General features: G+C 67.8%; 54 protein-coding genes (2 of these 54 cut by a window edge). 26 read left to right on the forward strand and 28 right to left on the reverse strand.

What is annotated here, in order from left to right; all coding sequences use genetic code 11:
- Both RM50_RS10020 and RM50_RS10025 read left to right on the forward strand, forming a co-directional pair.
- Positions 1-283, forward strand: partial view of an ABC transporter ATP-binding protein gene (locus RM50_RS10020; RefSeq protein ID WP_205622247.1) — the 3' portion only. It extends 875 nt beyond the left edge of the window; only the last 283 of its 1,158 coding nucleotides appear in the window; its start codon lies off the left edge, out of view; its stop codon occupies positions 281-283.
- A gap of 195 nt (positions 284-478) precedes the next feature.
- Complete coding sequence (locus RM50_RS10025) at positions 479-751, forward strand: hypothetical protein (RefSeq protein WP_043452323.1); 273 nt, start codon at positions 479-481, stop codon at positions 749-751.
- A gap of 28 nt (positions 752-779) precedes the next feature.
- Here the strand turns inward: RM50_RS10025 and nhaA are convergent, their stop codons facing one another.
- Complete coding sequence (gene nhaA, locus RM50_RS10030; protein ID WP_043452324.1) at positions 780-2,132, reverse strand: Na+/H+ antiporter NhaA; 1,353 nt, start codon at positions 2,130-2,132, stop codon at positions 780-782.
- A gap of 82 nt (positions 2,133-2,214) precedes the next feature.
- Complete coding sequence (locus RM50_RS10035) at positions 2,215-2,895, reverse strand: PAS and ANTAR domain-containing protein (protein WP_043452325.1); 681 nt, start codon at positions 2,893-2,895, stop codon at positions 2,215-2,217.
- A 265-nt stretch (positions 2,896-3,160) separates the two neighbouring features.
- Here RM50_RS10035 and RM50_RS10040 point away from each other — a divergent pair, with 265 nt between their 5' ends.
- The 8 genes from RM50_RS10040 to RM50_RS10075 all read left to right on the forward strand — a co-directional run bounded on the left by RM50_RS10040 (position 3,161) and on the right by RM50_RS10075 (position 12,508).
- Positions 3,161-5,296, forward strand: a complete 2,136-nt coding sequence (locus RM50_RS10040) for a heavy metal translocating P-type ATPase (protein ID WP_043452326.1) — start codon at positions 3,161-3,163, stop codon at positions 5,294-5,296.
- Between the two features lie 49 nt (positions 5,297-5,345).
- Complete coding sequence (locus tag RM50_RS20660) at positions 5,346-5,867, forward strand: hypothetical protein (RefSeq protein ID WP_043452327.1); 522 nt, start codon at positions 5,346-5,348, stop codon at positions 5,865-5,867.
- A 55-nt stretch (positions 5,868-5,922) separates the two neighbouring features.
- Entirely contained in the window at positions 5,923-6,552 is a 630-nt protein-coding gene (locus RM50_RS10050; RefSeq protein ID WP_043452328.1) for a DUF305 domain-containing protein, read from the forward strand.
- Positions 6,553-6,687: 135 nt separating this feature from the next.
- Positions 6,688-7,362 carry a low molecular weight phosphatase family protein gene (locus RM50_RS10055; RefSeq protein WP_043452329.1) on the forward strand — a complete coding sequence of 225 codons (675 nt, stop codon included), beginning with the start codon at positions 6,688-6,690 and terminating at the stop codon, positions 7,360-7,362.
- Between the two features lie 132 nt (positions 7,363-7,494).
- Positions 7,495-8,631: an LCP family protein gene (locus RM50_RS10060; protein WP_043452331.1), complete on the forward strand. Its 1,137-nt coding sequence runs from the start codon at positions 7,495-7,497 to the stop codon at positions 8,629-8,631.
- Between the two features lie 240 nt (positions 8,632-8,871).
- Positions 8,872-10,560, forward strand: coding sequence for an alkaline phosphatase D family protein (locus RM50_RS10065; RefSeq protein WP_043452332.1), 1,689 nt, complete (start codon positions 8,872-8,874; stop codon positions 10,558-10,560).
- A 219-nt stretch (positions 10,561-10,779) separates the two neighbouring features.
- Positions 10,780-11,571, forward strand: coding sequence for a histidine phosphatase family protein (locus RM50_RS10070; RefSeq protein WP_043452333.1), 792 nt, complete (start codon positions 10,780-10,782; stop codon positions 11,569-11,571).
- Positions 11,555-12,508 carry an ADP-dependent NAD(P)H-hydrate dehydratase gene (locus RM50_RS10075; RefSeq protein WP_052260121.1) on the forward strand — a complete coding sequence of 318 codons (954 nt, stop codon included), beginning with the start codon at positions 11,555-11,557 and terminating at the stop codon, positions 12,506-12,508. The genes RM50_RS10070 and RM50_RS10075 overlap by 17 nt, the downstream gene beginning before the upstream one ends.
- A 164-nt stretch (positions 12,509-12,672) precedes the next feature.
- Here the strand turns inward: RM50_RS10075 and RM50_RS10080 are convergent, their stop codons facing one another.
- The 3 genes from RM50_RS10080 to RM50_RS10090 form a co-directional block, all read right to left on the reverse strand.
- Positions 12,673-13,095, reverse strand: coding sequence for an Hsp20/alpha crystallin family protein (locus RM50_RS10080; RefSeq protein ID WP_043452334.1), 423 nt, complete (start codon positions 13,093-13,095; stop codon positions 12,673-12,675).
- Positions 13,096-13,689: 594 nt separating this feature from the next.
- The gene (locus RM50_RS10085) at positions 13,690-15,339 is read right to left on the reverse strand and encodes an FAD-dependent monooxygenase (RefSeq protein ID WP_043452335.1); all 1,650 of its coding nucleotides are present in this window, start codon (positions 15,337-15,339) and stop codon (positions 13,690-13,692) included.
- A gap of 12 nt (positions 15,340-15,351) precedes the next feature.
- The gene (locus RM50_RS10090; protein WP_043452336.1) at positions 15,352-15,915 is read right to left on the reverse strand and encodes a hypothetical protein; all 564 of its coding nucleotides are present in this window, start codon (positions 15,913-15,915) and stop codon (positions 15,352-15,354) included.
- A gap of 135 nt (positions 15,916-16,050) precedes the next feature.
- On the opposite strand from RM50_RS10090, the gene RM50_RS10095 reads away from it, so the two are divergent.
- On the forward strand, positions 16,051-18,273 hold the full coding sequence (locus tag RM50_RS10095) for a S9 family peptidase (protein ID WP_043452337.1): 2,223 nt from the start codon (positions 16,051-16,053) through the stop codon (positions 18,271-18,273).
- Between the two features lie 90 nt (positions 18,274-18,363).
- Here RM50_RS10095 and RM50_RS10100 read toward each other — a convergent pair whose 3' ends face one another.
- Positions 18,364-18,816, reverse strand: coding sequence for an SRPBCC family protein (locus RM50_RS10100; RefSeq protein ID WP_043452338.1), 453 nt, complete (start codon positions 18,814-18,816; stop codon positions 18,364-18,366).
- Between the two features lie 161 nt (positions 18,817-18,977).
- Between RM50_RS10100 and RM50_RS10105 the strand changes: the two genes are divergently transcribed.
- Together RM50_RS10105 and RM50_RS10110 are read left to right on the forward strand one after the other, a co-directional pair.
- Positions 18,978-19,184: a DUF2945 domain-containing protein gene (locus RM50_RS10105; protein ID WP_043452340.1), complete on the forward strand. Its 207-nt coding sequence runs from the start codon at positions 18,978-18,980 to the stop codon at positions 19,182-19,184.
- Positions 19,185-19,188: 4 nt separating this feature from the next.
- Entirely contained in the window at positions 19,189-20,385 is a 1,197-nt protein-coding gene (locus RM50_RS10110) for an NAD(P)/FAD-dependent oxidoreductase (protein WP_043452342.1), read from the forward strand.
- Here RM50_RS10110 and RM50_RS10115 read toward each other — a convergent pair.
- Genes RM50_RS10115 through RM50_RS10125 form a run of 3 tightly spaced genes read right to left on the reverse strand, consistent with a single transcriptional unit; the run spans position 20,369 to position 22,525 of the window.
- On the reverse strand, positions 20,369-20,947 hold the full coding sequence (locus tag RM50_RS10115) for a GNAT family N-acetyltransferase (RefSeq protein ID WP_043452343.1): 579 nt from the start codon (positions 20,945-20,947) through the stop codon (positions 20,369-20,371). The genes RM50_RS10110 and RM50_RS10115 overlap by 17 nt on opposite strands.
- Positions 20,948-20,952: 5 nt before the next feature.
- Positions 20,953-22,113, reverse strand: a complete 1,161-nt coding sequence (locus tag RM50_RS10120) for an acetate kinase (RefSeq protein ID WP_043452344.1) — start codon at positions 22,111-22,113, stop codon at positions 20,953-20,955.
- 55 nt (positions 22,114-22,168) lie between these two features.
- Positions 22,169-22,525, reverse strand: coding sequence for a VOC family protein (locus RM50_RS10125; protein ID WP_043452345.1), 357 nt, complete (start codon positions 22,523-22,525; stop codon positions 22,169-22,171).
- A gap of 112 nt (positions 22,526-22,637) precedes the next feature.
- On the opposite strand from RM50_RS10125, the gene RM50_RS10130 reads away from it, so the two are divergent.
- Positions 22,638-22,928 (forward strand): hypothetical protein, encoded by a 291-nt coding sequence (locus RM50_RS10130; RefSeq protein ID WP_043452346.1) that lies wholly within the window; start codon positions 22,638-22,640, stop codon positions 22,926-22,928.
- Positions 22,929-22,996: 68 nt separating this feature from the next.
- Here RM50_RS10130 and RM50_RS10135 read toward each other — a convergent pair whose 3' ends face one another.
- The 4 genes from RM50_RS10135 to RM50_RS10150 form a co-directional block, all read right to left on the reverse strand.
- A complete protein-coding gene (locus RM50_RS10135; protein WP_156133863.1) occupies positions 22,997-24,136 on the reverse strand; it encodes a fumarylacetoacetate hydrolase family protein in 1,140 nt (379 codons plus the stop codon).
- Between the two features lie 53 nt (positions 24,137-24,189).
- A complete protein-coding gene (locus RM50_RS10140) occupies positions 24,190-25,698 on the reverse strand; it encodes an aldehyde dehydrogenase (NADP(+)) (protein ID WP_043452348.1) in 1,509 nt (502 codons plus the stop codon).
- The gene (locus RM50_RS10145; RefSeq protein WP_052260123.1) at positions 25,695-27,074 is read right to left on the reverse strand and encodes an enolase C-terminal domain-like protein; all 1,380 of its coding nucleotides are present in this window, start codon (positions 27,072-27,074) and stop codon (positions 25,695-25,697) included. The genes RM50_RS10140 and RM50_RS10145 overlap by 4 nt, the downstream gene beginning before the upstream one ends.
- Before the next feature lie 160 nt (positions 27,075-27,234).
- A complete protein-coding gene (locus RM50_RS10150; RefSeq protein ID WP_240471935.1) occupies positions 27,235-27,957 on the reverse strand; it encodes a GntR family transcriptional regulator in 723 nt (240 codons plus the stop codon).
- A gap of 273 nt (positions 27,958-28,230) precedes the next feature.
- Here RM50_RS10150 and RM50_RS10155 point away from each other — a divergent pair, with 273 nt between their 5' ends.
- On the forward strand, positions 28,231-29,562 hold the full coding sequence (locus RM50_RS10155; protein WP_043452349.1) for an MFS transporter: 1,332 nt from the start codon (positions 28,231-28,233) through the stop codon (positions 29,560-29,562).
- 92 nt (positions 29,563-29,654) lie between these two features.
- Here the strand turns inward: RM50_RS10155 and pta are convergent, their stop codons facing one another.
- The gene (pta, locus tag RM50_RS10160) at positions 29,655-31,733 is read right to left on the reverse strand and encodes a phosphate acetyltransferase (protein ID WP_043452350.1); all 2,079 of its coding nucleotides are present in this window, start codon (positions 31,731-31,733) and stop codon (positions 29,655-29,657) included.
- Positions 31,734-32,035: 302 nt separating this feature from the next.
- On the opposite strand from pta, the gene RM50_RS10165 reads away from it, so the two are divergent.
- The 5 genes from RM50_RS10165 to RM50_RS10185 all read left to right on the forward strand — a co-directional run bounded on the left by RM50_RS10165 (position 32,036) and on the right by RM50_RS10185 (position 36,189).
- Positions 32,036-32,506 carry a hotdog fold thioesterase gene (locus tag RM50_RS10165; RefSeq protein ID WP_043452351.1) on the forward strand — a complete coding sequence of 157 codons (471 nt, stop codon included), beginning with the start codon at positions 32,036-32,038 and terminating at the stop codon, positions 32,504-32,506.
- 7 nt (positions 32,507-32,513) lie between these two features.
- Positions 32,514-33,884 carry a phenylacetate--CoA ligase PaaK gene (gene paaK, locus RM50_RS10170; protein ID WP_043452352.1) on the forward strand — a complete coding sequence of 457 codons (1,371 nt, stop codon included), beginning with the start codon at positions 32,514-32,516 and terminating at the stop codon, positions 33,882-33,884.
- 63 nt (positions 33,885-33,947) lie between these two features.
- Positions 33,948-34,607, forward strand: coding sequence for a TetR/AcrR family transcriptional regulator (locus tag RM50_RS10175; RefSeq protein WP_043452353.1), 660 nt, complete (start codon positions 33,948-33,950; stop codon positions 34,605-34,607).
- 123 nt (positions 34,608-34,730) lie between these two features.
- Positions 34,731-35,870, forward strand: coding sequence for a S1C family serine protease (locus tag RM50_RS10180; RefSeq protein WP_043452354.1), 1,140 nt, complete (start codon positions 34,731-34,733; stop codon positions 35,868-35,870).
- A 13-nt stretch (positions 35,871-35,883) separates the two neighbouring features.
- The gene (locus RM50_RS10185; RefSeq protein ID WP_043452355.1) at positions 35,884-36,189 is read left to right on the forward strand and encodes a hypothetical protein; all 306 of its coding nucleotides are present in this window, start codon (positions 35,884-35,886) and stop codon (positions 36,187-36,189) included.
- Positions 36,190-36,286: 97 nt separating this feature from the next.
- Here RM50_RS10185 and RM50_RS10190 read toward each other — a convergent pair whose 3' ends face one another.
- Positions 36,287-36,694 carry a VOC family protein gene (locus RM50_RS10190; protein WP_052260125.1) on the reverse strand — a complete coding sequence of 136 codons (408 nt, stop codon included), beginning with the start codon at positions 36,692-36,694 and terminating at the stop codon, positions 36,287-36,289.
- 169 nt (positions 36,695-36,863) lie between these two features.
- Positions 36,864-38,975: a phenylacetic acid degradation bifunctional protein PaaZ gene (gene paaZ / locus RM50_RS10195; protein WP_043452356.1), complete on the reverse strand. Its 2,112-nt coding sequence runs from the start codon at positions 38,973-38,975 to the stop codon at positions 36,864-36,866.
- Between the two features lie 144 nt (positions 38,976-39,119).
- On the opposite strand from paaZ, the gene RM50_RS10200 reads away from it, so the two are divergent.
- Entirely contained in the window at positions 39,120-39,563 is a 444-nt protein-coding gene (locus tag RM50_RS10200; protein ID WP_043452357.1) for a PaaI family thioesterase, read from the forward strand.
- Between the two features lie 104 nt (positions 39,564-39,667).
- Positions 39,668-40,375, forward strand: coding sequence for a DUF4397 domain-containing protein (locus RM50_RS10205; protein ID WP_043452359.1), 708 nt, complete (start codon positions 39,668-39,670; stop codon positions 40,373-40,375).
- 65 nt (positions 40,376-40,440) lie between these two features.
- Here RM50_RS10205 and RM50_RS10210 read toward each other — a convergent pair whose 3' ends face one another.
- The 3 genes from RM50_RS10210 to RM50_RS10220 all read right to left on the reverse strand — a co-directional run bounded on the left by RM50_RS10210 (position 40,441) and on the right by RM50_RS10220 (position 44,159).
- On the reverse strand, positions 40,441-42,687 hold the full coding sequence (locus RM50_RS10210) for a S1 family peptidase (RefSeq protein WP_240471936.1): 2,247 nt from the start codon (positions 42,685-42,687) through the stop codon (positions 40,441-40,443).
- Between the two features lie 58 nt (positions 42,688-42,745).
- Positions 42,746-43,456, reverse strand: a complete 711-nt coding sequence (locus RM50_RS10215; RefSeq protein WP_430929403.1) for a tyrosine-protein phosphatase — start codon at positions 43,454-43,456, stop codon at positions 42,746-42,748.
- Between the two features lie 88 nt (positions 43,457-43,544).
- The gene (locus RM50_RS10220; protein WP_043452362.1) at positions 43,545-44,159 is read right to left on the reverse strand and encodes a GNAT family N-acetyltransferase; all 615 of its coding nucleotides are present in this window, start codon (positions 44,157-44,159) and stop codon (positions 43,545-43,547) included.
- A gap of 74 nt (positions 44,160-44,233) precedes the next feature.
- Between RM50_RS10220 and RM50_RS10225 the strand changes: the two genes are divergently transcribed.
- On the forward strand, positions 44,234-44,467 hold the full coding sequence (locus tag RM50_RS10225) for a DUF6480 family protein (RefSeq protein WP_043452363.1): 234 nt from the start codon (positions 44,234-44,236) through the stop codon (positions 44,465-44,467).
- 25 nt (positions 44,468-44,492) lie between these two features.
- On the opposite strand, the gene RM50_RS10230 is transcribed toward RM50_RS10225, so the two are convergent.
- The 4 genes from RM50_RS10230 to RM50_RS10245 all read right to left on the reverse strand — a co-directional run bounded on the left by RM50_RS10230 (position 44,493) and on the right by RM50_RS10245 (position 48,204).
- Positions 44,493-45,365, reverse strand: a complete 873-nt coding sequence (locus RM50_RS10230) for a 3-hydroxyacyl-CoA dehydrogenase family protein (RefSeq protein WP_043452364.1) — start codon at positions 45,363-45,365, stop codon at positions 44,493-44,495.
- Positions 45,366-45,368: 3 nt separating this feature from the next.
- Entirely contained in the window at positions 45,369-46,184 is an 816-nt protein-coding gene (locus RM50_RS10235) for an enoyl-CoA hydratase/isomerase family protein (RefSeq protein ID WP_156133859.1), read from the reverse strand.
- Entirely contained in the window at positions 46,184-47,410 is a 1,227-nt protein-coding gene (locus RM50_RS10240; protein ID WP_043452365.1) for a thiolase family protein, read from the reverse strand. The genes RM50_RS10235 and RM50_RS10240 overlap by 1 nt, the downstream gene beginning before the upstream one ends.
- A gap of 119 nt (positions 47,411-47,529) precedes the next feature.
- The gene (locus RM50_RS10245; protein WP_043452367.1) at positions 47,530-48,204 is read right to left on the reverse strand and encodes a pentapeptide repeat-containing protein; all 675 of its coding nucleotides are present in this window, start codon (positions 48,202-48,204) and stop codon (positions 47,530-47,532) included.
- A 129-nt stretch (positions 48,205-48,333) separates the two neighbouring features.
- Here RM50_RS10245 and RM50_RS10250 point away from each other — a divergent pair, with 129 nt between their 5' ends.
- Complete coding sequence (locus RM50_RS10250) at positions 48,334-48,510, forward strand: CsbD family protein (protein ID WP_043452369.1); 177 nt, start codon at positions 48,334-48,336, stop codon at positions 48,508-48,510.
- Positions 48,511-48,668: 158 nt separating this feature from the next.
- Here the strand turns inward: RM50_RS10250 and RM50_RS10255 are convergent, their stop codons facing one another.
- Entirely contained in the window at positions 48,669-49,724 is a 1,056-nt protein-coding gene (locus RM50_RS10255; protein WP_043452512.1) for a DNA polymerase IV, read from the reverse strand.
- 121 nt (positions 49,725-49,845) lie between these two features.
- Here RM50_RS10255 and RM50_RS10260 point away from each other — a divergent pair, with 121 nt between their 5' ends.
- On the forward strand, positions 49,846-50,583 hold the full coding sequence (locus RM50_RS10260) for a dienelactone hydrolase family protein (RefSeq protein ID WP_043452371.1): 738 nt from the start codon (positions 49,846-49,848) through the stop codon (positions 50,581-50,583).
- Between the two features lie 91 nt (positions 50,584-50,674).
- Here RM50_RS10260 and RM50_RS10265 read toward each other — a convergent pair whose 3' ends face one another.
- Complete coding sequence (locus RM50_RS10265; RefSeq protein WP_043452372.1) at positions 50,675-52,138, reverse strand: amino acid permease; 1,464 nt, start codon at positions 52,136-52,138, stop codon at positions 50,675-50,677.
- A 208-nt stretch (positions 52,139-52,346) separates the two neighbouring features.
- Here RM50_RS10265 and RM50_RS10270 point away from each other — a divergent pair, with 208 nt between their 5' ends.
- Positions 52,347-53,108 (forward strand): CPBP family intramembrane glutamic endopeptidase, encoded by a 762-nt coding sequence (locus RM50_RS10270; protein WP_043452373.1) that lies wholly within the window; start codon positions 52,347-52,349, stop codon positions 53,106-53,108.
- Between the two features lie 39 nt (positions 53,109-53,147).
- Here the strand turns inward: RM50_RS10270 and RM50_RS10275 are convergent, their stop codons facing one another.
- The 3 genes in view from RM50_RS10275 to RM50_RS10285 are tightly spaced (at most 54 nt apart) and all read right to left on the reverse strand, a layout consistent with a single transcriptional unit that may run on beyond the window.
- Positions 53,148-54,878 (reverse strand): hypothetical protein, encoded by a 1,731-nt coding sequence (locus RM50_RS10275; protein WP_240471937.1) that lies wholly within the window; start codon positions 54,876-54,878, stop codon positions 53,148-53,150.
- A gap of 54 nt (positions 54,879-54,932) precedes the next feature.
- Positions 54,933-55,865 carry a carbohydrate ABC transporter permease gene (locus tag RM50_RS10280; protein WP_043452375.1) on the reverse strand — a complete coding sequence of 311 codons (933 nt, stop codon included), beginning with the start codon at positions 55,863-55,865 and terminating at the stop codon, positions 54,933-54,935.
- 3 nt (positions 55,866-55,868) lie between these two features.
- Positions 55,869-56,289, reverse strand: partial view of a carbohydrate ABC transporter permease gene (locus tag RM50_RS10285; protein ID WP_205622248.1) — the end only. 521 nt of this gene lie beyond the right edge of the window; the window shows 421 of its 942 coding nt (coding positions 522-942); its start codon lies off the right edge, out of view — the gene reads right to left on this strand; its stop codon occupies positions 55,869-55,871.

The raw sequence follows: 56,289 nt of genomic DNA on the forward strand, positions 1-56,289 counted from the left end.
CCAGGGACGGGTGCAGCTCATGCTCCGGCCGGAACAGATCCGCATCGCCGAGGACGGTCCCATCCGGGGCGTTGTGGTGGACACGGACTACTTCGGCCCGGAAACCACTGTCCGGCTGAAACTGAACGTGCCCAAGGAAGTGGCCGGGCACGCCGACCACCGCTACCCCGGCGGCGGCGAAGTGATCACCATCCGGCACTGGAACGCCTCGATCGCCCGGCCCGGCATGGAGCTGTGCCTGCGGGTTGTGGGCGAAGCGGTCGCGTTCCCCGTGGAGGACTGACAGCCCCGCGCTGTCCTGCGACGGATCAGAAGCTTGTCCGCACGTCCGAACCTTCAGGACACGGATACGCGAACAAGCTTCTGACGGACAGCCCGCCACCGGGTGACACAGAAAAAACACCGCGCGGAAACACTCCGGCAACCTGTCCACGGCAAGCTGTGCTTACGGGGATACAACAGCAGGAGGCAGCCCATTATGGAGGCACAAGGAATACGTACGGCCCAGCTCCGCATCGGGGACGAAATCGAGGCGTGGCACCGGGGCAGGCTCTTCCACAAAGGCCGGGTGACCGACGTCGTCCCGGCCCTTGAACTCTTCTGGATCCTGGACGCCCGGACCGGCACCCGCAAGCTGCTGGACCCGGAGGCCCTGGAGATCCGCCACGTCGAAACCCCGGTTCAAGCGCCGGTAAAACTGGACGTACCGGTGAAACCGGGGCCCGCGGGCAAACCGCTCGCCACAGCCTAAAGCCCGCCAGGCAACGCTTTCACGCGCCTTAGCTGCGCTCCTGGTAGACGTCCGGGACGCCGTCGTGGTCCGAATCCACTTTTTCGAGCTCTTCGGCGAGCCGGTACTGACGGTTCCGGGTGCGCAGCACGGCCGTTGCCAGTAGGGCAGCGAGCAGTGACGCGGCCAGGATGCCCACCTTGGCGTGGTCGTCGTGCAGGCTGCCGTTGCCGAAACTGAGCTCGGCCACCAGCAGGGAGACGGTGAACCCGATCCCGGCCAGCAGGGCAACACCTGTGATGTCGATCCATTTGTAGGAGCTGTCCAGGGTTGCCCGGGTGGCCTTGGTCAGGACCCAGGTGGTCCCCATAATGCCGATCGGCTTGCCCAGGACCAGGCCCAGGATGATGCCGAGCGCCACGGGGTCAGTCAGCGCCTTGCCCAGGCCTTCCCAGCCGCCCACGGCAACACCGGCGGAGAAGAACGCGAAGATGGGAACGGCCACGCCGGCCGAGATGGGCCGGAACCGGTGCTCGAAGATTTCGGCGAGCCCCGGACCGGCCTCCGGGCCGCCGGACGCCTGCGAGCGGACCACGGGAATGGCAAAGCCCAGCAGGACGCCGGCGACGGTGGCGTGGATGCCTGATGCGTGCACCAGCGCCCAGGTGACGGCCCCCAGCGGCAGCAGGATCAGCCACGCGGCGGCGGCATGCCGGCCGAAGAACCGGCGGTACTTGTGGGCCAGGACGGCGTAGACGGCGAGCGGGATGAGCGCCAGGAGCAGGGGCACCGGCTGGATGTTGCTGGAATAGAAGAACGCGATGATGGTGATGGCGATCAGGTCATCCACCACCGCCAGGGTCAGCAGGAAGATCCGCAGGGCGCTGGGCAGGTGGGATCCGATGATCGCCAGGACCGCCACGGCAAACGCAATGTCGGTTGCCGTCGGAATGGCCCAGCCGCGCAGCGTCTCGGGCGAGGCGAGATTGACGACGGCGTACATCACCGCCGGGACGGCGACGCCACCTACGGCGGCGGCTACGGGAACAATTGATTTACTGATCTGGCGGAGGTCGCCGGCCACGAACTCACGTTTAAGTTCCAGGCCCACCAGGAAGAAGAAAATGGCCAGCAGTCCATCTGCCGCCCAGGCACCCAGGCTCAGGTCAAGGTGCCACGGTTCGTAGCCAACCTTGAAGTCGCGGAGGGCAAAGTAGCTCTCCGATGCAGGGGAGTTGGCCCAGATAAGGGCGATGACGGCGGCGATGACCAGGAGCGCGCCGCCAACGGTTTCCTTGCGGAGGATTTCCCCGATTCGCAGGGCCTCGGCATAGCTGCCCCGGGAGAAAACGGTGGAACCAAAAAACGTGTTCCTGCGGGGGGTGGGCGGGGTGGAGTTCATCCAGGCGTCCTTAAATCCGGGTTCGACGAAGCCATGCCGACCAGACTTCCCGGCGCACCTCCCTCCATCCTACGGGAAGGGCTTAACCCACACGCCTGCCTCCGGCCCGGTCCGGCCGGCTGTTCAGCTGAATAGCGCGGACGGCCCGGTCCAGGTAGGTCCGCGCCTCCGGCGAGTTGGCCAGCTGCACCAGTTCCGCGGCGACCACCACCAGCTTGACGTTCCGGTGGCTGCTGGTGCTGACCAGCATCCGGAAGGCCTCGTCGGAGCCGAGTTTCAGCTGGCCCATGAGGATGCCGCGGGCCTGGTCGATCACGGTCCGGGTGGCCGTAGCCCCTGCCACGGCATCCCGCGCGGCCTGTTCGGTTTCACGCTGCAGGGTCCGGCTCAGGTCCACTGTCACGCCCTCCAGCGCAATGACCGCCCCGTTGCCGTCCAGGAATGCCTCCCCCGCGGTGAGCACCCGCCGGGTCTTGCCCCGGGCGTCGACGATCCGGTGGTACATGCAGAAGAATCCGCCGTTGCGGGACACCTGCGCCACGATTTCCTCACACCGTTCCCGGTCCTCCGGGTGCTTGTGGGCAAAGATCAGATCCAGGCTGGGGACCACCTCGCCGCGCTGGTAGCCGTGGAGCCGGAACATGCCATCGGACCACTGCAGGGCCGGGCCTTCGGGGCCAAGATCCACCCTGAACGTCCCGGCGTCGGTTTCGCTGTCCCCGAGCACACTGGAATACGTGTACAAGTCGTTGAGCTCCGTCACCGGACTACCTCCCCTGGACCGCCCGGCCCCCCGCGGGCCGGCGTTGTCCTCGCTCATTTAAGTATGGCCGTCTGCGGAATCAGAAGGTAGTGCGGGACGCCCTATGGACCTCTGGCCCGGCATGGCATAGGGCCCTTGACCTTAATACCCCCTAGGGGTATATTGGCGGTGTTGTCAGTGAAGTGGTATGTCCCGGCCGGTGCTCCCACCGCCTTCACAGCCGTTCAACCCCAGCGCCGAATAATCCCAACGGATTGGAACTGACATGAACACCGGGAACCACCAGCACCACCATCATCAGGACCCCGACCAGAGCCGGCCCGGCGGCGGGACGCTCACCCAGCCGCCGGCACACGCCGCCGGACACGGCCCCCACGGCGGCCATGCCGAAGACGACCGTATGGTCCACACCCACGGCCAGCACGCCGGGCACAGTACCGCCATGTTCAAGAACAGGTTCTGGCTCACCCTTGCCCTGTCCCTCCCCGTGGTCTACTTCAGCCCCATGATGGCCCACCTGCTGGGCTACATGCCGCCGGAGTTCCCGGGTTCCGCATGGATACCGCCGGTCCTGGGCACCGTCATCTTACTGTACGGCGGCCAGCCCTTCCTCAAGGGCGGACTGCAGGAGCTCAAGGACCGCGCCCCGGGAATGATGCTGCTGATCGGGATGGCCATCACGGTGGCCTTTGCCGCCTCCTGGGTCACCAGCCTGGGGATCGGCGGTTTCGACCTGGACTTCTGGTGGGAGCTGGCGCTGCTGGTGGCCATCATGCTGCTGGGCCACTGGATCGAGATGCGCGCCCTCGGGTCCGCACAGGGCGCCCTTGACGCCCTCGCCGCGCTGCTCCCGGACGAGGCTGAGCGCATCACCGAAAGCGGCACCGAAACCGTCCCGGTGTCTGCACTCAGTCCCGGGGACATGGTCCTGGTCCGGCCCGGCGCCCGCATGCCCGCCGACGGGAACGTGGTGGACGGGCAGGCCGAGTTCGACGAGTCCATGATCACGGGCGAATCCAAGACCGTGGCGCGGGGTGCCGGTGATCCGGTGGTGGCCGGGACCGTGGCCACGGACAGCAGCGTGCGCGTGCGGGTCACGGCCGTGGGCGACCAGACCGCCCTGGCCGGGATCCAGCGGCTGGTGGAGGAAGCACAGGCTTCATCGTCCCGCGCCCAGGCACTGGCGGACCGGGCCGCGGCTTTCCTGTTCTACTTTGCTGCCGGCGCCGGCGTCCTGACCTTTATCGCCTGGACGCTGCTGGGAAGCGTTCCCGACGCCGTAACCCGGACTGTCACCGTGCTGGTGATCGCCTGCCCGCACGCCCTCGGGCTGGCCATCCCGCTGGTGATCGCCATCTCCACCGAACAGGCAGCCAGGGCCGGGGTGCTGATCAAGAACCGGATGGCGCTGGAACGCATGCGCACCATCGACGTGGTCCTGTTCGACAAGACCGGCACCCTGACCACCGGGGAGCCGGAGCTGAAAGACATCGCCGTTGCTGACGGTGCGGACGCCGATGCCGTACTGGCCCTGGCCGCCGCCGTGGAATCAGACAGCGAACATCCGGTGGCGCGGGCCATCGTCCGCGCCGCCACGGCACGGAACCTGGCGCTGCCGCGTGCCACCGGCTTCACCTCCCTGACGGGCCGCGGCGTCCAGGCGACGGTGGATGGACGGACGGTGCACGTGGGCGGGCCGGCGCTCCTGCGTGAGCTGGGCGCCGTCGAACCCGCCGCCTTGGCCGCCAGCACCCGGGCGTGGATGGACCGCGGGGCAGCCGTGCTGCACGTGGTCGACGGCGGCAGGATCCTTGGTGCCGTGAGCATGGAGGACGCCGTGCGGCCTGAGTCCCGGCAGGCGGTTGCAGCCCTGCAGCGGCGCGGCATCAAGGTGGCGATGGTCACCGGCGACGCGCACCAGGTGGCGCAGGCAGTGGCCGCGGACCTGGACATCGACGAGGTGTTCGCCGAGGTCCTGCCCGCGGACAAGGACAAGAAAGTGGCCGAGCTGCAGGGCCGCGGGCTGAAGGTGGCCATGGTGGGCGACGGCGTCAACGACTCCCCCGCGCTGGCCCGCGCCGAGGTGGGCATTGCCATCGGCGCCGGAACGGACGTAGCGGTGGAATCCGCCGGCGTGGTGCTGGCCGGGAATGATCCCCGCGCCGTGCTGTCCATGGTGGACCTGTCCCGGGCGAGCTACCGGAAGATGTGGCAGAACCTGGTCTGGGCCACCGGCTACAACATCCTGTCCGTACCCTTGGCCGCCGGCGTCCTGGCCTTCGCCGGGGTGGTCCTCTCGCCCGCGGCCGGGGCTGTGCTGATGTCCGCGTCCACGGTGGTGGTGGCCCTGAACGCCCAGCTCCTCCGGCGCCTGAAACTCAACCCGTCCGCGGTACGTTGATCCTCCGGACCGATCGGCACACCCGAATCAGCCCAAGGAGGGACCTGCCATGACCAGCCGCGCCGCGGCATCCATCCTCCACCGGGCCTGGCTGCTTACCGGCATCCTGGCCGTTATCGCGGGGCTGCTCGGAATGCATGTGCTGACAGCAGGACACGCATCCCACGGCTCGGGTTCGCAGGGGCTGGATTCGCGGGGGCTGGATTCACGCGGGCTGGATTCACACAGTCCCGTTACCCACAGCCCCCTCTCTCCCAGCGGCGGTGCCCCCAGCGGTCCGGGAGCCGTGGCACCCGCCGGCCATGACGCCGTCGGGCATTCCGCCCGTGGGGACCATGCGGACGGGGTGGCCATGGCTGCTGCCGCCACCTGCGGCAGTCCGTGCCCTTTGGCCCGGGAGCCGGGGGCGCAGTGTATCCCGTCCGCACCCAGCGCCCCGCAGACGGGACATCCGCCCCAGGCAACCGTGGCCGGCCTGCCGGCGCTGCATACGGTCACCGGGCCCGGCTCCGCCTACGGCTACCGGCCGCCCAGCCCCACGCCATGCGAGTTGTCCATCAGCCGGACGTAGACCGAACTGCTCCCGACCAACCGGACCAGTTCCACTACCTTCCTGAAGGACAACCATGAACACCACCCTGAAAACCCTGTCCATTACTGCTGCCCTGGCCGCCTCGCTGGGCCTTGCGGGATGCGCCGCCAGCCCGGGTTCCGGCAGCATGCCCATGGACCACGGCACGTCCGGCTCCATGGCCAGCTCGATGCCCGGCGCCACCGCGCTGGCGAGCACGGGCGCCGACCACAACCAGGCCGACGTCATGTTCGCGCAGATGATGATCCCCCACCACGCCCAGGCGGTGGAGATGAGCGGCATCATCCTGGCGAAGCCGGACATGCCCGCAGAGCTGACCGCCCTGGCCACCAGGATCAAGGCCGCCCAGGCTCCGGAGATTGAGCAGATGACCGGCTGGCTCACGGGCTGGAACGCGCCCACCATGATGGCTGACCACTCCGGGCACGGCATGTCCGGCATGGTGGACGACGCAGGCATCGACAAGCTCCGCTCCGCCACTGGGACCGAGGCAGCGCGCCTGTTCCTCGAGCAGATGATCGGCCACCACGAGGGCGCCATCGACATGGCCCAGCAGGAACTCAGTGCAGGCAAGTCAGAGGACGCTGTGAAGCTGGCCCGCGGCATCGTGGACGCCCAGCAGTCGGAGATCACGCACATGAAGCAGCTCCTGGCCACGCTCTAACCATCACGCCGGCCAATGCCGTGCGGCGCGGCGACGGCACCCACCCTGTGGAGGCCGCCGCCGCGCCAATGCGTGTTAAGTTGAAAAGCACGGGTCCGAACGGATCAGCCGCCAGCTGGGAAAAGAGAAACCTCCTTGGACACTTCCGCGCCAGTACGAATCCTTACCGTCTGCACCGGAAACATCTGCCGGTCACCGGTGGCCGAACGGCTGCTGCAGGCTGGACTGGACCAGGCGGTCCCGGGCGGTTTCCAGGTGGCGAGCGCCGGCACCCGCGCCCTCGTAGGCGAACCCATGCAGCCCATCTCGGCGGACATCGTGCGGACTTTCGGCGGCAACCCCGACGGCTTCGCGGCGCGCCAGCTGACGCCCAGGATCCTGCGCGGCGTGGACCTGGTCCTCACCATGACCTCAGGGCACCGCGGCGAAGTGCTCCAGCTGGATGCCTCCCTGCTCAAGCGCACCTTCACCATCCGCGAGTTCGCGCGGATGCTCGATGTCCTGCACCAGCGGGAAGCTGATGCGGGCAGCCAGCCCGCCGCCGTCGTACCTTCCCAGGCAGCGTCCGACGGCGACGCCGGGCTCGCTGCCAATGCCGCCCTGTGGCGGAGCTTGCCGGCGCGGGCGGCCGGCGTGCGGCATCTCTCCCTGCCCGCCGATCCCGCGGACAACGACATCGTGGACCCGTACCGCCGGACGCCCGAGGTGTACCGGGAGATGGAGGACCAGCTCGCCCCGGCGATCGTGTCCATCCTGCGCCACGCCCGGCTCAACGCGCCGGCCGGCGGCCACGCGTCACAGCCGCTGTAGGGCCGCACCCGCTTCGTGCACACGCCGGACCATGGCGCCGGCCTTTCAGGTGACAGTTTGGATACGCCCGTAGCCAAGCGGGGCCTGCGGGACGGACACTGATCCCACCAGTCACATTGAGGTGGAGGCGTCATGAGCATCCCAGGCGGTTCTGATCCATCCGGTCCCACCGGCGGTCCGCGGCCAGGCGGCCCCTCCAGCTCCGGCCGGCCTGCCTGGATGGCGGCCCTGGGCCGGCGCCGCTGGATCGCCGCCCTTGTTGCGCTGGTGCTGGTGGCGGCGGCCGGAGTCGCGGTCTACAGCCTGAACCGTGCCGGCAAGCAGGCGCAGCCGGCGGCGACCCAGACCCAAACCCCGACGCCCAGCGCCACCCCCACACCTACTCCGTCCGAAACGCCTCCGCCGGCTCCTGCTCCCCCACCTCCACCGGCCCCGATTCCGGATCTGCCGGCGGCCCCGATGAACATCCTGGTCATCGGCAGCGACATCCGCGACACCCCGGCCCGTGATGCGGCGGCCCGTACGGCGGCCACCGGCGAACCCCAGGACCAGCGGGCGGACACCCTGATGGTGGTCCACGTCCCCGCCGACCGCAAGAATCTCTACTTCATCTCCATCAACCGCGACAACTGGGTGGACCTGCCCGGAATTGGCGGCGCCAAGATCAACGCCGGGCTTCAGTACGGCGGCATCGACCTGCAGACCGCCGTGGTGCAGCAGCTCCTGGGAATCACCATCGACCACACCCTGATGCTCGATTTCGGCGGGTTCAAGATCCTGGTGGACGGCCTGGGCGGCATCGACGTGAACGTGCCGATCGCCTTCCAGTCCACGATTGAGACCGAACACGTCTTCAGCGCCGGCATCAACCACCTGGATGGACAGGCCGCCCTGGAGTTCTCCCGCGAGCGCCATGCCTTCGCCGACGGCGACTTCCAGCGTGTCCGCGACCAGCAGATCATGCTCCGCGCCATCCTGGCACGGCTTACCGGCGGCGGCGCCCTGAACGATGTCAACGCCGTCCGTTCGCTGGTGGACTTCGCGTCGTGCTGCCTCACTGTGGACAAAGGCTTCGACCCTGTCCAGGCCGCAATCCTTGCCTACAGCCTGCGGAACGTGGACGTGAACGCCATCGGCACCATGACCCTTCCCACGTTGGGCTCCGGCTTCGTGGCCGGGCAGTCCGTCCTGTTCCCCGATTACGACGGCATCGCGGCCGTGGGCGCCGCGTTGCGGGAGGGCCGGATCGGCGACTTCGCGAAGCCGTAGCGCAGCTTAGTTCACGATCCGCAAAACCGCCCGCGACGCGCGAATTCCCTGACGCGCCGCTATGTGGGGTGCGCCATCCAACACCCGCGTCGCGGAGTGTTTTGCGCGTCGCGGAGTGCTTTGCGCGTCGAACGGCGGCGGCCCGGGAGCCCTCTGCCGCCGCTTCCTGTTCAACCGCGGCTCACTGCCGGTTCACCCGGGGGACAACGTCCGTGTGCCCGGCGGAGGAAGCCTGAGGGCATGACTGAGTCTTCCCAGGCAGGGGTTTCCCGCCGCACCATCGTCAAGAGTTCCGTCCTCGCCGCCGCGCTGGCCTCCGTGCCGGCCGCCAACGCCTCGGCCGCCACTGCACCGTCCGGCGTGGCCCTGGTGCGCAACCGGCTCACCCTGCCCAGCGGCATCGCCACCGGCGACGTCACCTCCGACTCGGCCGTGCTGTGGTCCCGCGCCTCGGGCGCCGGCCGGATGACGGCAGTGCTGCGGGCAGTGGACGACGGCGGCCAGGTCCTGCGCGGGCGGGGCGCCTTTGAGCGGGTACTCCGCGGGCCCCGGGCCACCCAGGCGTCCGACTTCACCGCCAAGATCCACGCCGGAAACCTGCCCTCCAACACCCGCTTTGCGCTGGAGATCAGCTTCGAGGACGACGGCGGCGCGGCCGGTGAGACGGTCCGCGGCAGCTTCCGCACGGCGCCGGACGCCGGGACGTTCAACGGCGCGGGCCGCACCGGCGACCTGACAGGCGGCGGTGACGTCCCGGCGTCGTCCTCGCAGAGCTTTGTGTGGACCGGCGACACCGCCGGCCAGGGCTGGGGCATCAATGAGGAGATCGGCGGGATGCGCGGCTACCGGGCCATGCACCAGACCCGGCCGGACTTCTTCATCCACTCCGGCGACACCATCTACGCCGACGGGCCCATCTCCGGATCGGTGACTGAAAAGGACGGCCAGGTATGGCGGAACCTGGTGACGGAGGAGGTCTCCAAGGTGGCCGAAACCCTGACCGAATTCCGCGGCAGGCACCGCTACAACTCCATGGACGCCAACATGCGCGCCATGTTCGCGGACGTGCCGGTGATCGCCCAGTGGGACGACCATGAGACCCACAACAACTGGTACCCCGGACAGATCATCGATGACTCCCGCTACACGGTCCGGGACGTCAACACACTGGCGGCGCGCGGCCGGCAGGCCTGGCAGGAGAACATGCCCATCGCTGACAGCTCGGCCATCTGGCGGCCGGGGACGTTCGACGACGCCGGCCAGTACCAGCCGGCCCGGATCTACCGGAAAATCTCCCGTGGACCGCAGCTGGACATCTTTTGCCTGGACATGCGCACCTACAAATCGCCCAACACGGACGACAGGGAACCCTACGCCACGAACATCCTGGGCCAGGAGCAGGTGGACTGGCTGATCCGCGAGGTCAGCAAGTCCAAGGCGACGTGGAAGGTGATCGCCGCCGACCTGCCGCTGGGCATCATCGTCCCGGACGGCCCCGTGAACCAGGAAAGCCTGTCCAACCGCGATCCCGGCGCCCCGTTGGGCCGCGAACTGGAGATCGCCGGGGTGCTGAGCGCGTTCAAGCGCAACGGCGTGAAGAACACGGTCTGGCTCACGGCCGACGTGCACTACTGCGCAGCCCACCATTACTCCCCCGAACGGGCTGCCTTCACGGACTTCGACCCGTTCTGGGAATTCGTGGCCGGGCCCATCGCCGCCGGCTCCTTCGGCCCCAACGCCATGGACGGCACGTTCGGTCCCGAAGTGGTGTTCTCCAAGGCCGGGCGCTTTGCCGGCGAGTCCCCGCGCGACGGCGAAAACCAGTTCTTCGGGCACGTCCAGCTGGGCGCGGACAACAGCTTCACCGCGAGCCTCCGCAACGCCAACGGCGCCACGGTGTTCTCCAAGGTGCTGACGCCGGAACGGTAGCTCCCGCTCCACACATCACGTGGCGACGCGCCAAGCTTCCGGCGACGCGCAAATTCCCTGACGACTGGGATATGTGGGGCGCGGCAATGAATCTGCGCATCGCGAAGGGGAATGCGCGTCGAACGGCGGCCGTTATTTCGCGCCGGCCCCTGGGTACGCCCTTGGTAGTTGTCCTGCATTTCGGCACGGCATTCGGCACGGCGAAGGACGGGGTGTTTCTTGAAGGGTAATTCAGCGAACGACGACGGCCTGACGGAGGCGGTGGAGCAGGCCGGGGCGGTGGAGCTGCTGCTGATCCGGCACGGTGAGAGCGAAGGCAACGTGGCAGCCACGGAAGCCCGGGAGGCCGGCGTTGAGGTCATCCCCGTCCCGGCCCGCGACGCGGACGTAAACCTCTCCACGACCGGCAGGGAACAAGCCACGGCGCTGGGCGTGGCCCTGGCCCGGACCGCCCCGGAATTCCGTCCGGACGCGGTGGTCTCGTCTCCCTATGCGCGCGCCCGGCAGACCGCGGAAATTGCGGTGGAAACGGCCGGCTGGCCGCTGCAGGTCCGCACCGATGAACGGCTGCGGGACCGTGAGCTGGGCATCCTGGACCGGCTGACCCGGCTGGGCGTGGAGAACCGCTACCCCGAGGAATCCGAGCGCCGGGACTGGCTGGGCAAGCTGTACTACCGGCCGCCGGGAGGCGAATCGTGGGCCGACGTGGCGCTGCGGCTGCGCTCAGTCCTGGCCGAGCTGAACAGCCTCGGCATGGGCCAGCGGGTGATGCTGGTATGCCATGACGCCGTAATCATGCTGTTCCGGTATGTCCTGGAAGGGCTCAGCGAGGAGGAACTGCTGGACCTTGCAGCCAGGGAGGCCATCCTCAACGCCTCGGTGACCCGGTTCGTCCGCCCCTCCGGCGTGGGGCCGTGGACGCTGGAGAGCTTCAACGTCGCCGACCACCTGGCCGAACAGGGCGTCGCCGTCACCGAGCACGCCGGAGACACCAGTGTCCGGCCGCGGTGAGCCTTCCGGCGCCACCCTGGTCACGCCGTCGCTCCTGCGGCAGTGGCCGCTGCCGGCGCCGGGCGGGGACAAATATTCGCGGGGATCGGTGCTGGTGGTGGGTGGAGCGCGGGCAACTCCCGGCGCCGCCCTCCTGGCCGGAGTTTCGGCGCTGCGGGCGGGGGCCGGGAAGCTCACGCTGGCGGTGGCCGAGTCCGTGGCCGTGCAGCTGGGGGTGGCGCTGCCGGAATGCGGCGCGGTCGGGCTTGCGGAGACGGCCGGGGGCTCGGTCAAGGCGGAACTGGACAGGATGTCCGCCTACCTGGAGCGGGCGGACACCATCCTGGTGGGGCCGGGACTCGACGATCCCGACCTGGCCGGTGAGCTGATGGCGGCGATGCTCGACCACGAGGCCGGCCGGGACCGCGGGCCGGACGGTGATACCGGCGACGGAGGTGGCGATGGCAGCGCGGGAGGTGCCGCCGTCGTCCTGGATGCCTACGCGCTGGGCGCCCTGGTGCCGCTGGAAGACCGGCTGGACCCTTGGCGCGGCCGGCTCATCCTCACCCCAAACCCCACGGAAGCAGGGATCCTCCTGGGACGGGACGTGGATGACCTCGAAAAGGACCTCGCCGACATCTCCGCCCGGTTCGACGCCGTGGTCAGCTGCCAGGGTCTGATCACGCAGCCCCCGGGCCTGGTGCCCGACGAACCGGAGCTATGGAAGATCACCACCGGCTACGGCGGCCTGGGCACCTCCGGCAGCGGCGATGTGCTGGCCGGAGCCATCGCCGGGCTTCGGGCCCGCGGCACCAGCAGCACCCAGGCGGCCTGCTGGGGCACCCACCTGCACGCCGCCGCGGCGGACCGGCTGGCCAGCCGGCTGGGGCCGCTGGGGTTCCTGGCCCGCGAACTCGCGGACGAACTCCCCGCGCTGATGCTGGAGTTCAGCGTCTGACCGGACACATGGATGGCCCCCGGCCGAAGCCGGGGGCCACCGTGGCGGGAGGTTAGGGCCTAAGCTGCCGGTGCGCTGTCTGGCGCTGTGGCGTGCACAGAATGGCGATTCGCCCCAAAATAGGCAGTCAACAGATCTGGCCGCCTCCCGGGCCTGCGTTGAAACTAAGCGGCGATTTCCTGCTTTGCCCCCTTCGTCTCGATCTCAATCTTGCGCGGCTTGGCCTTTTCGGCGACAGGGATCCGCAGCGTCAGGACACCGGCGTCGTAGCTGGCCTTCACATTCTCGGTATCAAGCGTGTCGCCGAGGATCAGCTGGCGGCTGAAGACGCCACGCGGCCGCTCAGCGGCAATCAGTTCGGTGTCCTTGCCCGTGGGATCGGGCCGCTCGGCCCGGACCGTCAGGACATTCCGTTCAACATCCAGGTCAACCGAATCAACCGCTACGCCGGGCAAATCGAAGGCCACGACGAACTCCTGGTCCTCACGCCATGCATCCATTGGCATCGCCGCCGGGCGTGCTGCCGTGCCGAGGACCTGCTGGGCCAGCCTGTCCAGCTCGCGGAACGGATCGGTTCGCATCAACATGGCTTCCCTCCTCGTAAGAGATGGTCCAACACAGTTTCCATATCAGCCGATCTGTAGTGGCTGATACAGATTTTTTAGCACCGCAGGGACAGGTCTTCAAGGGTTCGGGCAAGAATTTCTGGAAGATTTTCCAGCCCTGCCAGGACGCGGAAAAGGGGCCTTCCAACCAGTGCGGGTGCACGGGCGGAAGGCCCCTTGGCGGCCTGATTCGGGTCAGTCCCGGGTGGGGTCGGGGCGAAGCGGCGCGGGCCCGGGGTCCGGGACCGGCAGCGGCCCCGGTGACGGTGGTGCGGGGAACGGATTCGGGGACGGCGGGCCGGGAGGCCTCGGCTGGGTGGGATCCGGCGACGTGGGCTCCGGACCGGGTTCAGGCGGAAACGGCTCTGGTTCGTGCACTGGCGGGATGGTCATGGAACTTCCCCTCTCACGCTGGGCGGATGTGCCTTGAACTGAACAGAATACGCCTGCCGTCCACCCGCAACCAGCCTCCCCCTTCCCCGTTTGCTCCATCAGTTGTGGTTCCTCACCACCGGTTTTGGGAGCCATAAGTGATGGAGCATCACGACGGCGGGAGGTTGGCACCGTGGGCAGCCTTCAGTCCGCGGCACCCACCAGGCGCAGCCATGACGCCAGCTGGCCGGGGTCCGCCACGCCGCAGCGGTAGCCGACGTACCCGTCCGGGCGGACCGCCACCACGCCCCGCCCGGGGTGGCTGGTGAGCCGGTGGACGTGGACCAGCGGCGAAGCCGGCAGCGCGGTGAAGGCGGGGCCGGCACCCGAGGGGCCCGGGCCGGCGTCGCGCTCAAACAACAGGTGGATGCCCGGCACGGCGGTCAGTTCGTGAAGGCGGGCCACCCGTCCGCCCACGGAGACCGGCCCGTCCGGCAGCCGCTCGCCCGGCCGCGGCCACCGGCCGGCGCGGGGCGTGCAGTCATGGGAGATGGCACTGCCGCGGTAGTGCACGAACGGCTGGGCCAGCAGCCTGATGCCCTTGGCGGTGACCCACCGCTGCCGCAGCAGCAGCGGCAGTGCCGGCGCGAAGACGGGCAGGACGCTCCGGGCCAGCCGGGCCACCGGATGCGGTGAGGCTTCGCCGAAGAAGATCACGTGCGTCAGCGCCAGCACCCGCCGGGCCGCCAGCCGCCGCTCCTGCCCATAGCTGTCCAGCAGTTCGGGGAGCGGCGTGCCTGCGGCCGAGGCGAAGCCCAGTTTCCAGCCGAGGTTGAGGGCGTCGAGGATGCCGTTGTTCATGCCCTGGCCGCCGGCGGGTGAGTGGGCGTGCGCGGAATCTCCGGCCAGGAAGACGGGACTGGCACCGAAGGTCCTGGCAATCCTGTGCTGCAGCGGAATCTGCGCCGACCAGCGCACCTCGCTGACCGCAGCACCCAGGCCGGATCCGCCCGGGCCGGATCTACCCAGTCCCGATTCCCCCACCAGCCGGGCCACCTCCTCCGCCGGAACGGGCGGACCGAGCTGGCCGAACCGGGCTCCCGGCGCCGGGGCTGCCGGGCGGGTGGCCAGCATCCGCCAGGTGGCGCCCTCGCCCAGCGCGAACAGGAAGACCAGCCCTGCCGGACCGACGGCCACGTGCAGCATCCCCTCGTCCAGGGCGCCGTCCAGTTCGAGGTCGGCCATGACCGCTTCCACCCCGTACGGGCCGCCGCGCCACTGTGCACCGGTCAGGCCGCGGACGGTGCTGGACTGCCCGTCGCAGCCGGCCAGGAACCGGGACACGTGGTGCTCCGCCAGGTTGCGCCGCGGGCCGCCGGCGGGATGCAGCTGCGCGCGCACCAGTCCCTGCCCCGACACGAGGTCTGGTTCATGCTGGAGCCCGCGGAACTCGACGCCCCAGTCCACGTGGATCCCGCGGGCCTGCAGGGCTTGGCAGAGGACGTCCTCGACGTCGGCTTGCCGGACCAGGGTGAGGTGCGGGAAGGCCGTGTCCGGGAGGTCAGCGTGGCCCAGCCGGGCCTCGACGACGTGCCGGCCCAGGTGGATGCGCGCCTCGGGAGTGGTGTCGGCGCGGCTGAGCAGCTCATCGGTCACCCCCAGCGGGCGCAGGCCCTCCAGCGCCCTGGCGTGCAGCATCATGGCGCGGGACGGACGGGCCCGGTGCGGGCGCCGGTCCACCACACGCACTGTGGCGCCGTGGGCGTGCGCCTGGAGGGCAGTGGTGAGTCCGGCGGGACCCGCGCCCACCACCAGGACGTCGCTGTCCGACGTCGTGCCTTGCCCGGGTGCCATGGATGGCGGATGTCAGTTGGGGTTGAGGAGCCGCCACCAGGCGTGGTCCGGCTGGGTTGCAGCAGGCATCCTCGCCGGGTTGGCGAGCACCTCGTCGCGGCGCAGCCCGGGAAGCACCTTGTAGCTGATGGATCCGGGGACGCTGACCAGTTCAAGGACCCGCCACAGGGCGGCGGCGTACTTGCGGGCGCGTTCAGGACCGTCCCATTCATACAGCCCGCGGTAGGCGCCGAAGGTGTCGTGGGCGCACCAAAGCTTGGAGACAAACCCGGGGAACCCCACGAAGAGCGGGGTGTTCAGCAGGCTCTCCGCCTCGAACAGGCGGTGCGCCCTGCCGCGGACCAGCCGGAGCGTGAAGGCGACCACCAGGACGCAGGGCTCGGCGGGCCCGCGGTCGACGGCGGTCTCCCGGTAGACCCGCGCGGTGCTTCCGTCGGCGAACCGCAGCACCCTGCCAACATTCTGTTTCGGAAGATGGACCTGCCGGCGCACCAGCATGACGCAGGACACTGCCACGCAGCGGGCCACCGCCAGCCAGGCCTGGGCCCGGGGAGCCGGGCCGGATTCGGGGGTCATGGCGTCTCCTTTCCTCTCAATGCCCTTCCAGCCTGACCGGCGGCGGGGCGGGGACCCAGAGTCTTTCGCCCTTTTCGGCTCCCCCGGTAGCGAACGGCCTGCGGGGTTGCCGGAGGGGGTCTATATATTGAATCCATGACCTCCACTTCCCTGCAGGATTCCACCGGTACCGCCGTCCCGGTCCCCCCGGTTGCCAAGAAGATCCCCACCGAACGCACGCACCACGGGGAGACGTTCGTGGACAACTACGAATGGCTGCGGGACAAGGAATCCGCGGAGGTGGTGGAGCACCTGCGGGCCGAAAACGCGTACCAGGAAGCGGTCACCGCGCACCAGGAGCCGCTGCGCGAGGCCATCTTCCAGGAGATCAAGGGCCGCACCCAGGAAACGGACCTTTCCGTCCCGCACCGCAAGGACGGCTGGTGGTACTTCAGCCGCTCTGCCGAGGGCAAGGAATACGGGATCCACTGCCGGGTCAAGGCGCAGGACACCGGGGACACGGTGGCCGACTGGACTCCGCCGGCCGTGGAGCCCGGGGTGGAGATCCCCGGCGAGGAGATCCTGCTGGACGGCAACGTGGAGGCCGAGGGAAAGCCCTTCTTTTCGGTGGGCGGCACCGCCGTCACCGTTGACGGCACGCTCTACGCCTATGCGGTGGACAACTCAGGCGATGAACGGTTCACGCTGCGGATCAAAGACCTTCGCACGGGCGAACTGCTGCCGGACGTCATCGAGAACATCTTCTACGGCGTCTCCTTCTCGCCCGACGGACAGCGCCTCTTCTACACCGTGGTGGATGACTCCTGGCGGCCCTACCAGGTGAAGGCCCACGTCCTGGGCACGCCGGTGGCCGAGGACACTGTGGTCTACCAGGAGGACGACGCCGCCATGTGGCTGGGTTTTGAGCTCTCCGCGGACCGGCGCCACCTGGTGCTGGGCATCGGGTGCTCGGAGTACAGCGAGACCCGCCTGCTCCGCTTCGACGACCCCGAACAGGCAGTCACCACGGTGATCTCCCGGAACGAACGGGTCCTCTACGAAGCCGAGCCCTTCCTGCTGGACAGTGTGGAAAAGATCCTGCTCACGCACAACCGCGGGGCCATTAACTCCATGGTGTCCCTGGCGGACCCGGCGGAACTCAAAAAACCGCTGGCGGAACAGACCTGGCAGACCGTCGTCGACCATTCCGACGACGTCCGTGTCAACGGCGCGGGCGTCACGGCCACGCACCTCATCGTGTCCATCCGCAAGGACACCATCGAGCGCGTCCAGGTGATGGGGCTGCCCGGCCTGGGCACCCCGGCCCAGCAGGCACCGGTGGAACCGGCCTTCGACGAGGAGCTCTACACTGCGGGCGTCGGCGGCTCGGACTACGAAGCCCCCGTGATCCGGCTGGGCTACACCTCCTACTTCACGCCGTCGCGCATCTACGACTTCGTGCTTCCCACGCCGGAGCAGCCGGCCGGCGGGCTGCTGCTCCGTAAGGAAAGCCCGGTGCTGGGCGGTTACGACGGCAGCGACTACGTGGCCACCCGGGAGTGGGCCACTGCCGGCGACGGCACGCGGATCCCGCTTTCGGTGCTGCGGCACAAGGCGGTGAAACAGGATTCGACGGCGGCGGGCCTGGTCTACGGGTACGGCTCCTACGAGATGAGCATGGACCCCGGCTTCGGCATCGCCCGGCTGTCGCTGCTGGACCGCGGCGTGGTGTTCGTGATCGCGCACATCCGCGGCGGCGGCGAGCTGGGCCGGCACTGGTACGAGGACGGCAAGAAGCTGACCAAGAAGAACACCTTCACCGACTTCGTGGACGCCACCGACTGGCTGGCAAACTCCGGCTGGGTGGACCCTGCCCGGATCGCGGCGCTGGGCGGCTCGGCCGGCGGCCTGCTGATGGGCGCCGTGGCCAACATGGCGCCGGAGAAGTATGCGGCGATCGTGGCGCAGGTGCCGTTCGTGGATCCGCTCACCAGCATCCTGGACCCGGACCTGCCGTTGTCCGCGCTGGAGTGGGAGGAATGGGGCAACCCCATCACGGACCCCCTGGCCTACGCGTACATGAAGTCCTACTCCCCGTACGAGAATGTGCGGGAGGTGGCCTACCCCAAGATCGCCGCCGTCACGTCCTTCAACGACACCCGGGTTCTGTACGTGGAACCGGCCAAATGGGTGCAGGAACTGCGGAACAAGACCACGGGGTCCGAGCCGATCGTGATGAAGATCGAGATGGAGGGCGGCCACGGCGGCGCGTCCGGCCGGTATGTCCAGTGGCGCGAGCGGGCCTGGGATTACGCGTTCATCGCCGATGCCCTGGAAGCCACCGAGCTGCTGCCCGGCGCAGGGCTGAAACAGGACTGAAGCGTACGACGGCGGGCGCGTCCCGCCGTCGTACGCCTGCGTTTGCCCGCGCCCCCTGCCTTGCCCGCGCCGGGGCCGGCAGGCTTCGGTTCACGTCTGCGGGTGCTCCGCCAGCCACTCAGCGAGCGTCTCAAGGTTGGCCCGGACTGTCCGTCCCTGGGCGCGCTCCACCAGCGGATCAGCCATCTTGCCAAAGATGCCGCCCAAGCCGGAGTCGGCGTCAATTCGCTGGGTGACGCGGGTTCCGCCATCGGCCGGTTCCAGCGTGAAGGTCACCGTGAAGTTCAGCTTTCCCTCAACGGAGCGGGACACCATCCGCCTGGGCGGGTCGAACTCCACCACCTCGACGGTCCAGTCGAACCGGCGCCCCATGATCTTGCTTGTTCCCCGGCCCCGGGTTCCCATCCCCACGGGACCGTCTCCCACCTGCTCAGAGGCGGTAACCGAGGAGTCGTAGGCCGCGGTGTTATCGAACTTCGACAGGAAATCGAAGACTTCCTGCGGCGGCCGGGCGATGACTGCGGATTCTTCTACTACTGGCATCGGGCTCTCCTGGGACAGCGCCTGGTGCCGGCACGGCTCGGCCGGCAGGTAGGCACAGCGCCAGCTTGGACCGCTGCCTCTTCGCTGTCAATGCACCAATAAGCTAATCATGCTTACTATTGTGGGTACTTGTTTTCCGCAGGGATACCGAAGGAGCGGGCATGTCATTGAGCAAGGGAACGCACGTGGAGTGGAACACCTCCCAGGGCAAGACGCACGGCAGGATCGTGGAGAAGAAGACCAGCGACTTCGAGCTCGACGGCAACACGCACCGCGCCAGCGAGGATGAGCCGCAGTACGTGGTGGAGTCGGACAAGACCGGGGCGCGCGCGGCGCACAAGGCATCCGCGCTGACTGAGAAGAAGTAGCCCCGTGGCTGCCCGGCATGAGGTAGTGATCATCGGCGGCGGCAATGCGGGAGTGTCCCTGGCGGCCCGGCTGGAGCGGTACGGCGTGAAGGACGTGGCGCTCATTGAGCCCCGGGACCACCACCTGTACCAGCCGTTGTTCTCGCATATCGCGGGTGGTCGGGCGCAGGCCAAGGAGGCCGTCCGGACCCAGGAGTCGGTGACTCCGCAGGGCGTCACCTGGATCCGGGACGCCGCCGTGGGCGTGGATGCCAATGCCAACACGGTCATGCTGGAATCGGGGACAACGGTCGCATACGGCCAACTGGTGGTCTGCCCGGGGCTGCAATACGACTGGGACGCGGTGCCGGGGATGGCCGAGGCCGTCCACTCGCCCTACGGGGCCTCGCACTATGAGTTCGAACTGGCCCCCAAAGCCTGGACGCTGCTCAGTGCCATGACCTCCGGCACCGCCATCTTCACCATGCCGGCAGGTCCCATCAAGTGCGGCGGGGCCGCCCAGAAACCCATGTACCTCGCCTGCGACTACTGGCGGGAACAGGGGGTCCTGGACAACATCCGCGTGGTGATGGTCCAGCCGTATCCCACCGTATTCGGTGTCCCGGAGGTGGACCGGGAACTGGACCGGAAGATCGCCGAGTACGGGATCGAGCTGCGGACCAACAGCGAGCTGGTGGCGGTCAGCCCCACCGGCCGGCGGGCAACGGTCCGCGACAACGCCGCCAACACCACCGAGGACCTGGAGTATGACGTCCTCAACGCCGTCCCGCCGCAGTCGGCGCCTGACTGGCTCAAGGCCACTGACCTGCCGGCCGCCGGCGACGCCGGCGGTTTCGTGGAGGTGGACCGGCAAACCCTGCGGCACCTGCGGTATGCCAATGTCTGGTCCCTGGGTGACGCTGCGGGCACCACCAACTCCAAGTCCGGCGGGGCGCTCCGCAAGCAGACCAAGGTGCTGGCCCGGAACCTGGTGGCTGCCCGCAAAGGCAAGCCGCTGCGGGCGAAGTATGACGGCTACTCGGTGTGCCCGTTTACGGTCTCGCGGGACACCGTGGTGTTCGCCGAGTTCGACGACCGCTACCGCCCCAAACCCACTATCCCCCGCGTCCCGACCTGGAATGAGAGCCGGCTGTCCTGGGTGGTGGACCGCGATCTGTTCCCGAAGATCTACTGGAACCTGATCCTCAAGGGCCGGGCGTAGAAGCCGCCTGTGAACCGATGCGCCACTCATCGGCAAGGATGGCGTAGATCAGCTCAGTGGCCCACTGGCCCTTGTAATGCCACTTGTCGACGTGCCTCGCCTCCAGCCGCATGCCCAGCCGGCCGCACAGGGATGCTGAGGCCACGTTGAGTTCGTCCAGCCGGGCTTCGATCCGGTGCAGGCCCAGTTCCTCAAAGCCCAGGCGCAGCACGGCGCCGGCGGCCTCCGTCCCGTAGCCCTTGCCGCGGGCTGCGGGTGCCAGCGTCCACCCGACCTCGCCCTGCCCGCGGCCGGGCAGCCATTTGAGCACCACTTCCCCCTGCAGCCCCGGCTCACCGGCGGCCTCGATGGCGAGCGCCACCCAGTCCCCCTCCTTCTCGAAGACAAAGTTGGCATAGTGGCCCACCCGCTCCATTGACTGCGTGTAGGTCTTCGCCGGGCCGGGCAGGAAACGCGCGGTTTCCGGCAGCGAGTGGTAGGCGTGGAAGGCGTCCAGGTCGCCGCCCTCAAACCGGCGCAGGACCAGCCGTTCGGTCCGGATGGGAAGGGATATCCCGGGCATGGAGGCTAACGGCCGGCGGAGACGACGGCGGCCGTCGCCTCCGCGATGGCGCGTTCCTCGTCCGTGGGAACCACCAGCACGGGAATCGCGGAGTCCGGCGTGGATATCACGCGCGGTTCCTTTGACCTCCCGGCGTTCAGGCCGGCGTCGAGCTCGATGCCCAGGGCGCCGAGCCGGTCCGCCACATGGGCCCTGAACTGCTGCGAGTTCTCGCCGATCCCGGCAGTGAAGACCAGGGCCTTCGCCCCGCCGACGGCAACGTGGTAGCCGCCGATGTACTTGGCCAAGCGGTAGGAGGCCACGGCCAGGGCCATGGTGGCTTTGTCGTCGCCGGCCTCGGACGCTTCCACCACCGAGCGCATGTCGTTGTTGCCCGCCAGGCCCTTCAGCCCGGATTCCCGGTTGAGCATGGTGTCGATGTCCTCGGGTGTCCAGCCGGCACGGCCAAGGAACACCAGGATGGAGGGGTCCAGGTCGCCCGAGCGGGTGCCCATCACCAGGCCCTCAAGCGGCGTGAAGCCCATGGAGGTATCCACAGAATGTCCGCCGCGGATGGCCGTGACAGAGGCTCCGTTGCCCAGGTGGGCGATGACGCCGTCGAACTCCTCCATGGGGATGTCCAGCAGGGCTGCTGCGCGGCGGGCCACGTACTCGTGCGAGGTCCCGTGGAAGCCGTAGCGGCGGATTCCGTGGTTGGTGTACAGCTCGTCCGGGACCGCGTAGCGCCAGGCATGCTCGGGCAGGGTGCGGTGGAAGGCGGTGTCGAACACGGCCACCTGCGGCATCTTGGGCCATTTCCTGGTGATGGCGCGGATGCCCAGCACGTTGGCCGGGTTGTGCAGCGGCGCCAACGGGTTGAGCCGTTCGATGGCGCGGGTGATCTCGTTGTCCACCAGGACGGGCTCGGCGAACCGTTCGCCGCCGTGCACCACCCGGTGGCCCACCGCCGCCAGCTCCAGGCCGCCGAGTTCGCGGTGGATGGCGGCGTCCACCTGTTCCAGCGCCTCCGCGTGGTCCCGCGGGCCCTCAATCTCGCCGTCCCCGCCACCGCCGTTGCCCATGCCGATCTTCTCGATCAGCCCCTCGGTGAGGACCGTCCCGGCGGCGACGTCACGCACCTGGTATTTCAGCGACGAGGAGCCGGAATTGATGACGAGCACGAGCATGCGGGGCCTCCTGGGGCTTGCGTCTGCAGTTCAAACCCCACTATAAGTGGCGCGCCTAGCGGTCGGTCAGCAGGAGCGTGTTGCCGTCCGGGTCCTGGGCGGTGAAGAACAGGCAGACGTCCGGCGCGCCGGCAATGGAACCCACCGGCACCCCGCTGTCCTCCAGCCGGGCGTGCATCCCGGCCAGGTCGAGCACCCGGAAATTGCACGTGGCCCACCCCAGCCCGGGGGACGCGTGGATGCCACTGTCCGGACCCATCAGTGTCACGGATGCCGTTCCGCCGCCGGTGAGCACGGCAGAGAAACTGCCCGCTTCCGCAATGGAGAGTCCGAGCACCCGGCTGTACCAGGCGGCCGCGGCCTCCGGGTTCCGGACGGGTATGAAGGCGGTGGTGATGGCGGTCCCGGTCATGCCTGTGATGCTAGCCCATACCGGCTTGCCGCCCGCCGTGATCCTTGCGGATCGGGCGGCGCTGTGCCTATGGTCGGCGGACAAGGCTGGACCACGCCGAGAGGACAATTCCATGACGAACGAGCCCAATTCGATCGACGAGAACGACCCCACCAACACGGGATCCAGCAGCACCGCCCCACTCAACGCCCAACCGGACTCCGGCAGCAAGAAGGACCCCACCGGGGTGGAGGGCGCCAACCCGGCCCTGGACGACACCGGTAACCTCAAGGCGGCGGAAACGGGGGAAGCGCCTGAGGCTCCCGAAGACCGGGAAGGCCTGGACCTCACGCCGCAGGGACTCTCGGACGAGCCTGCCAAGGAAGAGGATCCGGAGAGCCTGGCCAAGCCGGACAACAGCTGACGCCCCCGCGCAAAAGTACGACGCCGGCACTCACCCGAGTGCCGGCGTCGTACTTTTTTGTGTGGCGGCTACGCCCTTGCTTCCTGCCCTTGCCGGGACAGGTAGTCGAAGAGCCGGCGCAGGCCGAAGGTCCATTCCGGCAGTTCCTCGCAGGGACCCACCCGGTTCACCAGGGCGCCCAGGTGGCGGCTGCGGATGGTCACCAGGTCGCCGTGCTTGTGGGTGAAGCCCTGTCCCGGCTGGTCCCGGTCCTGGGTTGGCGCGAACAGGGTACCGGTGAACAGCGCGAACCCGTCGGGATACTGGTGATGCTTACCGTGCGTGGCGGCCACCAGTTCCTCGAAGGGCCTGCTGATCCGGGAAACGCTGTTGCGGCCTTCCAGCAGGTATCCTTCCGGGCCTTCCACGCGGAGCAGGATCTCCTCCGTCCGCAGGGTTTCCAGGGTGAAGCCGGCGTCGAAGAGCCGGATGAGCGGGCCCAGGGCACTGGAGGCGTTGTTGTCCTTGGCCTTGCCCAGCAGCAGGGCACTGCGCCCTTCGACGTCGCGGAGGTTCACGTCATTGCCCAGCGTCGCCCCCACCACGCGGCCCTGGGAAGTGGCGATGAGCACCAGCTCCGGCTCAGGGTTGTTCCAGGAGGAAAACTCGGGGATGCCGATGCCCGCGCCCAGCCCCACGGAGGACAGCACGGGCGCCTTGGTGAAGACCTCGGGGTCCGGGCCGATGCCCACCTCAAGGTACTGCGACCACAGCCCCTCCTGGATCAGGATGCGCTTGGCCTCCGCGGCCTCGGCCGATCCGGGCCGCAGGGCGGCGATGCTGCCGCCCAGGGCCCGGCCAACCAGCTCCCGGATGTCGGCTGCACGGGTGGCGTCGCCTGCGCACCGCTCCTCGATCACCCGTTCCACCATGCTGTCCACGAACGTCACTCCGCAGGCCTTGATGACCTGCAGGTCAACGGGCGCCAGGAGCCGGGGCCGCGCCGCGTCCCCGGCGAGGGAGGCCTGCACAACGTCGGCGGTGGCCCAGCGGCGTTCCGCCACGTCGTGATCGGTGAGGGCGGACCGGACGGCCGCGGCAGGGTCCGGCAGCTCGAGCAGTTCCGCGACTGTTGCCGCCAGCCGGCTGAGGTCGTAAATATCCGGTCCGCTGACCGCCACCACGCGGGGGCCAGCGCTGTCCACGTCCCAGATCCGGCCGATCAGCATCGCCTGGTCCGCATCCTCGGGAAGGACGCTCTGTGCCTCCTTGGAAAGCCGAGTCACCGGAGCTCCTCCTTCGCGGCATCCGCCGGGCGCTGCCAGACGCCGTCGATCCGTTGGGGAACCCGCCACGGATTGCTGTCCTGCAGGGGCTCGGGCAGCCGTGCCGCGGGGAATGACTGGTACGCCACGGGCCGCAGGAAGCGGCGGATGGCCGCCGTGCCCACTGACGTGGTGTTGGACGTGGTGGCCGGGTAGGGGCCGCCGTGATGCTGGGCGTAGCTGACCGTGACGCCGGTGGGCCAGCCGTTCCACAGGACCCTGCCGCTGATGTCGGCCAGGCGGCCCGCGAGCGCGGAGACGTCGTCGTCCTCCTCGGCCTGGAGGGTTGTGGTCAGCTGGCCTTCCAGCAGCCCGGCCAGTCCGGGAAGCTCCGCCTGGTCCTGGTACTCCACCAGCAGGCTGGCGGGACCGAACATCTCCTGCCGGAGCAGGCCGGGATTCGTCCTGACCGCATCCGCGGTGGTGCGCAGGACGGTAGGGGCCGGCTCGTCGGCGAAGTCTCCCTGCACCAGGACGTCCACGCCGTCGCTGCCGCTGAGCCGGCCGACGGCATCGGCGTAGCCCGCATGCAGGCGGTCGCTGAGGAGCCTGGCGGGAGCGAAGCCCGCCAGCGCGTCCTGGAGCTGCGTGCGGACGGCGTCGCCGTGGCCGGCGGGAACAAACAGCAGCCCGGGCTTGGTGCAGAACTGGCCCATGCCGAGGGTGAAGGAGGCTGCGTAGCCTTCGAGGATGCCGGCACCCCGGGCCGTCCAGGCCGCGGGCGTGACAAAGACGGCGTTGATGCCGCCCAGCTCGCCGAAGAACGGGATGGGCTCGGGACGGGCGGCAATCCGGTCCAGCAGGGCCCGGCCGCCGGCCGTGGAGCCGGTGAAGCCGATGGCTTTGACCAGGGGATGGTCCACCAGCGCCTCCCCCGCCTGCCGCCCGGTCACCAGGGAGAACAGGCCCGACGGCGCCCCGGCGGCATCGAGCGCATCGGTCACCACCCGGGCGGTGCGGTACGCCAGGTCCCGGTGCGCGTCATGCGCCTTGTGCACCACCGCGCAGCCTGCGGCCAGGGCCGACGCGCTGTCCCCGCCCATCACGCTGAACGCAAAGGGGAAGTTGGAGGCGCCAAAGACGCCTACGACGCCGAGCGGCACGTTGTACCGCCGGAGGTCCGGCCTCGGGCCCATGCCCCAGGCGGGGTCCTCATGGTCGATCGTGGCGTCGAAGTGCTCACCGCTGCGGATCTCCTGCGCGAAGAGCCGCAGCTGGAACACGGTGCGCTTGAGTTCGCCTTCAAGCCTGGCTGTTCCGAGGTGCGTTTCCCGCACGGCCGTTTCCACGAGTCCGTCCGCGTCCTGGACCAGTCCGGCCGCGATGGCCTCCAGCCAGCGTGCACGGGCAGCAGGAGCCACCTGCCGGGCCGCCTCGAACGCGGAGGCAGCGGCGTCGACGGCGGCGTTCAGTTCCGCCGTCGTAGCGGGAGGGGCGGTGGCTGCAGTTTGCGTTGCGTGGCTCATCGGCTTGCTCCGGCATGGCTCGGTGCTGCGGCGGGGCGTGCGGCTCCGGCAGGATGTGAGCCTCCGGTGACGGCGGCGCGGCCGCCCACTTCCTGCCAGCCCTGCCCGTTGGGGAACTCCCAGCGGATCCGGGATGCGCTGAGCATCTCCGCGCCGGTGCCCGGCAGCCGGGGTGCGGCATAGCGGCCACCGGTGATGCGTACCGGCTCGGCGAAGTGTTCGTGGAGGTGGTCCACGAATTCGATCATGCGGTTGTCCTGGCTGCGGCCCACCACGGCGTAGTCGAAGAAGGAGAAGTGCTGGACCAGTTCGCACAGCCCCACTCCCCCCGCGTGCGGGCATACGGGGACCCCGAACTTGGCGGCCAGCAGCAGGATGGCAATGTTCTCATTGACGCCGGCCACGCGGGTGGAGTCCAGCTGCAGCACGTCGATGGCACCGGCCTGCAGGAGCTGCTTGAAGACAATCCGGCTGGCCACGGCCTCGCCGGTGGCGACCCGTACGGGCGCGACCCCTCTGCGGATGTCGGCGTGGCCCAGGATGTCGTCGGTGCTGGTGGGTTCCTCGATCCAGTAGGGATCGAACTCTGCCAGCTGGTTGACCCATTCGATGGCCTCGGAAACCTCCCAGCGCTGGTTGGCATCGATGGCAATGGGGAGGCTGCCCACGGCGTCCCGCGCCAGGGCCATGCGGCGGCGGTCATCGTCGATGGACCCGCCCACCTTAAGCTTGATCATGGAGAAGCCGTCAGCCGCGGCCTCCTTGCTCAGCCGCACGAGTTTTTCGTCGCTGTAGCCGAGCCACCCGGGCGAGGTGGTGTAGGCGGGGAAACCGTCGGCCTTGAGCGCGGCGATGCGTTCGGCCTTGCCCTCCTGGCCGGCCCGGAGGATCTCAAGGGCTTCTTCGGGGCTGAGGGCGTCCCGGATATGGGTGAAATCAACCACGCTGACCAGCTCTTCAGGGCTCATTTCGCTGAGCAGGAGCCAGAGCGGCTTGTTCTCCCGGCGGGCACGGATGTCCCAGAGGGCACTGACCAGGGCACCGCAGGCCATCTGCGTCACGCCCTTTTCGGGTCCGAGCCAGCGCAGCTGGGAGTCGTGGATGAGGAGCCGGGACGCCGCGCCCAGGTCATAGATCAGTTCAACGATGTCACGGCCCACCAGCAGCCGGGCGTAGGCGTCGATGGCCGCGGCAAGGATTTCGTTGCCCCGGCCGCAACTGAAGACGAAGCCGTGGCCCTCGTCCCCCGCATCGGTGCGGATGACGACGTAGGCGGCGGAGTAATCGGGGTCAACGTTGACCGCATCTGACCCGTCAAGTTCCAAGGATGTGGGAAAGCGGACGTCCTGGGTGTTGATGGACGTGATGGTAGGCATGGATCTCAACTTTCGAGGGCAGGACTGGAAGGGGAAAGAACTCGATTCCTATACGAATTTCTAAAATCATATAGGTTATGTGACCCACGTCAAGGCCTTCAGCGTCCGCCGGAAACGCGAAAGCCCCGACCGCAGGGGCCGGGGCTCGATTCCGGGCAAGCTAGGTAACGATCCGCCTGCGGGGTGGTCCATTGTCCTCCAGCGGGGCAAGTTCGCCCTTGAAGGCCTGGGCAAAACGGTCGAACGAGTTGCGGATGTGGGTAGTCATGGCCGCCTCGGCCCCTTCGGGATCGCAGGCCTCAATCGCCACCCGCACGGCGGTGTGCTCGGCCACTGTAATGGCACCGTCCACGTCCGCGGGATACAGCCGGAAGGTGTGGAGGTGGCAGTGGGTCTGGGCAAAGGCATGCCGGACCACGGGATTGCCGGAGGCCGCGAGGATGGTGTCGTGGAAGCGGGCGTCATGGGCCACCAGGTCCTGGCGCAGGTCCTTGCTCCGCTTCATCGTTTCGCGGAAGCCGCCCAGTTCCTTCTCGAGCGCGGCTGCCGGATTGGCGAGGCGGTCCACAGCGGCTGCCCTGGCCGCCCAGGGTTCCACGAGGAGCCGGAACTCAAAGAGCGAGCGCAGCTCCGGCAGGTCAAGCAGGGGCGTGGTGCTGTAGCCCCGCCCGGGGTTGTAGACCACCAGGTTGTCGCCTTCAAGCCGCTGCAGCACCTCCCGGACGGGCGTCTGCGAAACCCCCAGGCTGCGCGCCACGGCGTCGATGTTGATCCTGGTACCGGGCGCAATTTCGCCATCCAGGATCGAGGCGCGTATGGCGGAATAGACGTCCGTGACGGCCGCCTTGCCGCGGGAGATTTCGGATGGCTGGCGTGGGGGCAAAGCGGCTACCTCTTGAACTGGGGTTGGTCTGGCGTGGACCGGCGGACTGGGCACCAGCCCCGCCGGCGCTGATAACGGGGTCCTTGGGGGAATCATAAGCCACCCGGCACCGCGGGCCCTTCGAAGTATTTTTCCAGGGGCACTTGATCCGGATCACAATATCTATATGATTAAGCAGATTCCTATACGATTTTGGCGCTGACATCTTCCGCGCCTCCCCCTCCCACCCGTGCTCCCCGCACCCGAAGCCATGTATACGTCGAAGGAGACCGCATGACTACGCTCGGAAGTAAGACAAGCAATGCCACCCAAGCCCGGCAGCCCCGCATGATGACCCGCAAGCGCTGGGTCATCATCTGGCTCGCCTTCGTTGGCCTGAGCATCAACTACCTGGACCGCTCCAGCCTCAGCGTCGCCCTGCCGTTCATGGGCAAGGACTTCGAACTCAGCGCCACCCAACAGGGGCTGATCTTTGCGGCCTTCTTTTGGGCCTACGACTTCTTCCAGCTGGCTGCCGGCTGGTATGTGGACAAGGTAGGTCCCCGCCGCTCGTTCTCGCTGGCCGCGCTGTGGTGGTCCGTATTCACCATGGTCACGGCCGCCGCCTCGAGCTTTTGGTCGCTTTTTGCGGCCCGTTTCCTCCTGGGCGTGGGCGAAAGCCCTGCCCCGAGCACCGCCGCCAAGGTGGTGGCAACATGGTTCCCGGTCCGGGAACGCGCCTTCGCCACCAGCATCTGGGACTCCGGCTCACGCGTCGGCGCCGTCATCGCGCTGCCGATCGTCACCCTCATCGTCGCCTTCACGTCCTGGCACGCCGTCTTCATCATCATCGGCGTGCTCGGCATCATCTGGGCCGCCGTGTGGTGGAAGTACTACCGCAGCCCGGAGGATCACGCCGGGGCCAACGCCGCAGAGGTCAGCTATATCCAGGAAGGCGGCGCCCGCGGCGCGGCCAGCGATGACGAGGGCGCCGCCAAGCTCCCGTGGCGTTCCCTGTTCAAGTACCGCACCATCCTCAGCATGATGTTCGGCTTCTTCTGCCTGAACAGCGCCATCTACTTCTTCATCACGTTCTTCCCCAGCTACCTGGTGAAGGAACGCGGCTTCGACCTGCTCAAGCTGGGCTTCTTCGGCGCCATACCCGGCATCTGCGCCGTCCTGTTCGGCTGGCTGGGCGGATACCTGGCGGACCGCGCGGTGCGCGCCGGTTCGTCGGTCAGCAAGGTCCGCAAGACGGCCATCGCCGGCGGCCTGGCCGGAGGCTCGGTCATCATGTTCGCGGCATTGGTACCCGAGGCCTGGATGGCCCTGGCCCTGCTGTCCGTCGCCTACTCCAGCCTCACGGTGGCCGCCACCGGCATATGGTCCCTGCCGGCCGACGTTGCACCCAGCTCCCGGCACGTGGGTTCCATCGGCGGGCTGCAGAACTTCGCTTCGAACCTGGCCGGCATCTTCACGCCCATCCTGATCGGCGTGCTGGTGGACCAGACGGGCTCCTTCGTGGCACCCCTGGCCGTGATCGGCGCGATCTCCCTCATCGGCGCCGCCAACTACCTGTTCGTCATCGGCAGGATCGAGCCGCTGAAGGTGAAGGCAGCCGCCTAGTTCCCTTCCCGGCATCCCCGGCAAAAGGACGACGCCGGCACCCGCCCAGGTGCCGGCGTCGTCCTTTTTGGCGTGCAGGGCTTGGCAGGCTCCTAGGAAGCCGGAGCCTGCGCCTGGATGGCCGTGATGGCCACCGTGTTCACGATGTCCTCCACCGTACAGCCGCGGGAGAGGTCGTTGACCGGCTTCCGCAGCCCCTGCAGGACCGGCCCAACGGCGACGGCACCGGAACTCTGCTGCACCGCCTTGTAGGTGTTGTTGCCGGTATTCAGGTCCGGGAAGATGAAGACCGTGGCCTGGCCTGCCACGGAGGAACCGGGCATCTTGGACGCGGCGATGGAGGCGTCCACGGCGGCGTCGTACTGGATGGGACCTTCCACCGCGAGGTCAGGGCGGCGCCGGCGGACCAGTTCGGTGGCCTGCCGCACCTCGTCCACGGCCTCACCGGCTCCGGAGCCGCCGGTGGAGTAGGACAGCATGGCCACCCGCGGTTCCACGCCGAACTGGGCGGCGGTCTCGGCCGAGGCCAGGGCGATGTCCGCCAGCTGCTCCACGTTGGGATCCGGGTTGACGGCGCAGTCGCCGTAGACCAGCACCCGGTCCGGCATGAGCATCAGGAACACCGACGACACGATCTTCACGCCCTCGCGCGTCTTCACGAATTCAAGGGCCGGCCGGATGGTGTGGGCGGTGGTGTGCGCGGCACCGGACACCATCCCGTCCACCACGCCCAGCTGGACCATCATGGTGCCGAAGTAGCTCACGTCCTGCATGATCTCCAGCGCCTTGGGCAGGTCCACGCCCTTGTGCGCCCGGAGTTCGGCGTACTTCCCGGCAAACTTCATCCGCAGGTCGGAGGTGGCGGGATCGATGACGTTGATGCCGGACAGGTCGATGCCGTTGGAGGCTGCGAGTTCGCGGACCTCGGAGTCCGGTCCCAGGAGGGTCAGGTCGCAGACGTCGCGGCGGTGCAGGATTTCGGCCGCACGCAGGATCCGGACGTCGGTTCCCTCCGGCAGGACCACGTGGCGCCGCTGCGCCCGGGCGCGCTCGATCAGGTCATGCAGGAACCGCAGCGGGGTCATCCGCTCGGCGCGGGGCAGGTGCAGCCGCTCCACCAGTTCGGCCTCGTCCACCCGCCGGGACCACAGCCCCAGGGCCGAGGCCACCTTGCGCCGGTGCCCGGACCAGATCTCGCTGCGCACCTCGGAGACCCGCCGGGCTGTCTGGTAGGTGTCCTCGTCGGCGGCAAAGACCGGGAACGGTGCCTGGGCCAGGAGCGGGTAGATGTTGGCGTCCGGGGCCAGGCCGCCGGTGAGGATCAGCGCGGACGCCACGGGAAACTCCGGCGAGAAGGACGAGGCGAGGCAGGCCACCATCACGTCCGCCCGGTCCCCCGGCACGATCACCAGGGCGCCCTCGTCCAGCACGTTCAGGAAGTTGCCCACGTTCATGGCGGCCACCTTGATGTCCTTGACGTCGCGTTCCATGTCCGGCGTCCCGGCGATCTGCCGCACGGCCAGGGCGGCGGCCACCTCGCCGGTGGTGGGCCGGGCAATTTCCTCCAGTTCCGGCAGGATGTACACGGGGCGGCCGGAGGCCCCCGGTTTCAGGGCGGCGGCGATGGCGTCAAGATCACCGGGGTCGGCGCGGTTGACCATGATGGCCAGCAGCGCGCACCGTTCGGCGGCGAGTTCCTTGCGTGCCACTTCGACGGCGGCCGCGGTCTCGCCCACGGTCCGCCCCTTGGCGCCCACCACGGCCACCACGGGCGTGGCAAGGTTGTTGGCCAGGCGGGCGTTGAGGTCGAATTCGACGGCGGAGTCCTGGCCCACCAGGTCTGTTCCCTCCACGATCACCACGTCGCAGTTCCGGGCGATGTCCGCGAAAATCTCCACGCAGCGGGCGTCGATTTCCGCGCGGTTCCCCTCGGCGAGCAGGGTCCGGACCTCGTCGTAGGTCAGGCCGCCGCGGCAGCGTTCGTCCTCCAGCGCGAACCGGGCCTTCGTCAGGGCCACCATCGGATCGTCCGCTGCGGCCGGGCCATGGACCACGGGCTTGAAGAAGCCGATCCTGTCCGCATGCCGGTGCAGGGTGTCCGCCAGGCCCAGGGCCACGAGGGACTTTCCCGAGCCCGGGGTGGTTGCGCTGACGTAGATGCCTTTGGCCATGGTCCGCCCTTTGCTGTTCTTGCTGGTGCCGGTCCCCCCATCCTTGCACTTCGATCCGCGCGCGTGGCACCTCATCCCGCGTCGACTGCTCCGTAAACGTCGTTCTGAGCGCTCAAAACGACGTTTACGGAGCAATGGATGATGCGGCTGGGTCCATCCGCGGAAGCGGCGGGCCGCCGTCGTGGTTCCTCCAGGTAAAGGGGCGGGAAGGTGCGGTGCGCGAGCCGCTTCCCCTTGACACCGGACCCCCTCATGGGATTACCTAATGAACATTCGGTAAATAAAGCTGGAGGCAATGACGCATGGCTGAAGCAACACTTTCCGGGGCCACCCACCCCATCCTGGAAAACGACTACGCCTCCGAATGGATGGGAATCGAGGTCCTCGCCCTCAGCGACGGCCACGCCACCATCCGGATGCCCCTCCGGCAGGAAATGCTCAACGGCTTCGGCATGGCCCACGGCGGAATGATCTTCGCCTTCGGCGACACCGCCTTCGCCCTCGCGTGCAACCCCATCCAGCCTGCACCCGGCGAGGAAGGCACCATCACCGTGGCGTCCGGCGTCGACATCAACTTCCTCAAGCCGGCATTCCGCGGCCAGGTGCTCACCGCCGTCGCGGACCGCCGCTCCAGCGCCGGACGCAGCGGCCTCTACGACATCCAGATCTTTGCCGCCGACGCCGCCGCACCTGCTACCGAAACCCAGCCCAGCTCCCCGGGCGAGCTCATCGCCGAGTTCCGTGGACGCAGCCGCACCATCCCCAAGAAGTAGGAAAATCATGAACCTGCATGCCCCCGAAACCCCCGCCGCTGCCGTTTCCACCCCGGCGGAAAGCATCGACCCTGGCCTGGACCGCGAGGAGACCATCTCCCGCGACGAGCTCGAAGCCCTCCAGCTCAGCCGCCTGCAGCACACCGTGGCCTACGCCTACGAGCGGGTCCCGCTGTACAAGCGCAAGTTCGACGAGGCCGGCATCCACCCCAGCGACCTGCGCGAACTGGAGGACCTGGGCAACTTCCCCTTCACCACCAAGGAAGACCTGCGCCAGGAGTACCCGTTCGGGATGTTCGCGGTGCCGCAGAACCAGGTGGCGCGGATCCACGCGAGCTCGGGCACCACCGGACGCCCCACCGTGGTCGGCTACACCAAGCAGGACCTGGCCGACTGGGCCAAGCTGGTAGCCCGCAGCTTCCGCGCGTCCGGCATCCGCCCGGGCATGAAGGTCCACAACGCCTACGGCTACGGCCTGTTCACCGGCGGCCTGGGCGCCCACGCCGGCGCCGAGGCGCTGGGCTGCACCGTCATCCCCATGTCCGGCGGCCAGACCGAGCGGCAGATCCAGCTGATCCAGGACTTTCAGCCGGATGCCATCCTGGCGACCCCCACCTACCTGCTCACCATCGCCGACGCCATGGCGCACATGGGCATCGACCCGGCCTCCACGTCGCTGAAGTTCGCCGTGCTCGGCGCCGAGCCGTGGACCCAGGAGATGCGGCACGAGCTCGAAGTGATGATGAACATCAAGGCCTGCGACATCTATGGCCTGTCCGAGGTCATGGGCCCGGGCGTCGCCGGCGAGGCTGTGGAAACCCAGGACGGCAGCCACATCTGGGAGGACCACTTCCGCCCCGAAATCATCGACCCCTTCAACCCCGCCCCGGGCAAGGAAAACGTGCTGCGCGACGGCGAACACGGCGAACTCGTGTTCACCTCCCTCACCAAGGAAGCCCTGCCCATCATCCGCTACCGCACCAAGGACCTGACCCGCCTGCTGCCCGGTTCGGCACGCCCCGCACACCGCCGGATGGGCCGGATCACGGGGCGCAGCGACGACATGATCATCCTGCGCGGCGTGAACCTGTTCCCGTCCCAGATCGAGGAAATCGCCCTGCGGATTCCCGAGCTCAGCCCGCACTTCCAGCTCGAGCTCACCCGGCCCGAGGGCCAGCGGATGGACCAGCTGACCGTGCGCATCGAGCGCCGCGACGCCGTCACCACGGAGCAGAGCACGACGGCGGCACGCACCTTGAAGGAGCAGATCAAGATCCACGTGGGTTCTTCGTGCGTGGTGGACGTCGTGGAGCCGGGGTCGCTGGAGCGGTCCAACGGCAAGCTGCGCCGGATCTACGACCTTCGCCCCAAGGCCTGACATGTTTCGGTGGTGCTGCGCCGTCCCCCGGACTTACCGACCGTTCGTGAGAAACTAGCGACTATGCCCAGCGCCAGCCAGACTTCCAGCACCACCGAAACTTCCACCACCGCCAACGGAAGTGCCGTCAATGGCAGTGCCAAGCGGGGGCGGCCCGGCTATGACCAGCAGTCGGTGCTGCGGATCGCCGTCGACGTCTTCAACCGGCACGGCTACGATGCCACCTCCATGGGCATCCTGGCCGAGAACCTTGGCATCTCCAAGTCGGCGATCTACCACCATGTCCCGTCCAAGGGCGACCTGCTGAAGCTTGCCCTCGACCATGCCCTGGGCGGCCTGGAAGCCATCCTGGAACAGCCCGAGGCTACCTCCGGCGCTGCCGACGCCCGCCTGGAGTTCGTGCTGCGGCAGACGGTGGCCGTCCTGGTGGACCGCCTGCCCTTCGTCACCCTGCTGCTGCGCCTACGCGGCAACACGGAGATCGAACGGGATGCCCTGGAACGGCGCCGCGCGTTCGACCACAAGGTGGCCGTCCTGATTTCGGCCGCCCGCGACGAGGGCTCGCTGCGTGCGGACATCGACCCGCGCACGGTTTCGCGCCTGCTGTTCGGCATGATCAACTCCATCGTGGAGTGGTACAAGCCGGGCGGGCCGCTCTCGCCGCAGCGGCTGGCCGACGACGTCATCACCATGGCGTTCGACGGCCTGCACGCGGACGCCTAGCCACTTCCCGGCAACCCGCCGCCTGCCGTTTGGCGGCGCCAGGAGGACAATACTAAGCGTGCTTGGTATTTCTCCTCTACCCCGCTACGGTGGTAAAAAGCCACCGTCCGCAGGGAGGTCCTGATGAGCCACGTCAGCCATCCACAGCGTTCCCGCTGCCTCCCGGCAGTCCTGGGCGCCGGTGCACTCGTGGCCGCCCTCACGCTCAGCGGATGCACCGGCACGCCAAGCCCCCCGGCCACCAGCGGCACCTCCTCAAGCCAGGCGTCGCCGTCGGCCTCCGCCAACCCAACGCCGCAGGCCTCCTCCCCCGCGCCTGCCACTTCGGGGACGGGAGGAGGCGCCGGAACCGCGGCCGGCAACCTGCCGCAACTCGTGGAAAACCTGTCGCCGTCGGTAGTTACCATTTTCACGCAAAGCGGCCTTGGCAGCGGCGTGGTGTACTCCGCGGACGGGCTGATCCTCACCAATGAGCACGTCATCCGCGGCGCCACCACCGTCGAGGTGGGATTCGCCGACGGGCAGCGGGTCGAAGGAACGGTCAAGGCCAGCGACGCGGTCACGGACCTGGCCCTGGTGCAGGCGAAGCGCACAGGCCTGCCCAAGCCCACCTACCAGAGCGACCTGCCCAAGGTGGGCGAAGGCGCCCTGGTCCTTGGCTCCCCGCTGGGCTTTGAGAACACCGCCACCGCCGGGATCATCTCCGGACTCCACCGCTCAATTCCCGGTTCGGCATCGAACAGCCTCTCGCTGGTGGACCTGATCCAGACGGATGCGCCCATCAGCCCCGGGAACTCCGGCGGCGCGGTGATCAACATGCGCGGCGAGGTGATCGGGATCAGCGAGGCCTACATCCCGCCGTCGTCCGGGGCCGTTTCCCTCGGTTTCGCCATCCCCGCCGCGACCGCCGTCGACGTGGCCGAGGAGCTGCTGGCCAACGGCACGGCCAAGCACGCCTACCTGGGCCTGACTCCCGGCGAACTGACCGCGCAGATCGCCGAACAGCTGGGCATCGAGGCCGGTTCCGGGGTAGTGGTGCTCGCCGCCGACCCGGACGGCCCGGCGGGGCGGGCCGGAATCCGGCCCGGGGACGTCCTGCAGTCCATGGAGGGCGTGGAGCTCACCACGCCGGAGAAGCTGTTGGCGGAACTCCGCAAGCGCAACCCCGGCGACACCGTAGGCTTCAAGGTCAAGCGCGGCGACCAGAGCCTGGATATCAAGGTGGACCTCACCGACCGCCCCGCGAGCACAACCACCCGATAGAAAGGAAAAGAATATGAGCCACCCGAAGGAAGAACCCGAGGCAGGATTCATCATCCCGGACCCGTCAAAGATCCGTGAAGACGTTCCCGGCGACGCCGGCGACGAGGCCAACGTGATCCGCTTCAGCGAGGAGCAGGCCCTGATCGAGGAGCAGTCGCACGGCGTGCGGCCGGACACCTACAGCGTCCCCTCCGGCGGCCCCACAATGGACGAGGCCCGTGGCAACATGGACCTCTCGGACCGCAGCGAAGACGGCCGCGGTACGGGGCGCGAGGATGACAGCAGCGACGACGGCCTGCACGGCGGCGCCGAAAGCTGACCTCCGGTCACAGACAAGCAGCAGGGGTGCCCCGATCCGACCGGGGCACCCCTGCTGCCGTGTTTAACGGCGGAGCCGCGTTCGTCCGCGGGCGCGCCTAGACCTGGTACTCCATCTTGCCGCCCAGGTTCTCGTGGACACACAGGATGTTGTGCTCCGTGTCCATGAACCACGCGCACTTCTCCGACTCCGTGGTGCAGATGTGGTTCTCCGTCTTCAGGGTGGGCAGATCGTAATCCTGGAACATCACGCCCCTGGCTTCCATGTCACGGACGGTCGCTTCGATATCGGTGACCTCGAAGCTCAGGGCAGTGTGCTCCGAGTGCTTCCCGTCGGAAACGGGCATCAGTTGCAGCAGCGGGCCACCGTCGGTGCCGACTATTTCGCTGCCATCGTCAGCCTGTCCACGGTGCGGGAGCCCGAGCTTTTCCGTATAGAAGCTGCGGGCACGGGCGGCATCATCGACCGGCAGGATGGTAGTGGCGGTGTTCATCTTCAGGCTCATGGGGGCCACCTCCTACGGGCAGAATCTTACGCCCGGCCAGCCCAAAAAGAACTGGCCAAACGCCCCATCACCTCCCGACCCCAAACGCCCAACGCCCCATCACTTTTTTAGAAGAAGTGATGGGGCGTTCGGGAAGAACCTGCGAAAGGTGATGGCGCGTCGTAAGGGGTTACTTTTCGACGAGGGTGAGGACGTCGTAGGTGGCCACGATGTCGTCGTTCTGGTTGGTGAGGACGGCATCCCAGGCCACCTCGCCGTATTCGTCGGTTTCGCGCGGGGTGATCTTCTTGGCGGTGAGCGTCACCCGGATGGAGTCGCCGGCGGCCACGGGCGTGATGAAGCGCAGGTTCTCCAGGCCGTAGTTGGCCAGGACGGGGCCCGGCGCCGGTTCAACGAACAGTCCGGCGCCCCAGCTCAGCAGCAGGTAGCCGTGCGCCACGATGCCGGGGAAGAACGGGTTGGCTTCCGCGGCTTCCTGGTTGGTGTGGGCGTAGAAGGTGTCGCCGGTGGAGTTGGCGAAGGCGGTGATGTCCTCCAGGGTCACCTGCCGCAGGTCCGAGCGGACGGCGTCGCCGATCCGGAGGGTGGACAGGTGCTTCCGGAACGGGTGCGTCCCTTCGGTTTCGACCGTGAAGTTGCGGTCGGCGCCTGTGTGCCAGACGCCGGTGACGGCGGTGAGCATGTTCGGCGAGCCCTGGATCGCGGTGCGCTGCATGTGGTGCAGCACGGAACGGATGCCGCCCAGTTCCTCGCCGCCGCCGGCCCGTCCGGGTCCGCCGTGGACCAGGTGCGGAACAGGTGAACCGTGTCCGGTGGACGAGCGCGCGTCCTCCCGGTTGAGCATCAGCACGCGGCCGTGGTGCGCGGCGATTCCGGTGACCAGTTCGCGGGCCACGCCAGGATCGTTGGTGCACACCGAGGCCACCAGCGAACCGCCGCCGCGGGCAGCCAGGCGGACGGCGTCAGCCAGGTCCTTGTAGCCGATGACGGAGGAGACCGGCCCGAAGGCCTCGAGCGAGTGGATGGCTTCCGTCTCCGGGTTGGTCCAGTTCAGGACCACGGGAGCCATGAAGGCCCCGCCGTCCACCACCCCGGTGGTTCCGTCGGCGGAGGTGACCGACGGCGAATCCAGCGTTCCGTACGCAAGCTCACCGCCGGCGTCGAGCATGGACTGCACGGCGGCGCGGACGTCCTCCAGCTGTTCCACCGAGGCCAGGGCGCCCATGGTGACGCCCTCGCCCCGCGGATCGCCCAGGACCACGCGCTCCGAAATGCGCTTGCCGATTGCCGCGGACACGGGGGCGACCAGTTCCTGCGGCACGATGGCACGGCGGATCGCCGTGCATTTCTGGCCGGCCTTGACGGTCATTTCGGTGACCACGGACTTGACGAAGGCGTCGAATTCCGGGGTGCCCTCCACGGCATCGGGGCCGAGGATGGCGGCGTTGAGGGAGTCCGTCTCCGACGTAAACCGGACGCCGCCTTCCACCACGTTCGGGTGCGCCTTGAGGGACTTGGCGGTGGAGGCGGAACCGGTGAAGGCCACCAGGTCACGGTAGTCCAGCACGTCCAGCAGGCCGCGGACCGAGCCGGAGACCAGCTGCAGCGACCCGGCCGGCAGGATGTTGGATTCAACGATGGCCTTGACCACAGCGGCGGCGACATAGCCGGTGGGGGTGGCGGGCTTGACGATGGTCGGAACGCCGGCAATAAATGCGGGGGCGAACTTCTCCAGCATGCCCCAGACCGGGAAGTTGAACGCGTTGATCTGCACGGCGACGCCCGGGATCCGCGTGTAGATGTGCTCGCCCGCGAAGGTTCCGTCCTTGGACAGCACCTCCATGGGGCCGTCCACCACCACCTGGGAGTTGGGAAGCTCGCGCCGGCCCTTGGAGCCGAACGTGAAAAGGACGCCGATGCCGCCGTCGATGTCCACCATGGAATCGACCTTGGTGGCGCCGGTCTGGAACGAGAACTCGTAGAAGTGGTCGCGGCGGGCGTGCAGGTACTGCGCAAGCTCCTTGAGCTTGAGCGCGCGCTGGTGGAAGGTGAGCTTGCCCAGTTCCTCCTGGCCGGTGGTGCGGCCGTAGTCCACGACGGCGGCAAGGTCCAGGCCTTCCGTGCTCACCCTGGCCAGGACCTCCCCGGTGCTCGCATCCCGGACGGGAACGGCGGATCCCAACGCGCCGGCGTCGGGCGTCCACCAGGCATCCATGACGAAGCTGGGCACTGTCTCCACGGTGTCGACCGTGGCCTGGGGAGCTGTGGCTGTGGTGGTCATCGTTGACGGTCCTTCCAACAAGGGGGCAGGCAAACAGGACGGGCCATTACTGACCGTCCGTTCGGTAATATATTCACCATACATGAAGTGCCGTGCTGCACACTAGAAGGCCAGGACCGGTTTGGCCAGCAAAAAGGAGACCGCATGAACGCCCCCTCGCCCCAGGACGCCGGCGAAAGCCAGCCCTCCCCGCACGAACTCTGGAAGATCACCCTTGGCGAACTGGACGAGAAGATGGGCGTGAAGATCCTCGAGGAGTCCGTCGATCGGGTGGTGGCCACGATGCCGGTGGAGGGCAACCGGCAGTCGTTCGGGCTGCTGCACGGCGGCGCTTCCCTTGCCGTGGGCGAAGCGGTGGGTTCCTGGGCAGCCGTGATCCACGCCAGCACCATGGGCAAGACGGCGGTGGGAGTGGATGTTTCGGCCACCCATCACCGGTCCGCCCGGGAAGGCCAGATCACCATCACTGCCACCCCTATCCACCTGGGCGGAACGCTGACCACGCACGAGGTACTGATTACCAATGAGGCCGGCCAGCGGCTGTGCACCCTGCGCATCACCAACCTGCTGATGAAAAGAAAAAGCTGACTTAAAAAAGATGCCGGGCCGTGCATCCAGGGGCGGTGCTTCGGCGGTAGTAAGCGCGTAAGCATCCTCAGCCCGGCTACCGGGCTTCCCCCAAGGAGTTCGACATGCGCAAAATGACCTACGCCGCTGGAGCACTTTCCCTTGCCGCTTCACTGGCCTTCGCCGCCCCCGCACAGGCCAGCGGCCGGCACCATCATGACGATCCCGCACTGCTGTCCGTCCTGCACGGGGTCCCGGGCCTGACCGTGGACGTGTGGGTGAACGGGGAGCGCACCCTCGATGATTTCACCCCGGGGACGCTGGCCGGCCCGCTGGAACTGGCCGAGGGCGACTACACGATCGCCATTACCGCGGCGGACGCCACCAGTGCGGAGCACCCGGTGATCGGCCCGGTCGACGTGGAGCTCGACGAGGGCCGCAACTACACGGCCGTGGCGCACCTCGCCGCGGACGGCACCCCCACCGCATCGCTCTTCGAGAACGACACGAAGGCCCCACGGAACGACAAGAAGGGCAAGCTGACCGTCCGGCACGTTGCCGCAGCCCCCGCTGTTGACGTCCTGGCCGGCGGATCCGCGGTGATTGAGGACCTCAGCAACCCTGACGAAGCCACCCTGAAGCTGAAGGCCGGAACCATCTCAGCCTCGGTAGCCGCAGCCGGGACCACCGATCCCGTGATCGGCCCAGCGGACATCACCGTTGAAGCCGGGAAGAACACCATCGTCTACGCCTGGGGAAGCCTGGCCGACAACACCCTGAACGTGGCCGTCCAGGTGGTCGGCGGCAAGGAGAACTGCGACGAGCACGACTAACCGGCGAAGTCACCGGTGGTATCGCTGCGGGCAGGGTCTCCTGGCGGGGGCCCTGCCCGGCGCGGTTACCGTGATGCACGCCTGTTCCGCCGGCGGACAAGGACCATGAGCAGGATTCCGACGGCGAGGGCTCCCGCCGCCCAGGCCGCGGCGGTGATCACCCCCGACGCTCCGGTGGAGGCCAGCGCGCCGGCGCCAGGATCATCGTGCCCACCCGTGTTGGCAAGGTCCGCAGGTGGTGCGCTGGGAGTCGGGCTGGCCGCCGGCGGAGGTACGACGGCGGGAGTTTCAGCCGGCAGGGCAGGCGACGGATCTGCGGGGGTTGGGGCAGGGGTGGTTGGTGCAGTGCTGGTTGGGGAAGGAGCAGGGCTGCTTGGCAATGGAGTGCCCGGCGTGGGCGCTGTGGCAGTCGGGCTTGCCGTCGGCGATGCAGTCGGACTTGGCGTTGGGGTCGCCGTCGGCGATGCAGTCGGACTTGGCGTTGGGGTCGGTGGTTCCGCCGCGGCGGCCGCAAACTCGAAACTGCTGGCCCCAGACATGCTGAACCCGTTCACCGTTTCGGCCGTGAACTTCAGCATTTCGGTGCCCTGCGGGGCCGTGAAGCTCCAGTTGCCGGCGCCGTCCACGGGTACCTCAAAGGGGTCTTTCCCCTCGAGTGTCACCCGGACCGAGGAACCAGCGGCCACGGCCGACGCGGGTGCTGCGGGAACCTGGCCGGTAATGACCTGGCCGGGCTGGTAGGTTTCGCCGGGCGCGGGCGCCGTGACGGCAGGCTTGTTGAGGAAGAGTTCCAGCTGGTAGCCGGGCAGCACGGCCAGGCTGTCCCGCAGGGTGGCGCCGACGGCGAAATTCCGGATCACGTTACCGTTCGCATCGGGAGTGTCCCCCGCCGCGTGCGTGCCCACTGCGTAGTTGCCGGAGACGTAGGGGCCCCCGGAGTCGCCGCCGCTGGACTGCACACCGTAGGACAGGAAGCCGTTGTAAGCCCGCAGGTCCGTGGCGTCGGTGCCATAATCCGGACCGGGAACAATGAAGATGCCGACGGCGTCAACAGATCCACAGGACCAGGCCGAGGTCCGGCCGGACCGGCAAACAGGCATCCCGACCACCGGATCAGCAGAACCAATGATCTTCACATCCGGCCCGGGCTCTGACGGATCGCCCCAGGTACTGGCAGCAGGAAGCGGATCGATGTCCTGCCGCAGCGACTGGACGACGGATATGTCTGTTCCCACGTTTCCCGGGTTGTTGGGGTCCAGTGGATTCTCGACAACCCTGGAGTTACCGGGGCCACCGAACTGGCTGAAGCCGAACTTTCCCAGCAGCCCCGCGCGCACTCCCTGGAATTCCAGCGTGGCAGTTTTCGCGGCGCCGTCCGATGCGCAGTGGCCGGCAGTGAGGACGGCGGGAAGGCCCGCCGGGTCGAATGCCGAGAAACCGGTGGAGCAAATGAACCCCAGGTCCGTCTGATAACCGACGCCGCCCGGGACGTCCGCCTCGGGTTTGAGCGGAGTCCCGCCGTCGAGCTCCACGTTGGCGTAGCGGGATACAAACTGTTCAGGGGAAACCTTGCCGGTGCCCTTGACCCCGGCATCTGCCCCGGCTGCGGGGGCGGTGGCGGAAAGCGCCTCCGGCGTGTTGATTCCGCCGGTCCTGATCACGAATTTCCCCCCGGCTGCCATGACTGCCTGCAAACCCTGCGGTCCGACGTCGCGGATGTAGGCCTGGAACAGCTGCCCGGTGCTCAGTGCCAGTTGCGACCTGGAGCTGTCCGCAGCCGTGGAGGGCGAGGGAGCCGGCGCGGCCGTGGGCGGCTGCGCAGCGGGTGCTTCGAGCGAGAAAGGGAAAGCATTGCCGGCAAGACCGGCAATCGCCTTCTGCAGGTCGCCGCCCGATCCGGTCACGATGATGGTGCGGCCCTCGATGCGGATGCCCACGTAACCCGGAAGCTGGCGCAGCTGGGCAGCCGCGGCCGCTGCACGCGCGCCCAGCTCACCTGCCGCCTGGAATTCCTGCGGCGTCATCTTGAGGTCCCGCTGCACCGCATCATCCAACGCTGCCTGGGACAGACCGGTTGTAGCTGCCGTCGGAGCCGCGGTGGCCTGGGCAACGGGGCCCGAATAGCTGCGCGGCTGCGGGGACTGCCCGCCGTCGGGTTCACCTGCGGAGAAAGCAGGGGCTGCCACGAATACGGATGACGCCAGCACACCGGCTGCTGCGCCCAGCGAGAGCCTCCGCCGCATAGTGTCCGCGTTGGACCCCAGCTTTGGCTGCGGGGCGGTCCTGGCGCCTGATGGTGTTGTCCCGATCATGTCCGTCTCTCTGCCGATCATCGTGACAGAGGAACAGGAGCACCTCACGTCACATGAGTCACACTGGTCCCAGTGTATCGGCGCCGACCCGGCAAATGGCCAGCACGGAATCCAGATCGGCGGGGCTTAGCCCGTTGGACAGCAGGTAGGAGCGGGTATCCAGGTCCCGGACGAACGCCACGACGGCGAGCCCGCGCTGCTCCAGGAGGGGTCCAAGCTCGGCCTCCTCCAGGTAGCGTTCACGGCTGTGCGGTGGCCCGTGGGTGCGGTAGCGCTCATTGATGCCGCGGGCCGCCCGCCGGTAGCCCTCGGCAATTGCGTCGTCGGAGTCGCCCGCCAGGTCCTGGACCATGGCAGCCACCATTCCGCTGCGGTCGCGCCCGGCCGCACAGTGCAGCAGGACGTCCCCCTTGGGCGCGGCCGAGGCGATGGCCCGGAAAACCCCCACCAGCTTCTCCGGAAAAAGACGTGCATTCGCGGCATAGTGGCCAGGATCGTTCAGGTAGGGCCCGGTAAGGGCTGTAAACCGCGGGTCGCCGGCCTCTTCCGTGGGAGCGTGCAGCACGTCGATGCCGCCCATCGCCCCGGCGGGCAGCACCGGGTCGGTGTTTCGGCGTTGCCCCTCGCCGCTGTTGCGAAGATCCACGACGGTGCGGACGCCGTCGTCGAACGCCTGCCGCCACCCCGCCAGGGTGAGCCATTCACGCCGGCCCATCCTGTAGATGCCCCCGGAGACGTGCCATGCGTTGACAGCTCCATCCCAGTCCACGGGCCTGCCCCTTGTGTCCATCCGCACAGCTAACCACACGCTGCTCCACCCCGCATGCTATTTGAGGAAAGGTCCCGGAACGTCCGCGTTAGGCCTGTCCGCGCCGGTCCAGCCGGTATTCCAGGCCTGCGCGGACAGCAGGCCATTCGTGGTCCAGGATGGAGAACACCACCGTGTCCCGGAGGTTTCCGTCGCTGGTCCGTGAATGGCTGCGCAACACGCCGTCCTGCTTGGCACCGAGCCGCGCGATTGCCTCCCGCGACTGGTGGTTCAGCCAGTGCGTGCGGAACTCCACGGCCGGGCAGCCGACCACCTCGAAGGCATGCCGGAGCAGCAGCAGCTTGGAGTCGGGATTGGTGCCGCTCCCCTGCGCAGACGCCGCGTTCCAGGTGGAGCCGATTTCCACCCGGGGCGTTGCGGCGTCGATGTTCATGTAGGTGGTCATGCCGATGATCCGCCCCGGGCCCCCGGTGGCGGGGTCGATCAGCCGCGTGGTGAAGGGGAGCATCGAGCCCTGTTCCTGCAGCGCGAGCCGGCGCCGGATTTCCGCGGCCATGCCCTGCGGCGAGGGCACGGACGTGTACCAGAGCGTCCACAGCTCGCCGTCCCTGGCGGCCTCCACCAGGCCGTCGTGGTGCTCTTCAGCGAGCGGCTCCAGGATTACGTAGCGTCCCGTCAGGGTAAGGGGTTCAAGGAAAGTCACTGCACCAGCCTAGGCCCCTCCATGGGGCGCGTTAGGCTGGGGACAGCACCGCGATGTCGAGCGAGGGAGTTAATGTGTCAGGAACCAACCCGGATCCCGAGGACGACAAGGTCACCGGCCTGGAGCCCGGCGGCGGTGTGCCGCCCGGGGAAACCCCGCCGGCAGAAGCATCCACCGCAGGGCCCCAGGGCCACGAAGAGCACGGCACCCGGAAGGGCACGCAGTTCCTCTGGATCGCCATTATCGGCGTGGTGGTCGTGCTGTGCCTGCTGTACTTCATCGGCTACATCGTGGGCTTCTTCGACTAAACCCTCCTGCAGGAGCCGGACAGCCTTAGCTGGGCCAGTCGAAAAAGCCCTTGCCCGTCTTGCGCCCCAGCTCACCCCGGGCCACCTTGTCCTTCAAGATCTGCGGGGGCGCGAACCGGTCGCCAAGTGTGGACTGCAGGTATTCCGCGATGCCCAGGCGCACGTCCAGGCCCACGATGTCCGTGGTCCTGAGCGGCCCGGTGGGATGTTTGTAGCCGAGCACCATCGCGTTGTCGATGTCCTCGGCTGAGGCGACGCCTTCCTCCACCATGCGCATGGCCTCCAGCGCGATGGCCACTCCCAGGCGTGAGGACGCGAACCCCGGAGCGTCATTCACGACGACGGCGGTCTTGCCGAGTGCCTCAACCCAGGATTTGGCGGCGGCAGCGAGTCCGGGGGACGTGCGCTCCCCCAGCACCACTTCGATGAGGGTGGACGCCGGGACCGGGTTGAAGAAGTGCAGCCCCAGGAAGTTTTCCGGCCGCTTCAGCTCCCGGGCCAGCCCGTTGACGGACAGGGAGGAGGTGTTGGAGGCAATGCAGGCGTCGTCCGCCAGCCGTTCCTCGATCCCGCGCAGTGCCGTGACTTTAAGGTCCCAGTCTTCGGGGACGGCTTCCACTACCAGCTGGCGGTCCTGGAAGGCGTCATAGTCCACGCCGACAGAAAGCCGGGAAACCAGCTCATCAAGGTTTGCGTCTGTGGCCCCGCGCTCGATGCTCTTCGCCGCCGCGGATTCCACCCGTTCGCGGGCAGCCTCGGCGGACTGTTCGTCGCGCTCCACCACCAGGACATCGGCCCCCTTGATGAGAAACGCGTGCGCAATCCCGGCACCCATGCGGCCGCCACCAAGCACCCCCACCAGGGAGGGGAGGCCGGGGTTCACTTTTGAGTCAGTCATGGTCTACTTTCCGTCGGCGGAATTGGCGGAGGCGGGAGCGCCGGTGGCTTTCCTGGCAGCGTTGCGGTCCAGGAAGGCCTGCATGCGGTCGAACTTGGCCTGGGATTCGAAGAGGATGCCCTGGGCCAACTGGTCGATCAGCGGGTGCGCTTCAGCCGGTGCATGGAAGACCGACTTGGTGATGCGCACGGCCAGCGGATCCTGGCGCCCGATCCGGCTTGCCAGGCTGTGGGCGGCTTCCAGGAGGTCTGCGGGATCATGGATTTCGGTAATGAGGTTGGCCGCTTTGGCTTCCTCGGCGCCAAGGACCAGCCCGGCCAGCAGGATCTGCTTGGCCAACGGCTCACCCACGAGTTCCTTGAGCCGCCAGCTGGCTCCGGCCGCCGCCAGGATTCCCAGCCCCGTTTCCGGGTTGCCGATCCGCACGTTGGGCGTGCCGATCCGGAAGTCCGCGGCGTAGGCGAGTTCCGCCCCGCCGCCCAGGCAATACCCGTCAAGTGCGGCGATGACCGGCATGGGCAGCTTGGCGATCCGCACGAAGATGGTGGAATTGATGCCCTGCAGCGCGTCATCCCGCCGGCGTTCCCGCAGTTGGGCGATGTCCGCGCCGGAGGCGAAGACTCCTTCCACGCCGGCGATGATCAGCACTTTGGGGTTTTGTTCCAGCGCGGCGCACACGGTGTGCAGTTCATCCACCATCTGCTGGTCGATCGCATTCTTCACCTGGGGCCGGTTGAGCAGCACCACCACCCGGTCCTCGCGCTCCTCCACGAGCAGCGCGGAGAAGCTTTCTGCCGCGAGGTCCACCGCGGACGCCATCAGATTTTCTCCAGCAGCATCGCGGTGCCCTGGCCGACGCCAACGCACATGGTGGCGAGGCCGATTTTTGCGTCTTCGCGTTCCATGCGTCCCAGCAGGGTGATGGCGAGCCGTGACCCGCTGGAACCGAGCGGGTGCCCCAGGGCGATGGCGCCGCCGTCGCGGTTTACGATGTCCGGTTCCAGCCCCAGGCGCCGGATGCAGGCCAGGGACTGGGTGGCAAAAGCTTCGTTAAGCTCGACGGCGGACACGTCGCCGACGCTCAGGCCGCTGCGCTTCAGCACCTTCTGGGTGGCAGGGACGGGGCCGATGCCCATAATCTCCGGTTCGCAGCCGGCAGAGGCGCCGTCGATGATCCGGGCGCGGGGTGTGAGCCCGAGCCGCTCAATGGCTGCTTCCGAGGCGACGATGATGGCGGACGCGCCGTCGTTCAGGGACGAGGAGTTACCGGCCGTGACCACGGAGCCGCCGAGGGCCACGGGCTTCAGCCCCGCCAGGACGTCCATGCTGGTGCCGGGGCGCGGGCCTTCATCGGTGTCCACGACAGTTTCGGCTTTCCGGGTTTTGACGGTGACCGGAACAATCTCGTCCTTGAAGCGGCCGGCTTCGATGGCGTCGAGGGCCAGTTGGTGGGAGCGGACGGCAAACGCGTCGGCATCCTCGCGGGAGATGTTGTCCACACGGGCCACTTCCTCCGCCGTCTCCGGCATGGAGTAGGTCATCTTTCCGTCCCGTGACAGGCCGCCGTGCTGGAAGTGCGGGTTGGTGAACCGCCAGCCAATGGAGGTGTCAAAGATCTGGCCCGGTTTGGCGAACGCGCTGGTGGGCTTTTCCTGGACCCAGGGAGCCCGGCTCATGGACTCCACGCCGCCGGCGATGACGATGTCGGCGGCACCGGCCTTGATCATGTGGCTGGCCTGGATGATGGCGCTGAGGCCCGAGGCGCAGAGCCGGTTGACGGTGATCCCGGGGATGTGCAGCGGAAGCCCGGCCAGGAGGGTGGCCATCCGGGCCACGTTCCGGTTCTCCTCACCCGCACCGTTGGCGTTGCCCAGGATGACCTCGTCGATGCCCTCAGGATCCAGGCCGGCGCGTTCCACGGCTTCCCGGAGCACCAGCGCTGCCAGGTCATCCGGCCGTACGGAGGACAAGGCCCCTCCGTACCTGCCCACCGGCGTTCGGACCCCGCCTACAAGGAAAGCCTGCGGACCTGCGGTTGCAGCCATGGAAACACCCTTCACGCGATAAACAGCACTGTCATCGGCGGCGCGGACAGGAGAAAACTCCACTTACCGACCGTTCGTTCTGTAAATGGTACACGGCAACGGCCAGGATGCGCATCCGGTTACAGGACGGTCACCCCCAGGTGTGCGGCAAGGTGGGGCGCGAGCAGCCCGAGTTGGTACTCGTCAATCACCAGGCCTGCCAGGCTGCCCAGGCCGCTGATCCTGCGGAACTCCGTGCCCCGGAGGTCGAAATCCTTCAGCTTGGCGCCGGTGAGGTCGAGGGACCCCACCATGCAGTCCTGCAGCTTCACGCGGGTTGCACTGGCGCCACCAAGGTCCAGTTCGTTGATAATGCAGCCGCTGATCAGCACATCGGTGAGCTTCGCGCCGCGGAGGTTGAGGAAGTCAAGCTTGCCGCCCTCGATCCGGACGGACTGCCAGCCGCTTTCGTAGACTTCGGCCGACCCCAGGCGGGGATTGCGGATTTCAACATCACGCCAGCTGCTGCGGGCAGCCCGGAAGACAGGCGCATACAGCTCAGCCAGGATGCAGTCGCGGAAGGAGGCTCCCCGGAGCTGCGTCTCATGGAAGGATGCGCCATCAAACCGGCACTCCGCGAAGGTGGCGCCGCCCAGGTCCAGGCCGTCGGCGGCGGGACGGTGGAAATGGGCACCGTCCTGCCTTCCGCCGTCCGGAAATACGAGGTCCGGGCAGTCCTCGAGGTCCTGCAGTTCCACCGGAGAGATTCGGGGTGGCGCCACCTTGGCCGCACTCCTGCCGCGCGCTGTATTCATAACCAGAGCCTAGCGGCGGTCCCGGCACCGAACAGGATGTCCACCTGCGGGGCCCTTGAAATAGTAAGCAAGCTTTGCTTATCGTGGGAGGGCACGGTTGATCGATCTAGACGAAAGGAGGCCGGAACCATGGGCCTCGGAGACAAGATCAGTAACGCGGCGGAAGACCTTGGCGGCAAGGCCAAGGAAGCTGCCGGCAATGCAACCGACAATGACCGACTGAAGGCGGAAGGCCAGGCCGACCAGGTCAAGGCAGACGCCAAGAAGGTCGGCGAAAGTGTCAAGGACGAGTTCAAGCGCGACTAGTTCCTTGCTGGGGCAGCCGCAGCGAACGGCGTGCTGCTCCAGCCTGACGGCGGCGGGTCCACTGGATCTGCCGCCGTTTCGCTGTCCACTCATCATCGACTGCTCCGTACTTGTCGTTTTGAGGGGTCAAAACGACAAGTACGGAGCAATGGATGGGGTCACCAGCCGCTGCGGGTGGGTGTGTGGCCCTTCCGGGAATCTTCGGGCATGGTCATGCCGGCCCGCAGGCCGAGCAGCCGGATCGGGTGCCCCGGCTCGATCCTGGACAGCAGGTCGAGCGCCGTTGCCAGGACGACGGCAGGATCCGAGGTTTCAGGGATCTTGCGTGCATAGGTTTTGGTGGTGAATGGGGCATAGCGCACCTTCAGCGTCACGCCGGTAACGGGCCTGCCTTCGGCGGCGACATCCTCCAGGACGTGCGCGGCCAGCTCCCGGACGGCGTCCTCAATCCGTGCCCCGTCGGTCAGGTCCCGCTGGAAAGTTGTCTCGCGGCTGTGCCCGCGCGCCACCCATGGGGTGTCATCGACAATCCGGGAGCCGTCTCCCCGTCCCAGTTGCGCGTACCAAGGGCCCATTTTTGGCCCGAACTCCGGAACCAGGTCATCGGGGTTGGCAGCCGCCAGTTCAGCAACAGTCTTGATCCCAAGGGTGGCGAGCCGGCGGGACACCGCCTTTCCCACACCCCAGAGGTCGATGGTGGGCCGCTCCCCCATGACCTCAAGCCAATTCGCTTGGGTGAGGCGGAAAACGCCCGCGGGTTTGCCGAACGTCGTTGCGACCTTGGCACGCACCAGGGTGTCCCCGATGCCGACGCTGCAGTGCAGGCGTGTTTCCGCAAGGACAGCCTCCTGCAGCCGGCGGGCAAAGGCTTCGGGATCAGCCGTCTCAAGGCCGACGAATGCCTCATCCCAGCCGAGCACCTGGACAGTGGCTCCCGGCTGGGAGCGCAGGACCGCCATGACCTTGTCCGACGCTTCAAGGTAGGCCTCATGGTCCACGGGCAGGATGACGGCATCGGGTACTTTCCGCGCAGCGATGCGCAGCGGCATCCCGGACCCCACCCCGTAGGCCCTGGCCTCGTAGGACGCGGTAGACACCACGGCCCGCTCGGTGGGGTCGCCGCGTCCGCCCACAATGACGGGCTTGCCGGCCAGTTCAGGTCTTCGCAGCACCTCAACAGCAGCGATGAACTGGTCAAGGTCCACATGCAGCACCCACGGTTCGCTCACAAGCCCCAGTCTGCCCCGGCCACGCAGCACGCACCACCCCGCCTCCCGCCGTCGAATACCCCGGGCGCACAGGGACTCCGCAAGGACGGCGGGTTAGCCTTGGCCCATGACCAACGTAGACCTCAGCGCTGCAGGCAGCGCTGCCGGCGGATCCCCTTCCCTGCACGGCTACCTTGCCGTGCCTGATGGACAGGGCCCTTTTCCCGGCGTCGTGATGATCCATGAAGCGTTTGGCTTGGACGACCAGACACGGCGGCACGCGGACCGGCTGGCGCGGGCCGGGTATCTCACCCTCGCGGTGGACCTTTACAGCGACGGCGGCCCGCGGCGTTGCCTGGTGGGAACCATGCGCGCCATGGCGGCGCGTACCGGCCGCCCGTTCATTGACATTGCCACGGCCCGCGCCTGGCTCGCGGAGTCTGAACTGGGCAACGGCAGGACCGGGGTGATCGGCTTCTGCATGGGCGGCGGATTTGCCCTCCTCGTGGCCCGGGACGGATTCGACGCCGCCTCGGTGAACTACGGCCGGCTGCCTGGAAAAGGGCAGGAAGACCTGGTGGAGGCACTGCGCGGCGCCTGCCCGATTGTGGCCAACTACGGCGGTGCGGACCGGTCGCTGAAGGGTGCGGCGGCGCGGCTCGACTCCGCTCTTGGCGAGCTGGGCATCGAGCACAGCGTGAAGGAATTCCCCGGCGCCGGCCACTCCTTCCTCAACGATGAAGAAATGGGGCCGGTTCTCCTCAGGCCGCTGATGCGGGTCATGGGCGTTGGTCCGGATCCAGAGTCGGCACCGGAAGCCTGGCAGCGCATCGAGGACCATTTCGCCCGCTACCTGAAAGGCTAGGCGGGGTACGGCCCCGGACTGTCCCGCAAAAAGCGGACGGCGGGCCGCCCACTGAAGGGGCGTCCCGCCGTCGGACGTGATCTTGGAGCCGTCAGCTGTAAAGCTCGCTCTTGGGCTCGTTGTTCTTGACTTTCTGCCAGCCAAGCCACAGGACCAGCGCGAAGAAGGGGATGGTGGCCAGGGTCCACAGCCCCAGGTAGAACACCTCGCCGTCCTTGCTGGTCATGGTGTCGAAACCGATCAGCACCGTGATGGCCAGCAGCCCCAGCAGGCCGGCCCAGCTGGTCCAGGGTGACCCCGGCATGGGCAGGGATGACACCGCGCCCTTCTTCTTCCGCAGTACGATCTGGCTGGCGAAGATGGAGCCCCAGCAGAAGATCACGCCGATCGAGGCGGTGTTCAGGGCGAGGTCGAACGCGTGCGATCCGCCCAGCCAGATGTTCAGCATGATGCCCACCAGGTAGAACGCCGCGATGGCGAGGATGGCCGCGTAGGGGACGTGGCGGGAGGACATTTTGGTGAGCCACTGCGGGGCGTGGCCGTTGTTGGCCATGGTGCGGAACACGCGGCCGATCGAGTAGAGGCCCGAGTTGCAGGACGACAGCGCGGCGGTGATCACGATCATGTTCATCACGTCGCCCACCCAGCCCAGGCCCATCTGGCCGAAGACGGTGACGAAGGGGGACGTGCCGGCCTTGTACTGGTCGGACGGCAGCAGCATGGCGAGCAGGGTCACCGAACCGACGTAGAACACCACGATGCGGAGCACGACGGCGCGGATCGCCTTGGGCACTTCGCGTTCCGGGTTCTGCATCTCGCCGGCCGTGATGCCGACGAGTTCGATGCCGTTGTAGGCGAAGATGACGGCGTTGAGGACCAGCACCATCACGAGGGCGCCCTTGGGGAACATGCCGCCCTCACCTGCGAAGAGGTTGGCCACGGAGGCGTGGCCGCCGCCCACCTGGGCATTGGTGACCACCATGAAGGTGCCCACGGCCAGGAAGATCAGGATGGCGCCCACCTTGAGGCATGACGCCCAGAATTCGAACTCGCCGAACGCTTTGACGCTGAGCAGGTTCACGGCGACCAGCAGGGCCAGGGCGGCGATGGCTGAGGCTTCCACCGGGACATTGGGAAAGAAGAACTGGAAGTACAGGCCAATGGCGATCAGTTCGGCGATGCCTGTCATGCCCCAGTTGATGAAGTACATCCAGCCGGAGAGGTAGGCGCCCTTCTTGCCGAACATCTCGCCGGCATAGCTGACGAACGAGCCGGAGGTCTGGCGGTACATGATGAGTTCGCCCAGGGCACGCATCAGCAGGTAGGCGATCACGCCGGCGATGGCGTAGGAGAAAACCAGGGCCGGGCCGGTGGACGCGAGGCGTCCGCCGGCTCCCATGAAGAGGCCGACGCCGATGGCGCCGCCCATGGCAATCATGGTGACATGGCGCCGGCCGAGTGTCTTGCTGTAGCCCTCGGCGCTGAGGGTGGGGTCGACGACGGCGGCGGATGGGGCCGTGCTGTTCTTGAGGTCTGTGGGGGTACTTTGAGGCACAACTGTTCCTTGTGGGTTGGGGGTTGGCCGCATCCGGGCTTCGTATGATCAAGCTCACAAAATTCGGCCACTCAGCCTTGAGGCCAGCATTTGTGAGGGCAATCCGACGAACTGCCGAAGCTTCAAGCGGCCTGTCCATCCTACAAGACAGTCCGGGGTGCTACGTGACGCGCACTACACAGGGGGCGCGCGGCGCTAGGCTGAAACCATGGCCACAGCCCACCGCTTACCGCCCGCCCCGCAGCCGCAGCTGTACCGGTTCTCGCCGATCGACGGCGCGACGCTCTGCCTGTACGTTGCCATCGCCGGCTTCTTCGCAGTCGCCGGGGATCTGGTGGAACCCCTCCTTCGGCGGGTGGCCCCATCCCCTGCGGCTGCCTCCTACGCTGTGAACCTGCTCTTCTATGCCTCAGTGGGAATACTGGCACTGCTGGCGGCCCGCAAGGTGGTGGTCCGCGACCTCAAAGTCCTGGCAACCCGGCCATGGTTCACACTGCTGATGGTCCCGGCGGCCGTCATCGCCATGCTGATTCTCACGGCCATTGTGGTGGCGGCGAACGGACAGGTGCAGACCTCCCAGAACCAGGCGGGACTGCAGGCCCTGATGCAGCAGGTCCCGGCGTGGTTGATGGTTCCGCTGCTGGTGGTGGTGGGTCCGTTCGTGGAGGAGTACATCTTCCGCCACCTGCTGATCGGCAAGCTCAGCAGGCGCGTGAACATCTGGATCTGCTGCGCGCTGTCCGTGGTGCTGTTCGCCGCGCTTCACATCGTGGGGCAGGAGGCGGTCACCCTCACCGCGTTGCTCCCGTACCTTGCCATGGGCGCCACACTGGTGTCCGTCTACATGTGGACCGGGAAGAACGTGATGTTCTCCTACCTCGTGCACGCAGCCAAGAACCTGCTGGCGGTGGTGCTGGTGTACGCCATCCCGCCGGAGCTTTTCGAACAGATGCAGAACATGCAGGCGTAGGCCTGCACGTTCTGTCCCGCACCCGCCCGCGCCGTGGCCTTAAGCCGGCAGCGTGTACCCCCGGCACGTGAACCGGCTGCTGCCGTTCGTCCAGCCCGTGACGTAAACCTTGATGCCGAAGGCGGCGTTGGTGCCGCCAAGGTAGCGGTAGCTTTCGCCAGGGTTGTAGCCCGCCGGGGCATCCGGATCGGCTGCCAGGCCAGGTCCGAACTCGATGACGTCGCGTCCAACCCGGTACGTGCCGGTACCGGCCACCAACTGGAAGGTGCCGGGCGCACCCGCAGGCTCGACGCCGTCGAGCACCCCGCCCGGCCGGAAGGTAAGTTCCAGGGCAAAGGCGGTCCTGGTGCCCTCGAAACCGATGTCGATGCGGGCCTGGGGGCCCTCGCAGTGCACTGATATTTCCGTCGCCAGCCGGTGCACGTCGGCGGGGCGGGCGCTGAACTCCATGCCGGCGCTGAACCTGCCTTCGTGCTCCAGGGCGTAGATCCCATCTGCCCGCACCTTGTCCGGCGGCAAGGGCTGGTAGAAGTTCGCCTCCACCTCCTCCGAGAGCACCACCGAGTTGCCCTGCCGGACCGTGCGCTGGCTGCGGAACGGGCCCAGGTCGAAGAAGCTCCTGGACAGCCGGACGTCGGAGAGCAGCGCCGCGCCGTGGCCAAAGCGGAGGAATGTGGGGTTGGTGGCCAGGCCCGAGCCCACTCCCGGGACCAGGGGATCGCAGCCGCCGAACACCGTGGCCACCGAACCGCCGGAACGGAAGCGGTACACCCCGCAACTTTCCAATGCAGCCTCGCCCGGGGCCAAGGCCGGGGGCAGTGGCTGCCCGCCGGCCAGTGCCTGCTCCCCGGCGGCAGACGGTACTGCCGGGCATGCCGCGGCCAGCCACGGGTCCACCCTGGCGAGGGCCAACAGCTTGGCGGGTTCGTGCAGTGGAAGCCCGGCCAGCCAGGCGGCCGCGGCAGCAAAGTCGAGCCGCGCGTCCTGTGCGGCCAGTCGCAGGTAGGAGTGGAGGAAGGGGGCGGCGTCAAAGGCCATCCATTGGTCCTGCCGGCGGGAGAACAGCGATTCCACGGTGCCCTCACCATTGAACCAGGGCAGGAAGGCGGTGAGGTTGCGCCGGACGTGGTCCAGAAGCTCCGGATGGTCGGCGCAGTCCGCAATTGCCAGCAGGGACGGGTTGGTGACGGCCGTGGCGTACAGCGGACTTCGCTCCGAGTACATGCCGTCCGGCAGCTGGTCGATGCCTTCCGCCAGCCACTGGGCGATCCGGGCGGGAATATCCGGCCGCGGCTGGAGCACGTTGATCTGGGCCAGGGCCGCGCAAAGCTCCCAGCGGTGGTTGGGGGTGTGCACCCCGCCCGCCACCATGGCGTCGACGGACCGCGCCACGATGCCGGCCAGCCGCACGTCCACCCGTTGCAGCAGGCGGCCCGGCACAGCCATCCCGCGGATGAGCCGCAGTGCCAGGCATACGTCATTGAGGGTGAACGCCGAGTCCGGCGGGGAGCACAGGTTGGTGCCGTCGAACAGGCCCGTAGGTCCCTGAAGCGCCTCCAGCCGGTCCAGGCACGCGGCCATCGCCGCACCGGCGCGCTCCGCGCCCAGGAAGGCGGAGCCGGGCTGGGTATAGACCGTGACCAGGTCCAGCAGCCTGGCCATGGCGGGCCGGTGCGCCAAGGCCGGAACGTCGCCGTCGTGCGTTGCAAGGAACGCCGCCACGTGCCGGTCCGCGGCCCCTGCCACCTGGTCAAGGAATGCTGTGTTCACAGTTGCTGTCTGCACTGTTGCTGCCTTTCACCGGTCCCGCCGTGCGGGACCGTCCTAGTCCTTCAAGCCGGCGCTGACATCCGCGTTCAGCACGTACTTTTGGAAGACGAAGAACACCAATACCAGGGGCAGGAGGGAAATCACGGAAGCCCCCAGGAGGACCGGCCAGTCGATGTTTTCCGCACCCACGATGCTCCGCAAGGCAACCTGGAGGGTGTACCACTTGGGATCGTTGAGCACGATCAGCGGCCAGATGTAGTCGTTCCAGCGCCACTGGAAGGAGAAGATGGCCAGCGTGAAGAGGATCGGCTTGGAGAGCGGCAGCATGATCCTGAAGAAGATGGCCAGTTCGCCGGCGCCGTCGATCCTGGCGGAGTGCAGCAGGTCGTCCGGAACCGTGAGGAAGAACTGCCGGAACATGAATACTCCGGTGGCGGTCAGCACGGACGGCACAATGATGCCCGCCAGCGAGTTGTACAGGCCAAGGTCCCGGATCACGGAGAACGTGGGGTTCAGGATGACCTCGGTGGGGAGCATGGTGGTGGCGAGGATACAGACGAAGAACAGCCTGGTGCCCTTGTTGTTGTACTTGGCGAGCGCATATCCCGTGCACGCGCTGAAGAAGACCGTCAGCACGGTGGTCACGATGGACACCGTGGCCGTGTTCAGGAAGTACTGGGCGAAGTCCACCCGTTCCCAGGCATCCACAAAGCCCTGGAACGTCCATTCGCGGGGAATCATCGACAGCGGGTAACTGAACAACTCACTGCCTGGTTTGAATGAGCTCAACAGGAACCAGAGCAGGGGCAGTGCGTACAGGGCGGCGATCAGCCACATCAGGACGGTCAGCGGGATGGATGCCTTGGCACGGAGTTCCGTGTTGCCCGGCCGCTGGCGCGCCCGCCTGGCGGGCGTTGCGGAGGCGCGCTCCGCGCCCAGGACGGGTTCCTCCGCCACGGCGGGAGGCAGGTTGGCAGCTGTAGCCATGGGTCAGCCCTTCTTCCGGTTGAACCGCAGCTGGATGAGGGCGATGGCCAGGAGGACCACCATCAGCACCATGGAGGCAGCGCTGGCGTAGCCCACCTTTGACTGCTCGAACCCGGTTTTGTAGATGTACTGCACGATCAGCGTGTTCTGCGTCCCCGGTCCGCCACCGGTCAGCGCCTGGATCATGGCGAATTCCTTCATGGCATGGATGGTGGAGAGCAGGATGACCATGAACGACGTCGGCGCGATCCCCGGGAGCGTGACGTGCCGGAAGCGTTGCCACGCGTTGGCCCCGTCCAGTTCCGCTGCCTCGAGCAGGGACTCTGGGATGTTCTTCAGCGCCGCAACGAACAGCAGCATGTTGAAGGCGGTGCCGCCCCAGGCCGAGGCGAAGATGACGACGGCCAGGGCGAGGTTGCCGTCG

This window comes from Pseudarthrobacter phenanthrenivorans (assembly GCF_000813845.1).
GTDB lineage: Bacteria > Actinomycetota > Actinomycetes > Actinomycetales > Micrococcaceae > Arthrobacter > Arthrobacter phenanthrenivorans_B.

Bases quoted from the DNA above. Each gene is read 5' to 3' on its own strand.
- RM50_RS10130 (WP_043452346.1), top strand. From the start codon at position 22,638: ATGACGAACGAGCCCAATTCGATCGACGAGAACGACCCCACCAACACG.
- RM50_RS10180 (WP_043452354.1), top strand. From the start codon at position 34,731: ATGAGCCACGTCAGCCATCCACAGCGTTCCCGCTGCCTCCCGGCAGTC.
- RM50_RS10245 (WP_043452367.1), bottom strand. From the start codon at position 48,204: ATGAATACAGCGCGCGGCAGGAGTGCGGCCAAGGTGGCGCCACCCCGA.
- RM50_RS10135 (WP_156133863.1), bottom strand. From the start codon at position 24,136: ATGCTGATCGGCCGGATCTGGGACGTGGACAGCGCTGGCCCCCGCGTG.
- RM50_RS10190 (WP_052260125.1), bottom strand. From the start codon at position 36,694: ATGAGCCTGAAGATGAACACCGCCACTACCATCCTGCCGGTCGATGAT.
- paaK (WP_043452352.1), top strand. From the start codon at position 32,514: ATGAACCTGCATGCCCCCGAAACCCCCGCCGCTGCCGTTTCCACCCCG.
- RM50_RS10040 (WP_043452326.1), top strand. From the start codon at position 3,161: ATGAACACCGGGAACCACCAGCACCACCATCATCAGGACCCCGACCAG.
- RM50_RS20660 (WP_043452327.1), top strand. From the start codon at position 5,346: ATGACCAGCCGCGCCGCGGCATCCATCCTCCACCGGGCCTGGCTGCTT.
- RM50_RS10125 (WP_043452345.1), bottom strand. From the start codon at position 22,525: ATGACCGGGACCGCCATCACCACCGCCTTCATACCCGTCCGGAACCCG.
- RM50_RS10100 (WP_043452338.1), bottom strand. From the start codon at position 18,816: ATGCCAGTAGTAGAAGAATCCGCAGTCATCGCCCGGCCGCCGCAGGAA.
- RM50_RS10270 (WP_043452373.1), top strand. From the start codon at position 52,347: ATGGCCACAGCCCACCGCTTACCGCCCGCCCCGCAGCCGCAGCTGTAC.
- RM50_RS10210 (WP_240471936.1), bottom strand. From the start codon at position 42,687: ATGATCGGGACAACACCATCAGGCGCCAGGACCGCCCCGCAGCCAAAG.
- RM50_RS10165 (WP_043452351.1), top strand. From the start codon at position 32,036: ATGGCTGAAGCAACACTTTCCGGGGCCACCCACCCCATCCTGGAAAAC.
- RM50_RS10200 (WP_043452357.1), top strand. From the start codon at position 39,120: ATGAACGCCCCCTCGCCCCAGGACGCCGGCGAAAGCCAGCCCTCCCCG.
- RM50_RS10175 (WP_043452353.1), top strand. From the start codon at position 33,948: ATGCCCAGCGCCAGCCAGACTTCCAGCACCACCGAAACTTCCACCACC.
- RM50_RS10185 (WP_043452355.1), top strand. From the start codon at position 35,884: ATGAGCCACCCGAAGGAAGAACCCGAGGCAGGATTCATCATCCCGGAC.
- RM50_RS10090 (WP_043452336.1), bottom strand. From the start codon at position 15,915: ATGACCCCCGAATCCGGCCCGGCTCCCCGGGCCCAGGCCTGGCTGGCG.
- RM50_RS10155 (WP_043452349.1), top strand. From the start codon at position 28,231: ATGACTACGCTCGGAAGTAAGACAAGCAATGCCACCCAAGCCCGGCAG.
- RM50_RS10145 (WP_052260123.1), bottom strand. From the start codon at position 27,074: ATGCCTACCATCACGTCCATCAACACCCAGGACGTCCGCTTTCCCACA.
- paaZ (WP_043452356.1), bottom strand. From the start codon at position 38,975: ATGACCACCACAGCCACAGCTCCCCAGGCCACGGTCGACACCGTGGAG.
- RM50_RS10235 (WP_156133859.1), bottom strand. From the start codon at position 46,184: ATGGCGTCCGCGGTGGACCTCGCGGCAGAAAGCTTCTCCGCGCTGCTC.
- RM50_RS10120 (WP_043452344.1), bottom strand. From the start codon at position 22,113: ATGCTCGTGCTCGTCATCAATTCCGGCTCCTCGTCGCTGAAATACCAG.
- RM50_RS10095 (WP_043452337.1), top strand. From the start codon at position 16,051: ATGACCTCCACTTCCCTGCAGGATTCCACCGGTACCGCCGTCCCGGTC.
- RM50_RS10115 (WP_043452343.1), bottom strand. From the start codon at position 20,947: ATGCCCGGGATATCCCTTCCCATCCGGACCGAACGGCTGGTCCTGCGC.
- RM50_RS10050 (WP_043452328.1), top strand. From the start codon at position 5,923: ATGAACACCACCCTGAAAACCCTGTCCATTACTGCTGCCCTGGCCGCC.
- RM50_RS10240 (WP_043452365.1), bottom strand. From the start codon at position 47,410: ATGGCTGCAACCGCAGGTCCGCAGGCTTTCCTTGTAGGCGGGGTCCGA.
- RM50_RS10105 (WP_043452340.1), top strand. From the start codon at position 18,978: ATGTCATTGAGCAAGGGAACGCACGTGGAGTGGAACACCTCCCAGGGC.
- RM50_RS10080 (WP_043452334.1), bottom strand. From the start codon at position 13,095: ATGTTGATGCGAACCGATCCGTTCCGCGAGCTGGACAGGCTGGCCCAG.
- RM50_RS10260 (WP_043452371.1), top strand. From the start codon at position 49,846: ATGACCAACGTAGACCTCAGCGCTGCAGGCAGCGCTGCCGGCGGATCC.
- RM50_RS10025 (WP_043452323.1), top strand. From the start codon at position 479: ATGGAGGCACAAGGAATACGTACGGCCCAGCTCCGCATCGGGGACGAA.
- RM50_RS10230 (WP_043452364.1), bottom strand. From the start codon at position 45,365: ATGACTGACTCAAAAGTGAACCCCGGCCTCCCCTCCCTGGTGGGGGTG.
- RM50_RS10140 (WP_043452348.1), bottom strand. From the start codon at position 25,698: ATGAGCCACGCAACGCAAACTGCAGCCACCGCCCCTCCCGCTACGACG.
- RM50_RS10280 (WP_043452375.1), bottom strand. From the start codon at position 55,865: ATGGCTACAGCTGCCAACCTGCCTCCCGCCGTGGCGGAGGAACCCGTC.
- RM50_RS10060 (WP_043452331.1), top strand. From the start codon at position 7,495: ATGAGCATCCCAGGCGGTTCTGATCCATCCGGTCCCACCGGCGGTCCG.
- RM50_RS10250 (WP_043452369.1), top strand. From the start codon at position 48,334: ATGGGCCTCGGAGACAAGATCAGTAACGCGGCGGAAGACCTTGGCGGC.
- nhaA (WP_043452324.1), bottom strand. From the start codon at position 2,132: ATGAACTCCACCCCGCCCACCCCCCGCAGGAACACGTTTTTTGGTTCC.
- RM50_RS10205 (WP_043452359.1), top strand. From the start codon at position 39,668: ATGCGCAAAATGACCTACGCCGCTGGAGCACTTTCCCTTGCCGCTTCA.
- RM50_RS10065 (WP_043452332.1), top strand. From the start codon at position 8,872: ATGACTGAGTCTTCCCAGGCAGGGGTTTCCCGCCGCACCATCGTCAAG.
- pta (WP_043452350.1), bottom strand. From the start codon at position 31,733: ATGGCCAAAGGCATCTACGTCAGCGCAACCACCCCGGGCTCGGGAAAG.
- RM50_RS10085 (WP_043452335.1), bottom strand. From the start codon at position 15,339: ATGGCACCCGGGCAAGGCACGACGTCGGACAGCGACGTCCTGGTGGTG.